This is a genomic window from Pseudomonas sp. NPDC089758 (genome assembly GCF_044748705.1).
Classification (GTDB): Bacteria; Pseudomonadota; Gammaproteobacteria; order Pseudomonadales; family Pseudomonadaceae; genus Aquipseudomonas; species Aquipseudomonas putida_X.
This window is the reverse complement of sequence record NZ_JBIVGN010000020.1, coordinates 1-55,666: the sequence shown is the minus strand read 5'-3', so window position 1 is coordinate 55,666 and position 55,666 is coordinate 1. Positions and strand designations below refer to the sequence as shown.

The 55,666-nt window shown below is 62.5% G+C and carries 52 protein-coding genes and 1 other RNA gene (1 of these 53 cut by a window edge); 30 read left to right on the top strand and 23 right to left on the bottom strand.

The window, feature by feature from the left end; genetic code table 11:
- On the top strand, positions 1–7 hold the final stretch of the coding sequence (locus ACIPZH_RS22655) for a flagellar basal body-associated protein FliL (RefSeq protein WP_241805479.1). It extends 398 nt beyond the left edge of the window; only the last 7 of its 405 coding nucleotides appear in the window; the start codon falls outside the window, past its left edge; the stop codon is at positions 5–7.
- 33 nt (positions 8–40) lie between these two features.
- Here ACIPZH_RS22655 and ACIPZH_RS22650 read toward each other — a convergent pair whose 3' ends face one another.
- Positions 41–493 (bottom strand): EVE domain-containing protein, encoded by a 453-nt coding sequence (locus tag ACIPZH_RS22650; protein WP_400637929.1) that lies wholly within the window; start codon positions 491–493, stop codon positions 41–43.
- A 178-nt stretch (positions 494–671) separates the two neighbouring features.
- Between ACIPZH_RS22650 and ACIPZH_RS22645 the strand changes: the two genes are divergently transcribed.
- Positions 672–821: a hypothetical protein gene (locus ACIPZH_RS22645; protein ID WP_241805481.1), complete on the top strand. Its 150-nt coding sequence runs from the start codon at positions 672–674 to the stop codon at positions 819–821.
- Between the two features lie 20 nt (positions 822–841).
- On the opposite strand, the gene ACIPZH_RS22640 is transcribed toward ACIPZH_RS22645, so the two are convergent.
- The 4 genes from ACIPZH_RS22640 to ACIPZH_RS22625 form a co-directional block, all read right to left on the bottom strand.
- Positions 842–1,450 carry a 5-formyltetrahydrofolate cyclo-ligase gene (locus ACIPZH_RS22640; protein ID WP_267819566.1) on the bottom strand — a complete coding sequence of 203 codons (609 nt, stop codon included), beginning with the start codon at positions 1,448–1,450 and terminating at the stop codon, positions 842–844.
- Between the two features lie 67 nt (positions 1,451–1,517).
- A non-coding RNA gene (gene ssrS / locus ACIPZH_RS22635) (6S RNA) lies at positions 1,518–1,697 on the bottom strand.
- 17 nt (positions 1,698–1,714) lie between these two features.
- Entirely contained in the window at positions 1,715–2,035 is a 321-nt protein-coding gene (locus ACIPZH_RS22630; protein ID WP_241805483.1) for a cell division protein ZapA, read from the bottom strand.
- A complete protein-coding gene (locus ACIPZH_RS22625; RefSeq protein ID WP_042112137.1) occupies positions 2,032–2,214 on the bottom strand; it encodes a TIGR02449 family protein in 183 nt (60 codons plus the stop codon). Before ACIPZH_RS22625 ends, ACIPZH_RS22630 begins: the two co-directional genes overlap by 4 nt.
- A gap of 181 nt (positions 2,215–2,395) precedes the next feature.
- On the opposite strand from ACIPZH_RS22625, the gene ACIPZH_RS22620 reads away from it, so the two are divergent.
- The 10 genes from ACIPZH_RS22620 to gcvP all read left to right on the top strand — a co-directional run bounded on the left by ACIPZH_RS22620 (position 2,396) and on the right by gcvP (position 14,721).
- A complete protein-coding gene (locus ACIPZH_RS22620; protein WP_400637927.1) occupies positions 2,396–2,950 on the top strand; it encodes a YecA family protein in 555 nt (184 codons plus the stop codon).
- 22 nt (positions 2,951–2,972) lie between these two features.
- Positions 2,973–4,307 (top strand): Xaa-Pro aminopeptidase, encoded by a 1,335-nt coding sequence (pepP, locus tag ACIPZH_RS22615; RefSeq protein ID WP_241805485.1) that lies wholly within the window; start codon positions 2,973–2,975, stop codon positions 4,305–4,307.
- On the top strand, positions 4,304–5,503 hold the full coding sequence (gene ubiH, locus ACIPZH_RS22610) for a 2-octaprenyl-6-methoxyphenyl hydroxylase (protein ID WP_267819563.1): 1,200 nt from the start codon (positions 4,304–4,306) through the stop codon (positions 5,501–5,503). The genes pepP and ubiH overlap by 4 nt, the downstream gene beginning before the upstream one ends.
- Complete coding sequence (locus ACIPZH_RS22605; protein ID WP_241805487.1) at positions 5,500–5,982, top strand: DUF4442 domain-containing protein; 483 nt, start codon at positions 5,500–5,502, stop codon at positions 5,980–5,982. The genes ubiH and ACIPZH_RS22605 overlap by 4 nt, the downstream gene beginning before the upstream one ends.
- A 9-nt stretch (positions 5,983–5,991) precedes the next feature.
- Positions 5,992–7,209 carry a 2-octaprenyl-3-methyl-6-methoxy-1,4-benzoquinol hydroxylase gene (locus ACIPZH_RS22600; protein ID WP_267824132.1) on the top strand — a complete coding sequence of 406 codons (1,218 nt, stop codon included), beginning with the start codon at positions 5,992–5,994 and terminating at the stop codon, positions 7,207–7,209.
- A 155-nt stretch (positions 7,210–7,364) separates the two neighbouring features.
- On the top strand, positions 7,365–8,366 hold the full coding sequence (locus tag ACIPZH_RS22595) for an extracellular solute-binding protein (RefSeq protein ID WP_400637926.1): 1,002 nt from the start codon (positions 7,365–7,367) through the stop codon (positions 8,364–8,366).
- A 90-nt stretch (positions 8,367–8,456) separates the two neighbouring features.
- Positions 8,457–10,079: an ABC transporter permease gene (locus tag ACIPZH_RS22590; RefSeq protein ID WP_400637924.1), complete on the top strand. Its 1,623-nt coding sequence runs from the start codon at positions 8,457–8,459 to the stop codon at positions 10,077–10,079.
- A 123-nt stretch (positions 10,080–10,202) separates the two neighbouring features.
- Positions 10,203–11,285 (top strand): glycine cleavage system aminomethyltransferase GcvT, encoded by a 1,083-nt coding sequence (gcvT, locus tag ACIPZH_RS22585; RefSeq protein ID WP_241805490.1) that lies wholly within the window; start codon positions 10,203–10,205, stop codon positions 11,283–11,285.
- Positions 11,286–11,332: 47 nt separating this feature from the next.
- The gene (gene gcvH / locus ACIPZH_RS22580) at positions 11,333–11,716 is read left to right on the top strand and encodes a glycine cleavage system protein GcvH (protein WP_241805491.1); all 384 of its coding nucleotides are present in this window, start codon (positions 11,333–11,335) and stop codon (positions 11,714–11,716) included.
- Positions 11,717–11,847: 131 nt separating this feature from the next.
- Positions 11,848–14,721, top strand: a complete 2,874-nt coding sequence (gcvP, locus tag ACIPZH_RS22575) for an aminomethyl-transferring glycine dehydrogenase (RefSeq protein ID WP_400637923.1) — start codon at positions 11,848–11,850, stop codon at positions 14,719–14,721.
- A 34-nt stretch (positions 14,722–14,755) separates the two neighbouring features.
- On the opposite strand, the gene ACIPZH_RS22570 is transcribed toward gcvP, so the two are convergent.
- Together ACIPZH_RS22570 and ACIPZH_RS22565 are read right to left on the bottom strand one after the other, a co-directional pair.
- Complete coding sequence (locus ACIPZH_RS22570; protein ID WP_400629516.1) at positions 14,756–15,070, bottom strand: DUF2388 domain-containing protein; 315 nt, start codon at positions 15,068–15,070, stop codon at positions 14,756–14,758.
- An 89-nt stretch (positions 15,071–15,159) separates the two neighbouring features.
- Positions 15,160–16,845: a GspE/PulE family protein gene (locus tag ACIPZH_RS22565; RefSeq protein WP_400637921.1), complete on the bottom strand. Its 1,686-nt coding sequence runs from the start codon at positions 16,843–16,845 to the stop codon at positions 15,160–15,162.
- Between the two features lie 342 nt (positions 16,846–17,187).
- On the opposite strand from ACIPZH_RS22565, the gene gabD reads away from it, so the two are divergent.
- The 3 genes from gabD to ACIPZH_RS22550 all read left to right on the top strand — a co-directional run bounded on the left by gabD (position 17,188) and on the right by ACIPZH_RS22550 (position 21,486).
- Positions 17,188–18,630: an NADP-dependent succinate-semialdehyde dehydrogenase gene (gabD, locus tag ACIPZH_RS22560; RefSeq protein ID WP_349976004.1), complete on the top strand. Its 1,443-nt coding sequence runs from the start codon at positions 17,188–17,190 to the stop codon at positions 18,628–18,630.
- Positions 18,631–18,808: 178 nt separating this feature from the next.
- A complete protein-coding gene (gene gabT, locus ACIPZH_RS22555; RefSeq protein WP_039601890.1) occupies positions 18,809–20,086 on the top strand; it encodes a 4-aminobutyrate--2-oxoglutarate transaminase in 1,278 nt (425 codons plus the stop codon).
- Between the two features lie 137 nt (positions 20,087–20,223).
- Positions 20,224–21,486: an HDOD domain-containing protein gene (locus ACIPZH_RS22550; protein ID WP_400637920.1), complete on the top strand. Its 1,263-nt coding sequence runs from the start codon at positions 20,224–20,226 to the stop codon at positions 21,484–21,486.
- A 32-nt stretch (positions 21,487–21,518) separates the two neighbouring features.
- Here the strand turns inward: ACIPZH_RS22550 and ACIPZH_RS22545 are convergent, their stop codons facing one another.
- Together ACIPZH_RS22545 and desA are read right to left on the bottom strand one after the other, a co-directional pair.
- Positions 21,519–22,505 (bottom strand): GGDEF domain-containing protein, encoded by a 987-nt coding sequence (locus ACIPZH_RS22545; protein ID WP_400637949.1) that lies wholly within the window; start codon positions 22,503–22,505, stop codon positions 21,519–21,521.
- Between the two features lie 141 nt (positions 22,506–22,646).
- Entirely contained in the window at positions 22,647–23,831 is a 1,185-nt protein-coding gene (gene desA, locus ACIPZH_RS22540; protein ID WP_349976001.1) for a delta-9 fatty acid desaturase DesA, read from the bottom strand.
- 146 nt (positions 23,832–23,977) lie between these two features.
- Here desA and dibA point away from each other — a divergent pair, with 146 nt between their 5' ends.
- Entirely contained in the window at positions 23,978–25,873 is a 1,896-nt protein-coding gene (gene dibA, locus ACIPZH_RS22535) for a phosphodiesterase DibA (RefSeq protein ID WP_400637918.1), read from the top strand.
- A 195-nt stretch (positions 25,874–26,068) separates the two neighbouring features.
- On the opposite strand, the gene tcyN is transcribed toward dibA, so the two are convergent.
- The 3 genes from tcyN to tcyJ are packed head-to-tail and all read right to left on the bottom strand — an operon-like array spanning position 26,069 to position 28,289.
- Complete coding sequence (tcyN, locus tag ACIPZH_RS22530) at positions 26,069–26,827, bottom strand: L-cystine ABC transporter ATP-binding protein TcyN (protein WP_400629505.1); 759 nt, start codon at positions 26,825–26,827, stop codon at positions 26,069–26,071.
- Between the two features lie 2 nt (positions 26,828–26,829).
- On the bottom strand, positions 26,830–27,498 hold the full coding sequence (tcyL, locus tag ACIPZH_RS22525) for a cystine ABC transporter permease (protein WP_012316742.1): 669 nt from the start codon (positions 27,496–27,498) through the stop codon (positions 26,830–26,832).
- Positions 27,495–28,289: a cystine ABC transporter substrate-binding protein gene (tcyJ, locus tag ACIPZH_RS22520; RefSeq protein WP_267819493.1), complete on the bottom strand. Its 795-nt coding sequence runs from the start codon at positions 28,287–28,289 to the stop codon at positions 27,495–27,497. Before tcyJ ends, tcyL begins: the two co-directional genes overlap by 4 nt.
- Before the next feature lie 269 nt (positions 28,290–28,558).
- On the opposite strand from tcyJ, the gene epsC reads away from it, so the two are divergent.
- Positions 28,559–29,491, top strand: a complete 933-nt coding sequence (gene epsC / locus ACIPZH_RS22515) for a serine O-acetyltransferase EpsC (RefSeq protein WP_241805501.1) — start codon at positions 28,559–28,561, stop codon at positions 29,489–29,491.
- Between the two features lie 322 nt (positions 29,492–29,813).
- Complete coding sequence (betT, locus tag ACIPZH_RS22510; RefSeq protein ID WP_241805702.1) at positions 29,814–31,775, top strand: choline transporter BetT; 1,962 nt, start codon at positions 29,814–29,816, stop codon at positions 31,773–31,775.
- Positions 31,776–31,976: 201 nt separating this feature from the next.
- Here betT and tauD read toward each other — a convergent pair whose 3' ends face one another.
- Genes tauD through tauA form a run of 4 tightly spaced genes read right to left on the bottom strand, consistent with a single transcriptional unit; the run spans position 31,977 to position 35,471 of the window.
- Positions 31,977–32,810, bottom strand: a complete 834-nt coding sequence (gene tauD / locus ACIPZH_RS22505) for a taurine dioxygenase (RefSeq protein WP_400637916.1) — start codon at positions 32,808–32,810, stop codon at positions 31,977–31,979.
- A 51-nt stretch (positions 32,811–32,861) separates the two neighbouring features.
- A complete protein-coding gene (gene tauC, locus ACIPZH_RS22500; RefSeq protein ID WP_400637914.1) occupies positions 32,862–33,701 on the bottom strand; it encodes a taurine ABC transporter permease TauC in 840 nt (279 codons plus the stop codon).
- Positions 33,698–34,486, bottom strand: coding sequence for a taurine ABC transporter ATP-binding subunit (gene tauB, locus ACIPZH_RS22495; RefSeq protein ID WP_400637913.1), 789 nt, complete (start codon positions 34,484–34,486; stop codon positions 33,698–33,700). The genes tauC and tauB overlap by 4 nt, the downstream gene beginning before the upstream one ends.
- 13 nt (positions 34,487–34,499) lie before the next feature.
- Complete coding sequence (gene tauA, locus ACIPZH_RS22490) at positions 34,500–35,471, bottom strand: taurine ABC transporter substrate-binding protein (RefSeq protein ID WP_241805505.1); 972 nt, start codon at positions 35,469–35,471, stop codon at positions 34,500–34,502.
- Between the two features lie 500 nt (positions 35,472–35,971).
- On the opposite strand from tauA, the gene ACIPZH_RS22485 reads away from it, so the two are divergent.
- The 7 genes from ACIPZH_RS22485 (at position 35,972) to ACIPZH_RS22455 (ending at position 42,485) form a co-directional block, all read left to right on the top strand.
- Positions 35,972–37,285: an OprD family porin gene (locus ACIPZH_RS22485; protein ID WP_241805506.1), complete on the top strand. Its 1,314-nt coding sequence runs from the start codon at positions 35,972–35,974 to the stop codon at positions 37,283–37,285.
- A 166-nt stretch (positions 37,286–37,451) separates the two neighbouring features.
- A complete protein-coding gene (locus tag ACIPZH_RS22480) occupies positions 37,452–38,090 on the top strand; it encodes a peroxiredoxin (protein WP_400637911.1) in 639 nt (212 codons plus the stop codon).
- A gap of 343 nt (positions 38,091–38,433) precedes the next feature.
- Complete coding sequence (locus ACIPZH_RS22475) at positions 38,434–39,399, top strand: sulfonate ABC transporter substrate-binding protein (protein WP_400637910.1); 966 nt, start codon at positions 38,434–38,436, stop codon at positions 39,397–39,399.
- 60 nt (positions 39,400–39,459) lie between these two features.
- Positions 39,460–40,608: an FMNH2-dependent alkanesulfonate monooxygenase gene (gene ssuD, locus ACIPZH_RS22470; RefSeq protein WP_400637908.1), complete on the top strand. Its 1,149-nt coding sequence runs from the start codon at positions 39,460–39,462 to the stop codon at positions 40,606–40,608.
- Between the two features lie 10 nt (positions 40,609–40,618).
- Positions 40,619–41,416 (top strand): aliphatic sulfonate ABC transporter permease SsuC, encoded by a 798-nt coding sequence (gene ssuC, locus ACIPZH_RS22465; RefSeq protein WP_241805509.1) that lies wholly within the window; start codon positions 40,619–40,621, stop codon positions 41,414–41,416.
- Positions 41,413–42,225, top strand: coding sequence for an aliphatic sulfonates ABC transporter ATP-binding protein (ssuB, locus tag ACIPZH_RS22460; RefSeq protein WP_400637906.1), 813 nt, complete (start codon positions 41,413–41,415; stop codon positions 42,223–42,225). The genes ssuC and ssuB overlap by 4 nt, the downstream gene beginning before the upstream one ends.
- 44 nt (positions 42,226–42,269) lie before the next feature.
- Positions 42,270–42,485 carry a molybdopterin-binding protein gene (locus tag ACIPZH_RS22455; RefSeq protein ID WP_008095172.1) on the top strand — a complete coding sequence of 72 codons (216 nt, stop codon included), beginning with the start codon at positions 42,270–42,272 and terminating at the stop codon, positions 42,483–42,485.
- Positions 42,486–42,624: 139 nt separating this feature from the next.
- Here the strand turns inward: ACIPZH_RS22455 and ACIPZH_RS22450 are convergent, their stop codons facing one another.
- The 4 genes from ACIPZH_RS22450 to ACIPZH_RS22435 form a co-directional block, all read right to left on the bottom strand.
- A complete protein-coding gene (locus ACIPZH_RS22450) occupies positions 42,625–43,263 on the bottom strand; it encodes a TetR/AcrR family transcriptional regulator (protein ID WP_267819467.1) in 639 nt (212 codons plus the stop codon).
- Positions 43,263–44,840, bottom strand: coding sequence for a glutamate--cysteine ligase (gene gshA, locus ACIPZH_RS22445; protein ID WP_400637904.1), 1,578 nt, complete (start codon positions 44,838–44,840; stop codon positions 43,263–43,265). The genes ACIPZH_RS22450 and gshA overlap by 1 nt, the downstream gene beginning before the upstream one ends.
- 154 nt (positions 44,841–44,994) lie before the next feature.
- Complete coding sequence (locus ACIPZH_RS22440) at positions 44,995–45,378, bottom strand: PaaI family thioesterase (RefSeq protein WP_267819463.1); 384 nt, start codon at positions 45,376–45,378, stop codon at positions 44,995–44,997.
- Complete coding sequence (locus ACIPZH_RS22435; RefSeq protein WP_400637902.1) at positions 45,378–47,702, bottom strand: Tex family protein; 2,325 nt, start codon at positions 47,700–47,702, stop codon at positions 45,378–45,380. Before ACIPZH_RS22435 ends, ACIPZH_RS22440 begins: the two co-directional genes overlap by 1 nt.
- 228 nt (positions 47,703–47,930) lie before the next feature.
- On the opposite strand from ACIPZH_RS22435, the gene ompR reads away from it, so the two are divergent.
- Positions 47,931–48,671: a two-component system response regulator OmpR gene (gene ompR / locus ACIPZH_RS22430; protein ID WP_241805515.1), complete on the top strand. Its 741-nt coding sequence runs from the start codon at positions 47,931–47,933 to the stop codon at positions 48,669–48,671.
- Between the two features lie 13 nt (positions 48,672–48,684).
- Positions 48,685–49,998 (top strand): ATP-binding protein, encoded by a 1,314-nt coding sequence (locus ACIPZH_RS22425; protein ID WP_012316722.1) that lies wholly within the window; start codon positions 48,685–48,687, stop codon positions 49,996–49,998.
- Positions 49,999–50,041: 43 nt separating this feature from the next.
- Here ACIPZH_RS22425 and rimK read toward each other — a convergent pair whose 3' ends face one another.
- Complete coding sequence (rimK, locus tag ACIPZH_RS22420) at positions 50,042–50,947, bottom strand: 30S ribosomal protein S6--L-glutamate ligase (RefSeq protein ID WP_012316721.1); 906 nt, start codon at positions 50,945–50,947, stop codon at positions 50,042–50,044.
- A complete protein-coding gene (locus ACIPZH_RS22415) occupies positions 50,944–51,426 on the bottom strand; it encodes an ATP-dependent zinc protease (RefSeq protein ID WP_267819457.1) in 483 nt (160 codons plus the stop codon). Before ACIPZH_RS22415 ends, rimK begins: the two co-directional genes overlap by 4 nt.
- Before the next feature lie 109 nt (positions 51,427–51,535).
- On the opposite strand from ACIPZH_RS22415, the gene ACIPZH_RS22410 reads away from it, so the two are divergent.
- Positions 51,536–51,937: an RNA-binding S4 domain-containing protein gene (locus ACIPZH_RS22410; protein WP_400637901.1), complete on the top strand. Its 402-nt coding sequence runs from the start codon at positions 51,536–51,538 to the stop codon at positions 51,935–51,937.
- Positions 51,938–51,964: 27 nt separating this feature from the next.
- On the opposite strand, the gene ACIPZH_RS22405 is transcribed toward ACIPZH_RS22410, so the two are convergent.
- Complete coding sequence (locus tag ACIPZH_RS22405) at positions 51,965–52,759, bottom strand: phosphatase PAP2 family protein (RefSeq protein ID WP_400637900.1); 795 nt, start codon at positions 52,757–52,759, stop codon at positions 51,965–51,967.
- Between the two features lie 119 nt (positions 52,760–52,878).
- Here ACIPZH_RS22405 and hslO point away from each other — a divergent pair, with 119 nt between their 5' ends.
- Together hslO and ACIPZH_RS22395 are read left to right on the top strand one after the other, a co-directional pair.
- Complete coding sequence (hslO, locus tag ACIPZH_RS22400; RefSeq protein ID WP_241805520.1) at positions 52,879–53,778, top strand: Hsp33 family molecular chaperone HslO; 900 nt, start codon at positions 52,879–52,881, stop codon at positions 53,776–53,778.
- Positions 53,779–53,957: 179 nt separating this feature from the next.
- A complete protein-coding gene (locus ACIPZH_RS22395) occupies positions 53,958–55,499 on the top strand; it encodes a phosphoenolpyruvate carboxykinase (protein ID WP_241805526.1) in 1,542 nt (513 codons plus the stop codon).
- Positions 55,500–55,666 lie beyond the last annotated feature (167 nt).

Here is a 55,666-nt window from a genome sequence, read left to right as displayed (position 1 = left end):
GCAGTGAACGAGATCCAGGCTGGCCCCTTCGCGGGGCCGGTCATTTGCTTAGCGCAATGATCGCCGCCCACTGCTCTGCGGTCACCGGCATCACCGACAGCCGAGTGCCTTTCTGGACCAGCGGCAATTCCTCCAACGCGCTTTGCTGCTTGAGCAAGCCCAGCCCAAGTACCTGCCTGAACGTCTTCACGTGCGCCACATCCACGGCGCTCCAAGGGTTCTTTTCGGCAGTGGCCTTGGCGTCGTAGTAATGGCTCTGAGGGTCCAGCGCAGTCGGGTCCGGGTAGGCCGCTGCAGTGATTCGGGCGATCCCGGCAATGCCAGGTTGAGGGCAGCTGGAGTGGTAGAAGAAAAACTCATCGCCTACGTTCATGGCGCGCAGAAAGTTGCGCGCCTGGTAGTTGCGCACGCCGTCCCAGCGAGCTTCCCCCAAGCGGCCCAGGCCTTCGATCGAAAGCTCATCGGGCTCGGATTTCATCAGCCAGTAGGCCATGGATACTGCTCCTGAAAAGGTTTGAAATAACCTGTTGCACGAAACCGACAGCCGGTTGGCGTCAATGTTTGCGTGTCGACTCAGGTTGTCGGAAAATGCGCCGATTTTAACGTCATATGCTCCGGCGGCACCAAGAAGGTCGCCGAGCCAGTAAGTGTGCCTAGGGGGGCATTCTTCGATGAATCAACGCAAACCGGACCTGCTCTGGGTCCTAGTCTTCATTTTTGGTCTGGGTGTGGTTACCACCGGTTACGCGCAAGGTATCTGGGAGCGCAAGCTCGATACCGCGTACCAGACACCGGTCGAAGCCGGCCAGCAGCAGCGCTGAACCGTCCCCGCTGACGCCGGTTATTTCGGCGCCAGGTACCAGTCACGGTCCGAAACCGTGCCCTGCAGTGGTACATCCCAGCTGGCCTGCGCCAGTCGTTCGACCTTCTGGCATTCATGGGCCAGCCCCAGCAGCAGGGGTTTTTTCCATGTCTTGCGTCGCGCCTGGTAAGCCAGGCTGCGATCGTAGAAGCCCCCGCCCATGCCTAGCCGCCCGCCGGCTTCATCGAAGCCCACCAGTGGCAGCAGGATCAGGTCCAGCGACCAGATCGGGCGCTGGCGCTTGCGGTCAGTCAGCGGCTCGGGGATACGGAAACGGTTGCGCTTGAGCCGTTCACCCTTCTCGAACCGCTGGAACACCATGCGCGTACGCGGCCAGGCGTGCAGTACCGGCAAGTAAGTGCGTTTGCCGCGCCGTTGCGCCTCGCGCAGTAGCAGCTGCGGGTCGATTTCACCGTCGTTGGGAAGGTACAGGGCGATGTGCCGGGCGCGGCGGAAAAGCGGGTTTTGCGCCAGCTGCCGATACAGCCCAAGGGAGGCTTGGCGTTGCTGGGCTGGCGTGAGCGCGCGGCGGGCATTGCGAAGCAGGCGACGAAGCTGGGGGCGTGTGAGCGGCGCGGTGTCGGTCATGGCACGGGCGTTCCCAGGTGTCGAAGCTAAAAGCGAGAACTGCCCACCGGGGTGGGCAATCGAAAACAGGCTCCCCGATAAGACCGCTATCGGTGTAGCCCTTGAACCCGAAAGTTCAAGGTGGAGATTGCAGGGGGCGTTAAGGCTTTCCGTCGGGCGGACATGCACACCGGCCCCAGCGTGCAACCCCCGTGGTTGTGCGTATCGGCTCAGGGACATAACCGACTGGCGCATCCACCAGGGAGTGGCGCCAGTATACCAACCTCAGCCGATTTTGGTATCCGTGTCGTCGGACAAAGCCTTGTCGACGCGATCGAGCAGGTCGCGGACCTGTTCGCGGGTGGCGCTGCCAGCGGGGGCGTCGGTGCGGTCGTCCTGGCGGTGGAGCATCTCGTGGGTGATGTTCAATGCGGCCATCACCGCGATCCGGTCGGCACCGATCACCTTGCCGCTACTGCGGATCTCGCGCATCTTGCCGTCCAGGTAGCGTGCGGCGCTGACCAGGTTGTTGCGTTCTTCCGGCGGGCAGATGATCGAGTATTCCTTGTCCAGGATCTGCACGGTGACACTATTGCTTGAGCTCATGAGTCTTGCTCCAGGGCCTTGAGGCGTAAGATCATCGACTCGACCTTGCGCTTGGCGATCTCGTTCTTTTCGATGAGGTGGGCGCGCTCTTCGCGCCAGGATTTTTCCTGAGCTACTAGGAGTGCATTTTGCCGTTTAAGTTGCTCGACCCGCTCGATCAGCGACTCGAACCGGCTCATCAATGCTTGCAGGTCGTTCTCTTGCGTGGGTTGCACTCGATTCGCTCCGTCATGAATCACCCGTCGATGATGCCTCTCCCTGAGCGGTGACGGCCAGTGCCGATGGTCTTGGCGCGCCTGCCGGTGCTAGGATACAAGGCCTTCATTCTAGTCAAATGCGCCGTCTGGCGCCTAGCCGCCCATGCCTAATACCCAATCGCCCTACACCGCATTCGCCGCACTGCTCTCGAGCAACGGCCACCCTGTTTCCCCCGCCGAGCTGCACGGCCTGCTGATTGGCCGCAGTTGCGCCGGTGCCGGCTTCGACGCCAATGCCTGGCTGGCCGATGCTGCCGGGGTGCTGGAAAACGAACCTGAAGACAATGTGCGCGCTGCACTGATCGGCCTGCAGGAGATGGTCAAGGCCGAGCTGACCGGCGAGGACATTGCCATCGTGCTGCTGCTGCCAACCGATGAAACCTCGCTGACCGAGCGTGCCACGGCCCTGGGCCAGTGGTGCCAGGGCTTCATCGCCGGCTTCGGGCTGAATGCTGGCGGCAAGGACCTGTCCACTGATGCCAAGGAAGTGCTCCAGGACCTGGTGGCCATTTCCCAGGTCCAGGAAGCGCTGGAGGAATCCGAGGACGGCGAAAGCGACTACATGGAAGTCATGGAGTATCTGCGCGTTGCGCCGCTGCTGCTCTACACAGAGCTGGCCGCGCCCGCCGCGCCCGCGCCAAAACCTTCGCTGCACTGATCAACCGGGGGTAGTCCTGCCCATGAGCCGCATACCCAAGGCCGAATATGCCCGTCGGCGCAAGGCGCTGATGGCGCAGATGGTCCCCAACAGCATTGCCATCCTGCCGGCTGCCGCGGTCGCCATTCGTAACCGCGATGTCGAACACGTGTACCGCCAGGACAGCGATTTCCAGTACCTGAGCGGCTTCCCGGAGCCGGAGGCGGTGATTGCGCTGATCCCGGGGCGCGAGCATGGCGAGTACGTACTGTTCTGCCGCGAGCGTAATCCCGAGCGTGAGCTATGGGACGGCCTGCGGGCCGGCCAGGAAGGTGCCATCCGCGACTTTGGCGCGGACGATGCCTTCCCGATCACCGACATCGACGAGATCCTCCCAGGCCTCATCGAAGGTCGCGAACGGGTCTACAGCGCCATGGGCAGCAACCCCGAGTTCGACCGCCGGCTGATGGACTGGATCAACGTGATCCGCTCCAAGGCGCGCCTTGGCGCCCAGCCTCCCAACGAGTTCGTTGCCCTGGATCATCTGCTGCACGACATGCGTCTGTATAAATCAGCGGCGGAAGTGAAAGTGATGCGCGCCGCTGCAGACATTTCCGCACGCGCCCATGTGCGGGCCATGCAGGCCTGCCGGGCAGGGCTGCACGAGTACAGCCTGGAAGCCGAGCTGGACTACGAATTCCGTAAGGGTGGGGCAAGAATGCCAGCCTACGGGTCGATCGTCGCGGCTGGCCGCAATGGCTGTATCCTGCACTATCAAGAAAACAATGCCGCGCTCAAGGACGGTGACCTGGTGCTGATCGACGCCGGTTGCGAAATCGATTGCTATGCCAGCGACATCACCCGCACCTTCCCGGTCAGCGGGCGTTTTTCGCCTGAGCAGAAGGCCATTTATGAACTGGTGCTCAAGGCCCAGGCCGCTGCCTTCGCCGAAATTGCTCCCGGCAAGCACTGGAACCACGCCCATGAAGCGACCGTGCGGGTGATCACCGAAGGGCTGGTGGAGTTGGGGTTGCTCAAGGGCAAGGTGCAGGCGCTGATCGAAAGTGAAGCGTACCGCGCCTTCTACATGCACCGTGCCGGGCACTGGCTCGGCATGGATGTGCACGATGTGGGCGAGTACAAGGTCGGCGGCCAGTGGCGAGTGCTGGAGCCCGGCATGGCGCTGACCGTCGAACCGGGTATCTACATTGCCGCCGACAATCAGCAGGTCGCGAAGAAATGGCGTGGCATCGGCGTAAGGATCGAGGACGACGTGGTGGTGACCAGGCAAGGTTGTGAAATTCTGACGTCGGGCGTGCCCCGGACGGTCGCCGAGATCGAGGCGCTGATGCTGGCGGCACGTAAGGACGCGGCATGAACCGAGTCAACCTGGCGATCATTGGTGGCGGCCTGGTCGGCGCCAGCCTGGCGCTGGCCCTGCAGGCTGGCGCCAAGGCGCGGGGCTGGAAGATCCTGCTGATCGAGCCGTTCGCCCCGGGCGACAGCTTCCAGCCCAGCTATGATGCACGCTCCTCTGCGCTATCGTTCGGTACCCGGCAGATCTATCAGCACCTGGGCATGTGGCAAGCGATCAGCCCGCGCGCCGAGCCGATCCGGCAAATTCAGGTCTCCGACCGTGGGCGCTTTGGCTGCACCCGCCTGGATGCGCTGGAGGAGGGGGTGCCAGCGTTGGGCTACGTGGTCGAGAACGCCTGGCTTGGCCAGTGCCTTTGGCAAGGGCTGGACAGTGAGGTGGTGAGCTGGCGCTGCCCGGCCGAAGTGAAGGCGATGCAGGCTGTTGCCGGTGGTTATCGCTTGCAGCTGGACGATGACACCAGCCTGGAGTGCGACCTGGCAGTGCTGGCCGACGGTGGCCGCTCGGGCTTGCGCGAGCAATTGGGCATACATGTGCGCCGCACGCCGTACGAGCAGAGCGCGCTGATCGCCAACATCACCCCAGGCGAATCCCATCGCGGGCAAGCCTTCGAGCGTTTTACCGAGCAAGGCCCCATGGCACTGCTGCCGCTGCCCGAGAATCGCTGTGCGTTGGTCTGGACCCGTCAGGGTATGGACGCCAAGCGCCTGGCCGAGATCGACGAGCGCAGCTTCCTGCGCGAGCTTCAGGATGTATTCGGCTATCGCCTCGGCGCTCTGCGCCAGGTCGGCGCACGGCATCTTTACCCGCTGGCACTGGTCGAAGCCCAGGAGCAGGTGCGCCCTCATCTGGTTGTATTAGGCAATGCCGCGCACAGCCTGCACCCCATTGCCGGGCAGGGCTTCAACCTGTCGCTGCGTGACGTGCAGTCGCTGGCCGATGCGCTGCTGGCCGGCCCGCAGCAGCCAGGCGATCTGGCGACCCTGCAGGCGTACCATCGACGCCAGCAACTCGATCAGGCCATGACCATCGGTTTTTCCGACCAGGTCACCCGCCTGTTCGGCAGCAACCAGCCATTGTTGGCCGCTGGGCGCAACATCGGTTTGCTTGGGCTCGACTTGCTGCCGCCGGCAAGAAGCTGGTTCGCCCGCCAGGCCATGGGCTTGGGCACCCGCCCTGATCCGCGGGGTCAGGCATGAGCAACCCGCGCAAGCTGGCGCGCCGGGCGCGCATGTTGCGCTGGCTGCTGAACCTTTACCCACCGTACCTGGGTGCTGGCATTCGCATTCAGCACATCAGCCCAGACATGCGCAGTGTCAGGGTGCGCATGAAGTTGACGCGCTGGAACCGCAACTACGTCGGTACCCAGTTTGGCGGTAGCTTGTATTCGATGGTCGATCCGTTCTACATGCTGATGCTGATCGAACTGCTGGGCCGTGAGTACATTGTCTGGGACAAGGCTGCCAGCATTGATTTCATCACACCCGGCAAAGGCCCGGTGTATGCCGATTTCCACATCGAAGACGCACTGCTGGATGAGATCCGCCAGCAGACCGCCGGCGGCAAGAAATACCTGCCACGTTTGCAGGTCGATGTCCGTGACGGTGCCGGCGAGCTGGTGGCGCGGGTCGATAAAACCCTATACGTGCGGCTAAAGCCGCAAGCGAGGCAGGCGTAAGGCATGGAAATGCGCGCAGATCTGTTGATTGTCGGTGCTGGTATGGTCGGCAGCGCCTTGGCCTTGGCGTTGCGCCACAGTGGCCTGGAAATACTCCTGCTCGACGGTGGTTCGCTGACGGTGAAGCCGTTTGACAGCGATGCGCCATTCGAGGCGCGGGTCAGCGCCCTCTCGGCGGCCAGCCAGCGCATCCTCGAGCGGTTGGGCGCCTGGGAAGAAATTGCCAAACGGCGTGTTTCGCCCTACTCGGACATGCATGTCTGGGACGGCAGCGGCACTGGGCAGATTCACTTCTCCGCCGCCAGCGTGCACGCGCAGGTGCTTGGCCATATCGTCGAAAACCGGGTGGTGCAGGATGGCCTGCTGGAGCGCCTGCATGACAGCGATATCGGCCTGCTGCCCAACGCCCGCCTGGAGCAGATGCGCCGTTCTGGCGATGAGTGGCTGCTGACCCTGGCCGATGGTCGCCGCCTGCGGGCGCCGCTGGTGGTGGCTGCCGACGGTGCCAATTCGGCGGTGCGGCGCCTGGCCGGCTGCCAGACCCGTGAATGGGATTACCTGCATCACGCCATCGTAACCAGCGTGCGCTGCAGCGCTGCACACCAGGCTACCGCCTGGCAGCGCTTCACCGATGAAGGGCCGCTGGCCTTTTTGCCCTTGTCGCGAGACGGCCAGCAGGGCTGGTGCTCGATCGTGTGGTCGACCACGCCGGAGCAGGCCGAGCAGTTGATGGCGCTGGATGATCACGCTTTCCTCAAGGCCTTGGAGCGTGGCTTCGAGGGGCGACTGGGCCAAGTACTGCACGCCGACCCTCGGGTCTGCGTGCCGTTGCGTCAGCGCCACGCCAAGCGCTACGTGGATGAGGGGCTGGCACTGATCGGTGATGCCGCGCACACCATTCATCCGCTGGCTGGGCAAGGCGTGAACCTGGGTTTTCTCGATGCAGCGGTACTGGCCGAGGTGCTGGCGAAGGCGTGCGAGCGTGGTGAACGGCTGGCCGATGTGAAAGTGCTCAGCCGTTATGAGCGCCGACGCATGCCGCACAACCTGGCGTTGATGGCTGCGATGGAGGGCTTTGAGCGGCTGTTCCAGGCCAATCCGCTGCCGTTGCGCTGGTTGCGCAACAGCGGCCTGAAGCTGGTGCAGCAAATGCCGGAGGCCAAGGCGCTGTTCGTGCGCCAGGCGTTGGGGCTTTCAGGCGACTTGCCGGACCTGGCCAAGCCTTGAGATTGAGGGGCCGCTTTGCGGCCCTTTCGCGACACAGGGCCATTGCTGGAAGCGTCAGCGTACCCTTGCAACATCTGGTAACGGCTGGGTAGGTGAGCGAGAAAATGGGATTCACTACCATTTGCGCCTCTCATACGATTCGAGGAGTGCATCCCATGTTGCCACGCAAGCCCCTACTGGCCGCTCTGGCCCTGACGCTGTTGGGCGGCAACGCCCAGGCGGCGGACGAAGTAGTGGTGTACTCCTCGCGCATCGACGAGCTGATCAAGCCGGTGTTCGACGCCTACACCGCCGAGACCGGCGTCAAGATCAAGTTCATCACCGACAAAGAAGCCCCGCTGATGCAACGCATCAAGGCCGAGGGCGACAACGGGGTGGCCGACCTGCTGCTGACCGTCGATGCCGGTAACCTGTGGCAGGCCGAGCAGATGGGCATCCTGCAGCCTATCGAGTCGACCATCATCGACCAGAACATCCCCGCTCAGTACCGCGCCTCGTCCCATGAATGGACCGGCCTGAGCCTGCGTGCACGGACCATCATCTACTCCACCGAGCGCGTCAAGCCTGAAGAGCTGAGCACCTACGAGGCACTGGCAGACAAGCAGTGGGAAGGGCGCCTGTGCCTGCGCACGGCGAAGAAGGTCTACAACCAGTCGCTGACCGCCACCCTGATCGAGAACCATGGCGAGGCCAAGACCGAACAGATCGTCAAAGGGTGGGTCAACAACCTGTCTACCGACGTGTTCTCTGACGACAACTCGGTTATCCAGGCCATCGAGGCCGGCCAGTGCGATGTGGGGGTGGTGAACACTTACTACTACGGCCGCCTGCACAAGCAGAACCCGGACCTGCCCGTGAAGATCTTCTGGCCTAACCAGGGTGACCGTGGCGTGCACGTCAATCTGTCCGGTATCGGCCTGACCAAGCACGCACCGCATCCGCAAGCGGCCAAGAAGCTGGTGGAGTGGATGACCGGGGAACAGGCGCAAAAGCTGTTCGCCGACATCAACCAGGAGTTCCCGGCCAATCCGAAGGTCCAGCCATCGGACGAGGTCCAGGCATGGGGCAGTTTCAAGGCTGACAGCATCCCGGTCGAAGTGGCAGGCAAACGCCAGGCCGAGGCCATTCGCTTGATGGATCGGGCTGGCTGGAACTAAGCCCCAGGCTTTATCCTTCTGAGGCCCGCAGGGGCCTCTTCGCGGGGCAAGCCCGCGCAGCGGTTGCCATCTGCCACAGAGACAGTTGCCTTGCCCCACGCTCCCCAACGCCGCTGGTACCTCCCGGTCATCCTGATCGCCGCCCTCGTGCTCCTGCCCTTGAGCGTCTTGCTGCTGTCCTGGCAATCGATCGACGTGCAGATCTGGTCGCACCTGCTCGACACCCAGATGAGCCGCCTGCTCGGCAACACATTAACCTTGGTGGCGGGCGTAGGCGTAGGCGTCACCGTGCTCGGCGTTAGCCTGGCCTGGCTCACCAGCCTTTGCCAGTTCCCCGGCAGGCGCTGGCTGGACTGGGCGCTGATGCTGCCGTTTGCCATCCCTGCCTATGTCTTGGCGTTCGTCTTCGTCGGCCTGCTTGATTTCGCCGGCCCCGTGCAGAGCGCCTTGCGTGAAGTGTTCGGGCCCATGCGCCTGCCGCGGGTGCGCTCCACCGGCGGGGTGATTGTGGTACTGGTGCTGGTGTTCTACCCGTATGTCTACCTGCTCGCACGCACGGCATTCCTGGCCCAGGGCAAGGGGCTCATGGAAGCGGCGCGGGTGCTGGGCCTTTCGCCGCTGCAAGCCTTCTGGCGGGTTGCCCTGCCCATGGCGCGGCCGGCCATCGGCGCAGGCATCGCCCTGGCCCTGATGGAGACCTTGGCAGATTTTGGCGCGGTGGCGGTGTTCAATTTCGACACGTTCACCACTGCCATTTACAAGACCTGGTATGGCTTCTTCAGCCTGTCCAGCGCGGCCCAGCTGGCCAGCCTGCTGTTGCTGGCGGTCATGCTGGTGCTGTACGCAGAGCGCCGCGCTCGTGGTGCCTCGCGCAGCGCCAATGAACGCCCTCGGGGTCAGGCCCTCTATCACCTGCGCGGGGTGAAGGCACTGCTGGCCAGTGGCTGGTGCCTGCTGGTATTTGCCTGTGCCTTCGTCATCCCGGTGCTGCAGCTGCTGGTATGGTTCTGGCAGCGTGGGCGGCATGACCTGGACGAGCGCTATGTCAGCCTGGTGCTGCACACCCTGTACCTGGGCGCCATGGCAGCCTTGATCACGGTGTGCGTCGCGCTGGTGTTGGCCTTTGCTCGGCGCCAGGCGCCGACTGGCGGCATCCGTGCCGGGATCGGCCTGGCCAACCTGGGCTATGCCTTGCCCGGCTCTGTGCTGGCGGTTTCGATCATGCTGGCCTTCAGTTACCTGGACAACCACCTGGTGATCCCCCTGTCGACGTGGCTGGGCGGGGCAGGCAAGCCCTTGCTGCTGGGCAGCCTCGCGGCATTGCTGGTGGCCTATCTGGTACGTTTCATCGCCGTGGCCTATGGGCCACTGGAAGGCAGCCTGGAGCGCATCCGCCCGTCGTTGCCCGAGGTTTCACGGAGCCTGGGTGTGGGAGGGGCGAGATTGTTTTTCAAAGTGTATATGCCGCTGCTGGTTCCCGGTGCACTCAGTGCCGCACTGCTGGTCTTCGTCGATGTGCTCAAGGAAATGCCCGCGACGTTGCTGATGCGGCCCTTCGGCTGGGATACCCTCGCCGTACGGGTGTTCGAGATGACCAGTGAAGGCGAGTGGGCCCGTGCCTCACTGCCTGCCTTGACCTTGGTGCTGGTTGGCCTGCTGCCGGTCATCGGCCTGATTCATCGTTCAGCCAGGCGCCCTGGTCACAGTCACTGAGGGTGCCAGCCTGCGCCCTTGCGGCTACAATGCGCGGCATTCGCGCGACGGGTCCTACAAGAAGAGCTGACGACCAAACGTCATCGACCGCCGCCGCTTCGCCACGCCCGGAAGGAGAAACCCATGGGACAGCGCACGCTTTTGTACGACTTGCACCTGGCGCTAGGCGCCAAGACAGTCGATTTCGGTGGCTGGGACATGCCCCTGCACTACGGCTCGCAAGTCGAAGAGCACCATCAGGTGCGCAGTGACTGTGGGGTGTTCGATGTTTCCCACATGACCGTGATCGACATCGATGGCACCGAGGCCACCGTCTGGCTGCAGCGTTTGCTGGCCAATGACGTTGCCCGCCTCGGGAGTGTCGGCAAGGCGTTGTACAGCCCGTTGCTCAACGACGAGGGCGGGGTTATCGATGACCTGATCGTCTACCGCACGGAGAATGGCTACCGGCTGATAACCAATGCCGCTACCCGCGCCAACGTACTGGCGTGGCTGGAGGCCCGCAGTAGCGGCTTTTCGGCCGAATTCAAGGTGCGCCCTGACCTAGCCATTCTCGCCATCCAGGGCCCCCAGGCCCGCGAGAAGGTCGCTGCCTTGCTCAGCGCTTCGCGCGCGGCGCTCATCCGTGAGCTGCGCCCGTTCGAAGGGATCAGCGAGGGCGACTGGTTCATTGCTCGCACCGGCTATACCGGTGAAGACGGGTTGGAAATCATCCTGCCAGGCCATGAGGCCGTGGCCTTCTTCAACGACCTGGTCGGCGCTGGCATCGCCCCCAGTGGCCTTGGCGCCCGCGACACCTTGCGCCTGGAAGCCGGCATGAACCTGTACGGCCAGGACATCGACGAAGCCCACACCCCGCTTACCTCCAACCTGGGCTGGAGCATCGCCTGGGAGCCGGCCGAGCGCGATTTCATCGGTCGCGCTGGCCTGCTGGCGGAAATCGAGCGCGGCGTACAGGACAAATTGGTCGGCCTGGTGCTGGAGGAGCGCGGTGTTTTGCGCGCCCATCAGGTGGTTCGCGTTGCCGGCATTGGCGAAGGGGAGATCACCAGTGGTAGTTTCTCTCCTACGCTGAGCAAATCCATTGCCCTGGCGCGTGTACCCATGGCCACCGGTGATCGTGCCGAGGTCGAGATCCGCGGCAAGTGGTACCCGGTGCGGGTGGTCAAACCGACCTTCGTGCGTCACGGCAAGATTCTGATCTGAACAATCAACGGCGGGCCGACCGCTGACCCAATCGAGGAATACAAGACATGAGCAATATCCCCGCCGATCTGCGTTTTGCCGAAAGCCACGAGTGGGCGCGCCTGGAAACCGACGGCACTGTGACCGTGGGCATCAGCGACCACGCTCAAGAGGCCCTGGGTGATGTGGTGTTCGTGGAGCTGGCAGAGGTTGGCAAAGTATTCGCTGCCGGCGATGCGGCTGGCGTGGTCGAGTCGGTCAAGGCCGCTTCGGATATCTATGCCCCGGTGGGTGGCGAGGTGATCGCGGTCAACGAAGACCTGGCCGACAACCCGGAGCTGCTCAACGAAGACCCTTACGGCGCCTGGATCTTCAAGCTCAAGCCAAGCGACAAGGCCGAGCTGGACAAGCTGCTGGATGCTGATGGTTACCGCGCCGCTATCGGCGAGTGATCATGCTGGCCTCATCGCTGCCTTGCCAGCGATGAGGCCGGTACTGGCGAAGCAAGTTTTCCCGCAGTATCGGCAATCCTTCCTAGACTTATAAGTCTCCACGAGGCCTGGTCTAGGAAGAGAGCGTCGTCATGTCCCAGTCGCCGTCCCTGCATCAACTGCAAGAGCTCAACCCATTCCTGCGTCGTCACCTGGGGCCTGATGCCTCGGAGCAGCAGGCCATGCTCAGCGCCCTGGGCTTGAGCAGCCGCAGCGAGCTGATCGAGCAGACCGTCCCGCCGGATATCCGCTTCAACCGCGACCTCGACCTGCCCGCCGCCTTGGATGAACAGGCTGCGTTGGCCAAGCTCGCCAGTTATGCCGAGCAGAACCAGGTGTGGACCAGCCTGATCGGCATGGGGTACCACGGCACCGTCACGCCAACCGTCATCCTGCGCAACGTGCTGGAGAACCCCGGCTGGTACACCGCCTATACGCCGTACCAGCCAGAAATCGCCCAAGGCCGGCTGGAAGCCCTGCTCAACTTTCAGCAAATGGTCATCGATCTGAGCGGCCTGGCCCTGGCCAATGCCTCACTGCTCGATGAAGCCACCGCCGCAGCCGAAGCCATGGCCTTGGCCAAACGTGTGGCGCGCAACAAGAGCAATGCTTTCTTTGCCGATGAACACTGCCACCCGCAGACACTGTCGGTGTTGCGAACCCGGGCCGAAGGTTTTGGTTTCGAACTGATCGTCGACACTGTGGATAACCTTGCCCAGCACCAGGTATTCGGCGCGTTGCTGCAGTACCCGGATACCCATGGGGAAGTGCGTGACCTGCGCCCGCTGATTGACCAGTTGCACGACCAGCATGCCCTGGCATGCGTGGCCGCAGACCTGTTGAGCCTGGTGCTGCTCACGCCGCCGGGTGAACTTGGTGCAGACGTGGTGCTTGGCTCGACCCAGCGCTTTGGCGTGCCCATGGGCTACGGCGGCCCGCACGCGGCCTATTTTGCCTGCCGTGACGACTACAAGCGGGCGATGCCGGGGCGCATCATCGGTGTGTCGCGTGACGCCCGTGGCAACACCGCCCTGCGAATGGCCCTGCAGACCCGCGAGCAACACATCCGCCGCGAAAAAGCCAACTCCAACATCTGCACGGCGCAGGTACTGCTGGCCAACATCGCCGGTTTCTACGCGGTGTACCACGGCCCTGAGGGCTTGCAGCGCATCGCGCAGCGCGTGCACCGGCTGACTGTCGTGTTGGCTGCCGGCCTTGAGGCCAAGGGCATCAAACGCCTTAACCAGCATTTCTTCGACACCCTTACCCTGGAGGTCGGCGGTGCCCAGGCGGCCATCATCGAAAGTGCGCAAGCGGCGTGCATCAACTTGCGCATTCTGGGCCGCGGCCACCTGGGTGTGAGCCTGGACGAAACGTGCAGCGAAGACACCGTGCTTCAGCTGTTCGACATCTTCCTTGGCGTGGATCACGGCCTTGAGGTTACCGCGCTTGACCAGCAGGCCCTGGCAGTCGGCATTCCCGCCGGGCTGCAACGGCGCACGCCGTTCCTTTCCCACCCTGTGTTCAACCTGCATCACAGCGAAACGCAGATGCTGCGCTACCTCAAGCAGCTGGAGAACAAGGACCTGGCGCTGAACCAATCGATGATCCCGCTGGGTTCCTGCACCATGAAGCTCAACGCCACCAGCGAAATGATCCCCATTACCTGGCCCGGGTTCGCTCAGCTTCATCCCTTTGCGCCCGAAGCTCAGGTCGTGGGTTACACAGCGATGATCGACGAGTTGGAGCGCTGGCTGTGCGCTATTACCGGTTTCGACGCCATCTGCATGCAGCCCAACTCGGGTGCCCAGGGCGAATACGCCGGGCTGATGGCAATCACCCGTTACCACCGCAGCCGTCATCAACACCAGCGCACGCTGTGCCTGATCCCTTCGTCGGCCCACGGCACCAACCCTGCTTCGGCGCAGATGGCAGGCATGGAAGTGGTGATCGTCGACTGCGATGACCACGGCAACGTTGACCTTGGCGACCTCAAGGCCAAGGCCCATGCTGCAGGCGAGCGTCTTTCCTGCCTGATGGTTACCTACCCGTCGACCCATGGTGTGTATGAGGAGGACATACGGGACATCTGTGAAGTCGTTCATAAGCAGGGCGGGCAGGTATACATGGACGGCGCCAACCTCAATGCCCAGGTCGGCCTCACGCGGCCGGCCGACATTGGCGCCGATGTCTCGCACATGAACCTGCACAAGACGTTCTGCATCCCGCACGGCGGCGGGGGCCCCGGCATGGGGCCGATTGGCATCCGCGCGCACCTCAAGCCGTTCGTCGCCAGTCATCCGGTGGTGCCGGTGCCGGGCCTGGACCCGAACAACAGCGCGGTCAGCGCCGCGCCCTGGGGCAGTGCGAGCATCTTGCCGATCAGCTGGATGTACATCGCCATGATGGGGCCGCAACTGGCCGATGCGAGCGAAGTGGCCATCCTGTCGGCCAACTACCTGGCCAGGCAGCTCGAGGGTGCCTTCCCGGTGCTTTACAGAGGCCGAAACCAGCGGGTGGCACATGAGTGCATCCTTGACCTGCGGCCGCTCAAGGCCATTACCGGGATAACGGAAGAGGATGTGGCCAAGCGCCTGATGGACTATGGCTTCCATGCCCCCACCATGTCGTTCCCGGTTCCTGGGACCTTGATGATCGAACCGACAGAGAGCGAGTCCAAAGCCGAGCTGGACCGGTTCGTCGAAGCCATGCTGGCGATCCGCGCGGAGATCGAGGAGGTGCAAGAGGGTCACTGGCCGGCGCAAGACAATCCGCTCAAACATGCCCCGCATACCCTGGCCGATGTGCTGGCGCCGTGGAACCGGCCTTACAGTCTTGAGCAGGCGGTGGCCCCCAGCGCTCACGTGCGCCAGCACAAGTACTGGCCAGCAGTGAACCGGGTCGACAATGTGTACGGGGACAGGAATCTTTTTTGTGCGTGTGTACCGGTGGAGGCGTATCGCTGAGTTGAAACCGGGGCTGCACGGCAGCCCCAGGGCCTTACTCGACTATCGCATTCTTCGCCAGGATGGCATTTGCCAGTTCCATGTCGCTGGCTTGCATGCCTGGGTTCTCAGCCCGCACCTGGCGCATTGCCGCCTCCAGGAACGGCCCACGAATAGCACCTTCACTGGCCACGAAGCTGCCGGCGTCTTCCTGCGCCGCGACGACCAACTTGTGATCTTTGGAGGTCAGGTAGGTCGATGCCGTGGTCGCGCCGGAAGAAATCACGTTGCGCCAGAAGGTATCGGCCATGGCGGAGCCAATGGGCAGCGAAAGCAGGGCAGCGGCTGCGATGGCGGTTGGGAGACGCATGATGAAACACCTCGAAGGGTGAGGGCTGATGGAGCCCGATTTGATTGTGCCTGCGGGGCGCAAGTTCCTCGAAAACAAGGATTTTTTGCTCACGCGCAGACCCGCAGCACTTCCTCTTGGCAGGTCAGCCCACGGGCCACTTTGGCTTCCCCGCAGCGTTTCAGGTCCAGCAACCCTTCGCTCAACGCCTGTAGCCGCAAGCTGGCAAGGTCCGCCCCAGCGCCTATCCGGGCGCGTAGGTTTTCGCTCGGCACCAGCAGCTCGAACAAGCCCGTTCGGCCATGAAAGCCGGTGCCCCGACACATCAGGCAAGGCTGGCCGCTGGCCGATGCTGCGCGGCGCTGGCACTCACGGCAAATCAAGCGCACCAAGCGCTGCGCCATCACCCCACCGAGGGAGGCCTTGATCAGGTAATCGGGCACGCCAAGCTCCAACAGGCGGGTAATGGCAGCACAGCTGTCGTCGGTGTGCAGCGTCGAGAGCACCAGGTGCCCGGTAAGGGCAGCTTGCACGGCTACCAGAGCCGTCTCGCGATCACGGATCTCGCCGATCATGATGATGTCCGGGTCTTGGCGTAACAGCGCGCGTACGCCGTTGGCGAAGCTGAGGTCCAGTGTGGGCTGCACCTGCAGTTGATTGAATGCCGGCTCCAGACGTTCGATCGGGTCCTCGATGGTGCACAGGTTGACCTCGGGCGTGGCCAACTGCTTCAGGCTCGCGTAAAGCGTGCTGGTCTTGCCTGAGCCGGTAGGGCCGGTGACCAGCAGGATGCCTTGACGGCGTTGCAGCAGGGCCAGCCACTGGTGCAGTTGTTCACCTTCCAGCCCCAGGCGGTCGAAGTCTTCCTGTAGCTGTTGTGGGTCGAACAACCGCAGCACCAGCTTTTCGCCAAAGGGGGTGGGCAGCGTAGACAGGCGTAGCTCCACTTCGCGGCCACCTGGCAGGCTGCACTTCACGCGGCCATCCTGCGGGCGGCGTTTCTCCGCGACATCCATGCGGCCCAAGTGCTTCAGGCGGCTGACGACCGCAAGGGTGACGCCGGCCGGGAAGGCGTAGACCGTATGCAGGAGGCCGTCTATGCGATAGCGCAAGCGGCCCTGCTCGCGGCGCGGCTCAAGATGGATGTCGCTGGCGCGCTGTTCGACAGCGTACTGCAGCAGCCAGTCGACGATGTGCACGATATGCGCGTCATCTGCCGTGGCGTTGCCCAGGCGCTTGTCCTGCTCGAGCAATTGCTCGAGCTCACCGAGGCTTGCCGACTGCTGATGCTGGGCGCCTTGCACCGAGTGGGCAAGGCGAAACAGTGACTGGCCCACCTGGCGCAATTGCAGGGGGCTGGCGAACACGCGGCGGATCGGCTTGCCCAGGCTGCGGGCCAGATCGGTTTGCCAGTCACACTGGTAAGGCTGCGCGCTGGCCACGGTGATGCCCAGGCTGTCGCTGGCCAGGATGAGTATGCCGTGGCGCTGGGCGAACGCTGGCGATATCAGCCCGTTGACCTTGGACAGGTCGAGTTGCAGTGGGTCGATACGTTCATAGGGCTGGCCGACTGTTCTGGCGAGCCATTGGCACAGGCTGTCCAGGTGCAGGCGCTGGCCGGGGTGCCGGCGGTCTTGGAGTTCCAGCGCCGCTACGGCTTCGAGCGGATGGCAAGGTGGCCGTGCGTTGGCGTATTCGAGTACTTGCCAGGCGTCGCTGGCGCTCAGGAGCTGGTCGGCTTGCAACGTGTCCAGTACGCGTTTGAGGTCGAGGGATTGATCGTCAGGGTTGTGCATGGCGGCGTCCGTGCCAGGTTATGAGGTCCTGATCAAGGCTAGCCGGGTGGGCGGGTTCGAGCGTGGGTGAAAGGTTTCGGGATCTTGCCGGGCTGGTCGTAGTACTGTCGTGCGCAGAGTGGTGTCGGCTGGTACTCCCATCACCTTGGAGCTGCGCGCCGTCGTCTACCCTATACGGGGCGCTGCCGGGGGCTTTCAGATGGGCTGTGCAACCATTCGTTCTTTTTTTCGAACAGCCTATTGTCCTATACCCCAGCAGCCGCTTAGCATTCGTTTGAGATTTCAAACGCTCGATGCCCTGCCTTGGGCGCTTTTCAACAATCAACAATTCGGGAAGCCGACATGCAGCTCAAAGACGCTCAGTTGTTCCGCCAGCAAGCCTTCATCAATGGTGAATGGCTGGATGCGGACAGCGGCCAGACCATCAATGTGACCAACCCGGCCACAGGTGAAGTCATCGGTACCGTGCCGAAGATGGGCACTGCGGAAACCCGCCGCGCCATCGAAGCTGCCGACAAGGCCCTGCCGGCCTGGCGTGCTCTGACCGCCAAAGAGCGCTCGAACAAGCTGCGCCGCTGGTTCGAACTGATGATCGAGAACCAGGACGACCTGGCTCGCCTGATGACCACCGAACAAGGCAAGCCACTGGCCGAAGCCAAAGGCGAAATCGCTTACGCAGCCTCGTTCATCGAGTGGTTCGCCGAAGAAGCCAAGCGCGTTTACGGTGATACCATCCCAGGCCACCAGCCTGACAAGCGCCTGATCGTCATCAAGCAGCCGATCGGTGTTACCGCGGCCATCACCCCGTGGAACTTCCCGGCGGCGATGATCACCCGTAAAGCCGGCCCGGCCCTGGCCGCTGGCTGCACCATGGTGCTCAAGCCTGCTTCGCAAACCCCTTACTCTGCCCTGGCCCTGGTCGAGCTGGCTACCCGTGCCGGCATCCCGGCTGGTGTGCTGAGCGTGGTGACCGGCAGCGCTGGCGAAGTCGGCGGCGAGCTGACCGGCAACTCCCTGGTGCGCAAACTGTCCTTCACCGGCTCGACCGAAATCGGTCGCCAGCTGATGGAAGAATGTGCCAAGGACATCAAGAAGGTTTCCCTGGAGCTGGGTGGCAACGCCCCGTTCATCGTGTTCGACGATGCCGACCTGGACAAGGCGGTAGAAGGCGCGATCATCTCCAAATACCGCAACAACGGCCAGACCTGCGTTTGCGCCAACCGTATCTACGTGCAGGACGGCGTCTACGATGCCTTCGCCGAGAAGCTCAAGGCCGCTGTGGCCAAGCTGAAGATCGGTAACGGCCTGGACGACGGCACCACCACCGGCCCGCTGATCGATGGCAAGGCCGTCGCCAAGGTTCAGGAGCACATCGAGGACGCCGTCTCCAAAGGCGCCAAGGTGCTGTCCGGTGGCAAGCTGATCGAAGGCAACTTCTTCGAGCCGACCATTCTGGTCGACGTGCCGAAGACCGCTGCCGTCGCCAAGGAAGAGACCTTCGGCCCGCTGGCGCCGCTGTTCCGCTTCAAGGACGAGGCCGAAGTCATCGCCATGTCCAACGACACCGAGTTCGGCCTGGCCTCGTACTTCTATGCCCGCGACATGAGCCGTGTGTTCCGTGTTGCCGAGGCGCTGGAATACGGCATGGTGGGTATCAACACCGGCCTGATCTCCAACGAAGTCGCGCCGTTTGGCGGTATCAAGGCTTCGGGCCTGGGCCGTGAAGGTTCCAAGTACGGTATCGAGGACTACCTCGAAATCAAGTACCTGTGCATCAGCGTCTGATGCGCTAAAGGCTTTACCTCTGCCAGCGGGGCGCGAGAGCGACGTCTCGCTGGCTTTTTTGACATCGCAGCACCTGGTGGCCAGGGCGTTCACGGCAGTCGATCAACGAATACTGTTCGCGAGCACTCCCAGCCACCCCCGAATAAAAGCGCCGCTGATCGGCGCAAATGAGGGCATTATGAGCAAGACCAACGAATCCTTGATGCAACGTCGTGTAGCCGCCGTCCCGCGTGGCGTAGGCCAGATCCACCCGATCTTCGTCGAAAGCGCGAAGAACTCGACCGTGATCGACGTTGAAGGCCGCGAACTGATCGACTTCGCCGGCGGCATCGCAGTCCTGAACACCGGCCATCTGCACCCTAAAGTGGTTGCCGCTGTTCAAGAGCAGCTGACCAAAGTCAGCCACACCTGCTTCCAGGTACTGGCTTACGAGCCTTACGTAGAGCTGTGCGAGAAGATCAACAAACTGGTCCCAGGTGACTTCGACAAGAAGACCCTGCTGGTTTCCACCGGCTCCGAAGCCGTTGAGAACGCCGTGAAAATCGCCCGTGCCGCCACTGGCCGTGCTGGCGTGATCGCCTTCACCGGCGGCTATCACGGCCGCACCATGATGACCTTGGGCCTGACCGGCAAGGTTGTACCGTACTCCGCTGGCATGGGCCTGATGCCTGGCGGCATCTTCCGCGCCCTGTTCCCGAGCGAACTGCACGGGGTCAGCGTTGACGACGCCATCGCTTCGGTCGAGCGCATCTTCAAGAACGACGCCGAGCCGCGCGACATCGCCGCGATCATCCTCGAGCCGGTACAGGGCGAAGGCGGCTTCCTGCCAGCGCCTAAAGAGCTGATGAAGCGCCTGCGCGCCCTGTGCGACCAGCACGGTATTCTGCTGATCGCCGACGAAGTACAGACTGGCGCTGGCCGTACCGGCACCTTCTTCGCCATGGAACAGATGGGTGTAGCGCCGGACCTGACCACCTTCGCCAAATCCATTGCTGGCGGTTTCCCGCTGGCCGGCGTTTGCGGCAAGGCCGAGATCATGGACGCCATCGCTCCGGGCGGCCTGGGCGGTACTTACGCCGGTTCGCCGATCGCCTGCGCCGCGGCTCTGGCCGTGATTCAGGTGTTCGAGGAAGAGAAGCTGCTGGACCGCAGCAAGGCAGTAGGTGAGCACCTGACCACCGGCCTGCGCAAGATCCAGGAAAAGCACCCGATCATTGGCGATGTCCGTGGTCTGGGTTCGATGATCGCTGTGGAAGTCTTCGAAAAAGGCACCCACACGCCGAACGCCGCCGCCGTTGCTCAAGTGGTTGCCAAAGCGCGCGACAAGGGCCTGATCCTGCTGTCCTGCGGCACCTACGGCAACGTCCTGCGTATCCTGGTTCCGCTGACCGCCGAAGATGAGCTGCTCGACAAGGGCCTGGCCATCATCGAAGAGTGCTTCGCTGAACTGGCCTGATGTGACAGGCTTCATAAAAAAACCCGCCTAGGCGGGTTTTTTTTGTGCCTAACAAAGGGCTGTGGCGCTATGGTTGTCACAGGACTTGCCTTGGAAGCTGCAACGGATTGCGTGTCAGGGATATTCAGGAGTTGGCCATGAGCGCTGCAGACCCCACCCCACCTTGCGTACTGATTGCCGAAGGCGACCCTTGGGTGCGCGACATGCTGCGTGAGATGTTGCTCAGCGTGCGCTGTGATGCCCGGCTGCAGGTATGCGCCGATGGCTCCCAGGCGCTCACGGCATTGGCCAGCAAGCCTGACCTGATCATCGCCGCCCGTGAGCTTGCAGGTGTCGATGGCCTGGACCTGTTGCGCAAGGTGCGCGCCAAGGGGCCGGGGTTGCCGTTCATTCTCATGAGCAGCCGCAGTGACAGTGCCAGCGTGCGTGAGGCGCTGCCGCTGCACCCCACGGCTTACCTGAGCAAGCCACTGAACATGGACAACCTGCGCAAGCGTCTGGAAGAGCTGCTGCTTGAAGTGGGTGAGCAAATTGCCTGCCCGGTGCCGCCGTTGCAGCCTGGGGCAAGCCTGCCGGCCTTCCTTGAGCAGCGCCGCGCCACCGCCGATGGCGGGCCGCTGTTCGCGGATGTGCAGGTGGCGATCAAGCGCGCGCTGAACCCTCAGGGGCTGGACCTCAAGGTGCTCGAAGAGGAGGTGCGCAACGACCCGCAGGTGACTGCCGTACTGATCGCTGCCGCCAACAGTGCTGCCCTGCACCGCGATGCACCGGTGCAGACCTTGCTACAAGCCCTGAACAAGCTTGGCAGCACGCAGAGCATGAACCTGATCTTGGGCCTGGCCCTCAAGCGCAGCGCCCGCCTGACCGATCCGCTGCTGGCGCAGCAGGCGGCGCATTTCTGGAACTTGTCGCTGCATACCGCCGAATACGCGCGTTCGCTGGCGCGCATGCTCGAACTCGACGAAGAGCTGTGTTACTGCGCCGGGCTGCTGCACTGCCTGGGTGACCTTGCGGTGCTGCGCTGCCTGCAGGAATGGCGGCTGGCCGGTGGGGAACTGCACGATGGCCTGGTGCAGGCGTCACTGAGCGACTTCGGTGCAGCGTTCGGCTCGGCACTGCGAACCCGCTGGCGCTTGCCGCTGGGCCTGCGCGAGCTGATCGCGGCAATCTATCAGTTGGGTGGTGGGGTTTATTCCCGGGAGATCCTGGCCATGAACCTGGCCGGGCAACTGGCGCGACTGCCGGCGAGCCAAGGGTTGGAGAGGGTTGCCGAGAGCAAGACCGCGCGCTTGCTCAAGGTTGGGTTGGCGCAATTGAGCCGGTTGCGCAAGGTGGAGAATCCAGAGGTAAAACCGCAGGAGCAAGAACCGCCTGTGGCTGAGGAGGGGGTACGTAACTGAGTTTTTGGGTGCCGCTGTGCGCACCCAATGGTTCAGCCCCGCACGATCTGGTTCTTGCCCTGCCGCTTGGCCCGGTACATCGCCGCATCAGCCCGGGCGAAGAGGCTGTCCAGTGAGTCATCCTCATCCGTGAGCCCGGTCAGCCCCTGGCTTACCGTCACGCCATACACCTGCTCGCCATGGCTGAAGCTCAGCCGCTGAATCTCGCGCTGCAGGCGCTCGGCGATCTGCTCGGCGACCTGCGCATTGCAGCCGGGGAACACCGCAGCAAACTCCTCGCCACCAATACGCCCGAACAGGTCGCCGCGGCGCAGCACCGCCTTGCCGCTGTCGGCGATGCGTTGCAGCACCTGATCGCCTTCCTGATGGCCATAGCTGTCGTTGATCTGCTTGAAATCGTCGATATCCAGCAGCAGGAATGCCAGGGGTGTGCCGTCTTCGCGTGCGTTGTCGAAGGCTTGGCCTGCACATTCGAAAAAGTGCCGACGGTTGCTGCTTTGGGTCAGCACGTCGGTGGTGGCCAGGCGATGCAGTTCGCCTTCAAGCTGCTTCTTTTCGGTGATGTCCTCGGCAATGCCGACGATGATCACCCGCTCACCTTCATGCTGCTGGTTGATGTAGCACTTGTCACTCAGCCAGCGCACTTGGCCGTTTGCATTGAGGATGCGGTATTCGCGGTCTTCAACCGCGCCTTTGATCAGCACCTGGGTCAGGCTGCGCTCGGCGTACTCCAGGTCATCGGGGTAGATGCTATCGCGCCATTCGTTGAAGTCGGCCAACACCAGGCTGGTAGGCCGGCCGAAAATGCGCTCGTAGGCGGGGCTGACGTAGAGCACCTGGCGTGTTTCCCAGTCGAACGCCCAGAGCACCGCATTGACGCTGTCGAGCAACGAGCTGTAGAGCTGTTCACGTTCGCTCAGGCGAGCCACTTCGCCTTGGGCATGCAGCAAGGCCAGCAGTGTTTGGGCTGCCTCGGGAGCTGAATTGCCGGGCAGCGTTGGATGGATGTTCTTGGCCATGTGCACGGAGTGGCTCTCGACGGGTAAGCGTGCGGCCACAGACCGGCCCGCCACGCGGGCGATGTGCCGGGTTTGAGTGGTTTTTCAGAGGGGAAGTTCCAGCAAGCACGCCCCGTTGCAGGGCGTGCCGATCAACGGTGGTCAGGCGCCGTGCGGGCGCAGGGAGTAGGTTTTCAATTGCGCTGCAAAGTCGTGCAGTGCATGAATGCCACTGGCCTCCGCCTCGTGTACCCAGTCTTTCATGGCGGCGAGCATGTCGTGGCCGTTGGCGCTGGTACGGGCCCAGATCTGCTGCAAGGCCAAACGCTTTTCATAGATGGTCTTGAGTGCCTGGCTCTGCGCCAGCAGGGACTCGATGCGCACATGGTGACGCTCTTCGAGCAGGCTGGGTTCCCGCGACAGCAGGCGTTTGGCCCGGCGGAAGCGATGGCGTACCGAGGCGTCGACCTTGGCCAGTTCCTGCTTGACCAGCGGGCCGATCACCAGCTTGCGGTATTGGGCCATGATCTGGAAGCGGTTGTTGAGGATGGCCATGGTGGTGTCCATGTCCAGGTTGGCCTTGCCCTCGACGCGGTGGGCGATGGGGGCCACGCGTTGCACTTTGGCCAGGCGCAGCAGGCACAACAGGCGTATCCAGGCCCAGCCCATATCGAACTCCCAGCGCTTGACCGACAGCTTGGCCGAGTTGGGGTAGGTGTGGTGATTGTTGTGCAGTTCTTCGCCACCGATGACGATGCCCCATGGCACCAGGTTGGTCGCCGCGTCACGGCACTCGAAGTTGCGGTAGCCCACCGCATGGCCCAAGCCGTTGACCACCCCCGCTGCCCAGAACGGAATCCACATCATCTGCACCGCCCAGATGGTGATGCCGATGGTGCCGAACAGCAGCAGGTCGAGCACTGCCAGCAGGGCGATACCGCCATGTTTGTAGCGTGAGTAGAGGTTGCGTTCGATCCAGTCGTCCGGGCAATTTTTGCCATAGATCCGCAGGGTTTCGGGGTTGAGCGCTTCTTCCCGGTAGAGTTCGGCGCCCTTGCGCAGCACCGTGCCCAGGCCTTTGTGCACCGGGCTGTGCGGGTCGTCCGGGGTTTCGCACTTGGCGTGGTGCTTGCGGTGAACGGCTGTCCACTCGCGGGTGTTCTGCGCCGTGGTCAGCCACAGCCAGAAGCGGAAGAAGTGCTTGAGCGCGCCATTGAGCTCCAGGGCGCGGTGGGCCGAGTAGCGGTGCAGGTAGATGGTGACACTGATGATGGTCACGTGAGTCATCAGCAGGGTAACGCCAACCAGTTGCCAGGCCGACAAGTCGAGCAGACCGTAATACCACATAGGTGTGAAAGCCCTCGAAGAAACAGGGAAAGGCCTGATTATCCCTTGGTAGGGAAATAAAACCAGTCACCCTTTCAGATAGGACGTCACTGCATGTTTCTGGCTCTATAATGCCCCATCATTTTTCATGGACTTTTGTTGCCGACATGTCTGTTTCCGTTCGCGACGCCTTGCGCATGGCCGCGCTGTATCTGGTGCTCTCGATCCTCTGGCTGGTACTGTCAGAGGTGGTTTTGCGCAGTATGTCTGAAGATCCCCTGGCCTTGGCCGTAGGGCGGCAGATCAATGTTGTCCTTTGGGTGCTGGCCAGCGCGGCGCTGATTTTCTTCACCCGGGCCCGTCTGCTCAATTTCATCGGCGTCGGCGCACGTCTTCGCAGCGAGGACCGCGCCCGTCTGCGCATGGCCGCAGCCGTGTTCGACTGTACCCTGGAGGGCGTGCTGGTCACCGACCGCCAAGGGCTGATCGTGCACGTCAACCGCGCGTTCATGCGGATCACCGGCTACCAGCAGGATGAAGTGCTCGGCCAGCGCCCGAGCAAGTTCAAGTCCGGCCGGCACGGCGTGCCGTTCTATCAGCAGATTTATGCCACCCTGGCAGAGAAGGGCGAGTGGAGCGGGGAGATATGGAACCGGCGCAAGAGTGGTGAAATCTACCCGCAATGGCAGACGATCCGTGCCATTCACGACGATGCCGGCGAGCTGACCCATTATGTCGCGGTATTCAGCGATATCAGCGCAATCAAGCATACCGAGCAGGAACTGGCCTACCTGGCCCACCACGACCCCCTTACCGGCTTGCCCAACCGTTTGCTGTTCAACGACCGGGCCGAGCAGGCACTGGCTTCGGCACAGGCCAACAAGCGTGGATGTGCGTTGTTGCTGCTCGATCTGGACCACTTCCAGAGCATCAACGATGGGCTAGGCCACACCATCGGTGATCAGCTGCTCAAGCTGGTAGGCGAGCGTCTGGCCGAGGTGGTTGGCAATGGTGTGACCTTGGCGCGCCTGGGCGGTGACGAGTTCGGTGTGCTGGCGGAGAACTGCCAGCAGGTCGGCCAGGCCGGCAAACTGGCACAGGCCCTCATCGAACGCATGCGTGAACCGTTCGAGTTCGATGGGCATCGGCTGTTCATCAGCGTCAGCGTCGGCATCAGCCTGTTCCCCAGCGATGCGTTGAGCGCCGAACAGCTGCTGCGCAACGCCGACTCGGCGCTGTACAAGGCCAAGCACAATGGCCGCGCCTGTTACGCGCTGTACACCGAAGAGCTGACGGCGCACGCCCAGCACCGGGTGGAAACGGCAGGCGAACTGCGCCGCGCGCTGGCCCAAGACGAGCTGCGGGTGTTCTACCAGCCGGTGTTCGACCTGTTCACGTCGAAGATGGTGGGGGTGGAGGCACTGGTGCGTTGGCAGCACCCGCAACGTGGCTTGGTGCCGCCAAGCGAATTCATTCCTATCGCCGAGCGTACTGGGCTGATTGCCGACATCGACGCCTGGGTAATGCGCGAGGCGTGCCGGCAGATGGTCAGTTGGCAGGCTGACGGGCGCCTGCTCGAGTTCGTCGCAGTCAACATTTCCAGCCGGCTGTTCGGCCAGCGTGAGCTTTACCGGCAAGTGGCCGGTGTGTTGCACGAGACCGGCCTGGATCCGTCGCTGCTGGAGGTCGAGGTGACCGAGAGTGCAGTCATGGAAGACCCTGAAGTCGCGCTGGAGCAGCTGCACCGGTTGCGTGAGCTGGGCTTGAACCTGGCAATCGACGACTTTGGCACCGGCTATTCGTCGTTGCTGCGGCTCAAGCGCCTGCCGGTGCAGAAGCTGAAGATCGACCAGGGCTTCGTCGCCGGCTTGCCGATGGATGACGATGACGTCGCCATCGTGCGGGTGATCATCGCCCTGGCGCGGAGCATGGGCATGCAGGTGCACGCTGAAGGCATCGAGCAGGCGGAGCAAGCCAGGTTCCTGCTCGAGCAGCAGTGCCAGCTGGGGCAGGGCTACTGGTTCGGGCGACCCGTGCCGGCCGAGGATTTGCGCTGGCAGTGAGCAGGTCCGGCACGGTGACGCCCCCAGGGCTGCTGCGCAGCCCATCGCCGGCAAGCCGGCTCCCACCGCGACCGCGCAGTTCTTCAGGCCTGCGCTTTACCTGTGGAGGCAACTGTCTTGCTCAACTTCTAAAAGCCGGCGCAATCCATGTGGGGGCCGGCTTGCCGGCGATGGGGCCAGTGAACCGAATGCAGATCACTCGGAAGCCGCAGTCCCGAGAAACTTGCGCAAGAACTGTCGAGTCCGCTCTTGCTTGGGGTCGGCAAACAGGGCCTTGGCCTCGCCCTGCTCGACGATCACCCCCTTGTCGAAGAAGATCACCCGGTTAGCCACATCACGCGCAAAGCTCATCTCGTGGGTGACGATGATCATGGTGCGCTTTTCTTCGGCCAGGCCGCGGATGGTCGCCAGCACTTCGCCGACCAGCTCAGGGTCCAGCGCCGAGGTGGGTTCATCGAACAGGATCACCTCAGGTTCCATGGCCAGCGCCCGGGCGATTGCAACGCGCTGTTGCTGCCCGCCGGAAAGGCGTTTGGGGTAGGCGTCTTCCTTGCCCGCCAGCCCGACCTTGGCCAGCAGCTTGCGGCCCAGCTCCATGGCTTGCGCGCGGGGTGTCTTCTTGACGATCACCGGGCCTTCCATCACGTTCTCCAGCGCGGTGCGATGAGGGAACAGGTTGAAGCTCTGGAACACGAAGCCGGCCTGCTGGCGCAAACGGCGAATGGCACTTTGCTGGTTGCCAAGCGGACGGTTGGCATCGATGCTGATGGCACCGATCTGGATGCGCCCGGCGTCAGGCGTTTCCAGCAGGTTCAGGCAACGCAGGAAGGTAGTCTTGCCCGAGCCGCTGGGGCCGATGATGGCCACCACTTCGCCCGGTTGCACGGTCAGATCGATGCCGTTGAGCACGGTCTGGCCTTTGAACTGCTTGGTCAGGCCTTCTACTACGATCATCTTCAGTGCTCCTGATCGTGCTGGTTGACCCGCGCTTCCATGCGGTTCTGGAAGTGCGCGAGGATGCTGCAGAGGATCCAGTACACCACCGCAACGGCCAGGTACATGGTGAAAACTTCGAAGGTCCGCGCAGTAATCAGCTGCGCCTGGCGGAACAGTTCGGGCACCTGGATGGTCGCCGCCAGGGCGGTGTCCTTGACCAGGGATATGAAGCTGTTACCCAGCGGCGGCAATGCCGTGCGCAGGGCTTGCGGCAGGATCGCCCGGCGCATGGCCTGGGTGCGGGTCATGCCAATGCTGGCGGCTGCTTCCCACTGGCCACGGTCGATCGAGGAGATCGCCGCACGCAGGATTTCGCAGATGTACGCGGCCATGTTCAGCGACAGGCCAATCAGCGAGGCCGGGATGGGGTCGAGTTCGATGCCGATCTGCGGCATGCCGAAATAGATCACGAACAGCTGCACCAGCAGCGGCGTGCCCCGGAAGAACGACACATAAATGCGTGCCAGCCAGTCCAGCGGCAGGATCTTCGACAGGCGCATCAGTGCCAGGGCAAAACCCAACACCAGGCCGAAGAACATGCCGCCGACACTCAGCAGCACTGTGTAACCCGCGCCCTTGAGCAGGAAGGGCGCGGAGTCGACAACGAGTTGCAGGCTTTCAGCGATCATTGGGTGACATCGGCACCGAAGTACTTCTCGGACAGCTTGGCCAGGGTGCCGTCGGCCTTGAGCTTGTCGATGGCCTTGTTGATGGCTGCCAGCAGCTCAGGCTCACCCTTGCGCAGGGCCACGCCGCTTTCCAGGCGCGAGAAGGCGTCGCCGGCAAGCTGGGTATCCTTGGCTTTTTGCGCGTATTCCAGGGCGGCCAGGCGGTCGATCAGGATGGCGTCGATACGGCCGTTGCGCAGGTCGGCGAACTTGCTCGGGTCATCTTCATAGGTGCGCACTTCAGCGTTCGGAACGTCCTGCTTCACCCACTGTTCGTAATTGGTGCCCAGGCCCACGCCGACCTTCTTGCCAGCCAGATCCTGCGCGGTCTTGATGTTCAACTGCTCGGCTTTTTTCTTCAGGATCAGCGCCTGGATGCCGGAGACGGTGTAAGGCTCGGAGAAGTCGTACTTCTTCTTGCGCTCCTCGGAGATGGTCACTTGGTTGACCACCACGTCCAGGCGTTTGGATTCCAGCGCTGCAAGGATGCCATCCCATTTGGTCGGCTGGATCTTGGCCTTGACGCCCAGTTCCTTGGCCAGCAGTTCCGAAAGCTCGACCTCGAAGCCGGCAAGCTTGCCGTTTTCATCCTGGAAACTGAACGGCGGGTAGGTGCCTTCGAGGCCGACGTTGATCACGCCTTTTTCCTGGATGGTTTTCAGTTGCTCGCCGGCGAATGCCTGGCTGAACAGACCGGTGCCCAGCAGGATGGCCAGGCTGGCATTGAGAAGCGGTTTGGCGAATTTCGACATGTCAGGCCCCGCGCTTGTTGTGGAAGTGGTGGGTGGCGACTATAGGGTTGACTTCATAGGCCAGGAAATAATAAAAACTTATTTTGTTATTTCCTTTTTTATCTCTGCCAGGGTTCGGCTGCTTTGAGGGTAGGCGACGATGCCGGGTACGTCGTCGCAGCTTATGCCCGACTTAGTGCAGGATGGAATAAAGCGTTGTTTTTTCCAAGGGGCTGATTTGCCGTAAAGTGGATCGCAAACTATCAGCTTGGCCCTGCCAGGAGATCACCGTGAGCGAACACCCTTCATCCGCGCATTGGCAGTTGCACAGTATCGTCAGTGGCTTGCGCAGCGCCCGTGAGCAGTGGCGCAGCCGCAATGGCCGCAGTATTGGCGAGCAGGGCGGGCGCGAATTGCCGTCGCGCGAGGCGATGCGGCACATCCTTGAGCAACTGTGCGGCGCACTGTTCCCGATGCGCCTGGGGCCGGTAGACCTGCGCGAGGAGAGTGAGGACTTTTACGTTGGCCACACCCTGGATGCCGCGCTGACTGCGTTGCTGGCCCAGGCACGCCTGGAGCTGCGTTATGCCGCACGCCAGAGCAAGGCTGACCTGACGGCCGTCGATGCCCAGGCGCTGCGGTTGATACAGGATTTTGCCGCGGCGTTGCCGGCCTTGCGTGTGCTGCTCGATACCGATGTGCTGGCGGCGTACCACGGTGACCCAGCAGCGCGTAGTGTCGACGAAGTCTTGCTGTGCTACCCGGGTATCCTGGCAATCATCCACCACCGCCTGGCCCACCACCTGTACAAGGCTGGCTTGCCGCTGCTGGCACGCATCAGCTCGGAACTGGCGCACTCGGCCACCGGCATCGACATCCATCCAGGGGCGCAGATTGGGCAGAGCTTCTTCATCGACCACGGCACCGGTGTAGTGATCGGTGAGACTGCGATCATCGGCGAGCGGGTGCGTATCTATCAGGCCGTGACCTTGGGGGCCAAGCGCTTCCCGAGCGACGAGTCGGGCTCGCTGCACAAAGGCCTGGCGCGGCACCCGATCGTCGAAGACGATGTGGTGATCTACGCAGGCGCGACCATTTTGGGGCGCATCACCATCGGCAAGGGTTCGACCATTGGCGGCAACGTGTGGCTGACCCGCAGCGTGCCGGCGCAGAGCAACATTACCCAGGCCAATCTACAGCTCGATTGCCAGGACAAGAACTGACCTGAATTCAGCCGTGTTCGTACCGGCCCCATCGCCGACAAGCTGGCTCTCACGGGTTCACCGGCACACATGAGTGCAGTGGCTTGGCTGTGTAGGGCTTACCCGCAATAGGGCCGGTACGAGCGCGCCGATCGGCGCCTCGGGTCGCATCGAATCCCGATCCATGTTTAACTTGAACGCTTGTTCAACGAAAAAACGCTGGTCCGTTGCCGGTGTTCAACAGGAGGATTCCTTTGCTGAACCCGTTCATTCCGAACCTCACGTCAATCGACGAGGTGCATGCCCCATGAGTGCACCGACCCCTTCCAACAGCCAGATCCGCATGAACCCTCCGGTGTTCTATTTTGCGGCAAGTTTCATCCTCATCTTCGGCCTGGTGGTCATCGCCCAACCTCAAGCAGCGGGCGACTGGCTCTTGGCGGCGCAGAACTGGGCGGCCAATACGGTCGGCTGGTACTACATGCTGGCCATGACCCTGTACCTGGTCTTCGTGGTGGTCACCGCCTTGTCCGGCTACGGCAAGATCAAGCTCGGTGCCGACCACGACGAACCCGAGTTCAGCTACCTGTCGTGGGCCGGCATGTTGTTCGCCGCCGGTATCAGCATCACCCTGTTTTTCTTCTGCGTTTCCGAACCCCTGACCCACATGCTCCAGCCCCCCCAGGGTGAGGCGGGCACGGCGGAGGCAGGGCGCCAGGCGATGCAGATACTGTTCCTGCACTGGGGCCTGCATGGCTGGGGCGTGTTCGCCTTCGTCGGCATGGCGCTGGCCTATTTCGCCTACCGCCACAACCTGCCGCTGGCGTTGCGTTCGGCGCTGTACCCGCTGATTGGCAAACGTATCAACGGGCCGATCGGCTATGCGGTGGACGGCTTCGGCATTATCGCTACGGTGTTCGGCCTGGGGGCCGACATGGGCTTCGGCGTGCTGCACCTCAATGCCGGCCTGGACTACTTGTTCGGCATCAGCCATAGCCAGTGGGTGCAAGTGATCCTCATCACCCTGATGATGGGCGCGGCCGTGGCGGTGGCAGTCGCTGGGGTGGAGAAGGGCGTGCGGGTGATGAGCGACATCAACCTGTTCCTGGCCTGTGCGCTGTTGCTGTTCGTGTTGTTCGCAGGCCCAACCCAGCACCTGTTCAACACCCTGATCCAGAACCTGGGTGATTACCTCGGCGCGCTACCCCGCAAGAGCTTCGACGTGTATGCCTACGGCGAAAACCGTGACTGGCTGGGTGGCTGGACGGTGTTCTACTGGGCCTGGTGGATTGCCTGGGCGCCGTTCGTAGGGCTGTTCATCGCCCGCATCTCGCGTGGCCGCACCATTCGTGAATTCGTCTTCGGAGTGCTGCTGATCCCGCTGGGCTTCACCCTGGCGTGGATGTCGATTTTCGGCAACAGCGCGCTGGACCAGGTACTGAACCATGGCATGACGGCGCTTGGGCAGTCGGCCATCGATAACCCGTCGATGAGCCTGTATCTGCTGCTGGAGACCTACCCGTGGAGCAAGGTCGTCATCGCGGTGACGGTGTTCATCAGCTTCGTGTTCTTCGTCACCTCGGCAGACTCGGGCACGGTGGTGCTGTCGACCTTGTCCGCCAAGGACGGCGGTGCTGATGAAGACGGCCCGAACTGGTTGCGGATCTTCTGGGGCGCGATGACTGCGCTGATCACCAGCAGCCTGCTGTTCGCCGGCAGCATCGATTCGCTCAAATCGGCGGTGGTGCTGACCTCGTTGCCGTTCTCGTTGATCCTGCTATGCATGATGTGGGGGCTGCATAAGGCGTTCTACCTGGAGTCGCAGCGCCAGATCGCCCAGTTGCATTCGCTGGCCCCGTTCGCCCAGTCCCGCCGTGGCCGTGGTGGCTGGCGCCAGCGCCTGAGCCAGGCGGTGCATTTCCCGTCACGCGATGAGGTGTACCGCTTCATGGACGATGTGGTGCGCCCGGCGATTGCCGAAGTGCGCGAGGTGTTCGAGCAGAAAGGTCTGGTGTTGGTGACCCAGGATGATCCCAGCCACGACAACGTCAGCCTGAAAGTCGGCCACGGTGAGGAGCAGCCGTTCATCTATCAGGTGCAGATGCGGGGGTATTTCACACCGTCGTTCGCGCTGGGTGGGTTGGGCTCTCAGGACTTGAAGAACCGCCGTTATTACCGCGCGGAGGTGCATCTTAGCGAGGGCAGCCAGAACTACGACCTGGTGGGCTACAGCAAGGAGCAGATCATCAACGACATCCTCGACCAGTACGAACGGCATATGCAGTTCTTGCACTTGGTCCGCTAGAGCGCCGGGGCCGCTGTGCGGCCCTTTCGCCGGCAAGCCGGCTCCCACAAGGCGCTGCGTTAACTTTAGAAATTGGTAAGACAGTTGCTCCCGCAATCTGGACTGCCCCAGGAAATTGGTTTGGTGTCCAAGCTCTTGGGTGCAGTCCAAACCTGTGCTGGCTTGCCGGCGATTCGAGGCCAACGGCCTCGTCCGCCACCCTCAGAACGGCGCATCCCCCAAGATGGTCGCCCGATGCATCACCCGCCGGTTGGGTCGGTAATCATCCACCGCAAAATGCTGGGTGACGCGGTTGTCCCAGAATGCCACGTCGTTCTCCTGCCAACGCCAGCGGATGCTGAACTCCGGCCGCGTCGCATGGGTGAACAGCAGCTTGAGCAATGCTTCACTCTCCAGTTCGCTGAGCTCATTGATGCGTGTGGTGAACCCTTCATTGACGAACAACGCCTTGCGCCCGCTCACCGGGTGGGTACGCACTACCGGGTGCGACAGCGGCGGGTTGTTACGCCGGGTGGCTTCCCAGCGTGCCAGGTCTTCAGGCGTAGTGCCGAAGCGCTCGAGCGGGAACGACTTGGTGAAATCGTGCGTTGCAGTCAGGCCATCGAGCATCTCGCGCAGCGGCGCCGACAGGGCTTGGTACGCGGCAATGCCGCTGGCCCACAGGGTATCGCCGCCATAGGCCGGCAACTGCTTGGCACTGAGCACCGCACCCAGCGCCGGGGTCGGTAGGAAGGTTACGTCGGTGTGCCACACGGCATTATCGCGTACGTCGGTGACCGCGGTGTCGAGGATCAGCACCTGCGGGGTTTGCGGGACGTTGGGATAGATCGGGTGGATGTGCAGGTCGCCGAAGCGCGCGGCGAAGCGCGCTTGCTGCTCAGGCGTGATCGGTTGGTCCCGGAAGAACAGCACCTGGTGTTGCAGCAGCGCCTGCTCGATGGCATCGCGCTGCTCGGCAGTCATCTCGCGGCTGATGTCCACGCCGCTGATCTGGGCACCAAGGGCCGGGCTGAGGGGGGTAACGGTAAGCGTCATGTCTTTTTCACTCCAGGCGCCGGGTAGCCGGCGTGGTCGGTCAGCAACCCGTCAGTGGCTTTGCCCATGCCAGGGCACCAGCTTGCGCTGCAGGGCGCGCAGGCCCATCTCCAGGGCGAAGGCGATCAGGGCGATCAGCAGGATGCCCAGCACTACCACGTCAGTCACCAGGAACTGCGCCGCCGACTGCACCATGAAGCCCAGGCCGCTGGTGGCAGCGATCAGTTCGGCGGCTACCAGGGTCGACCAGCCCACACCCAGGCCGATACGGATACCGGTGAGGATATCGGGCAGGGCACTGGGCAGGATCACGTGGCGGATCAGTTGCACCTTGGTCGCCCCCAGCGATTGCGCAGCGCGCAACCTGGCCGGATCGACGGTGCGCACGCCGGTAGCCGTGGCGATCGCGATCGGGGCGAAGATTGCCAGGTAGATGAGCAGCACCTTGGACAGCTCGCCGATACCGCACCAGATGACGATCAGCGGCAGGTAGGCCAGGGGCGGTATGGGGCGGTAGAACTCGATCAGTGGGTCGAGAATGCCGCGGGCTACACGGTTGTAGCCGATGGCGATACCAACCGGGATGGCGGTCAAGGTCGCAGCAACCAGCGCCAGGCCGATGCGCCCCAGGCTAGCGCCCAAGTGTTGCCACAGGCTGGCGTCCATGTAGCCTTGGGTGAGCAAGCTCCAGGCTTTGGCCAGGATGTCGCCGGGCGTAGGCAGGAACAGGGGCTCGATCCAGCCGGCGGCGGTCACCAGCCACCAGACCAGCAGCAGGCTGGCCAGGGTTAGCGTGCTGATCCAGCGGGTGGAAAGCTGGCGGCGCGCTTTTTCGACGGGCCGCGCGTGGCTGTCGCGCTTGCTGGCGACCGGCAGATCAAGGCTGCTCATGCGTGCTCCTGCAGGCTTTGGCGTTGGGAGAAAACCCGCGCCAGCACGTGCTCGCGGGTTTCAATGAAGCGGGGGTCAGACTTGATCGCCCGAGCGGACTCGCCAGCGGCATAACGTTGGCCGAAGCCCAGCTGCAGGCGCTCGACCACACGGCCCGGGTCTGGGGCCAGCAGCACCAGCTCGGTTGCAAGGAATACGGCTTCCTCAATGTCGTGAGTAATAAGGAACACCGGTTTGGCAGTGCGCTGCCAGACTTGCAGCAGCAGTTCCTGCATCTGCTCGCGGGTGAACGCGTCAAGGGCGCCGAACGGCTCGTCCATCAGCAGTACCCTTGGTTCGGCCGCCAGCGCGCGGGCCAGGCCCACGCGCTGCTTCTGGCCGCCGGACAGTTGCCAGATGCGCCGCTCGCCAAAGCCATCCAGATCGACCAGGGCCAGCAGTTGCCGTGCCTTGGCCTCCCGCTCTGCGCGGGCCACACCGGCCAGCTCCAAACCGAAAGCGACATTGCCCAGCACGTTCTGCCACGGCAGCAGGGCATCGTCCTGAAACACCACGCCGCGTTCGGCGCCGGGGCCTTGCACCTCAACGCCGTCAAGGGTGATACGCCCGCCGCTGGGGGTGACGAAGCCCGCGATAAGGTTGAGCAGCGACGTCTTGCCGCTGCCGGAGGGCCCCAGCGCGACCAGCAACTGGCCTGGGCCCAGGCTGAGGTTGATGTCCGCCAGCACAGGAGTGCTGGCGCCGGGGTACTGTGCGCTGATGCGCTCCAGTTCTAGCAAGGCCATGACGGGCTCCGGATCAATTGGGCAGGAACTTGGCGCTGACGTAGGCCGAGTAGTCCGGCAACACGGCGTCGACCTTGCCTTGCTGCTTGAGGAAGGTGGCGGTGTCGGTCAGTGCTTGAGTGGTCGGTGCGCCCAGGGCGTTGGCCTGGTCGGCGGCCAGCGGGTAGACGTTACCCTCCAACAGCACCGGGATATCGCTGGCCTTGGCGCCGGACAGCTTCACCAGCTTGGCCACGTTGTCCTTGTTGGCCAGCCAGGCCGCCGGGTCTTTGCGGTAGTCGGCGTAGGCGTCGAGGGTGACCTTGGCAAAGGCTTTGACCACCTCGGGGTGCTTGTCGGCGAAGTCCTTGCGCACGATCCAGGCATCGAAGGTGGGTGCGCCTTTTTCTGCCAGTTCCCCGGAGGTGATCAGTACCTTGCCGTTCTCCTTGGCCACGCCCAGTGCCGGGTCCCAAACGTACGTGGCATCGATGTCACCGCGCTTCCAGGCCGCGATGATCGCCGGTGGGGCGAGGTTGAGGATCTGCACCTTGGACGGGTCGATGTTCCAGCTTTTGAGCGCGGCCAAGAGGCTGTAGTGGCCGGTCGAAACGAAAGGCACTGCGACCTTCTTGCCGATCAGGTCTTGTGGGGTCTTGATGCTGTCGCGGGCCACCAGCGCTTCGCCGGCGCCGATCTGGGTGGCGATCAGGAAGGTTTCCACCGGCAGCTTGCGGCTGGCAGCAGCGGCCAGCGGGCTGGAGCCCAGGTAGCCGATCTGCACGTCGCCGCTGGCCACCGCAGTGATCACATCGGCGCCGTTATCGAACTTGCGCCAGTCGATGCTGGCCTTGCTGGCTTTTTCGTAGTCGCCATCGACCTGGGCCACCTTGGCCGGGTCGACGGTGGTCTGGTAGGCGACTGTGAGGTCGGCGGCTTGGGCGAACCAGCTGGTGCCGGCGAGGGCCAGGGCAGCGAACAGGCGCAGTGGAGCGTGCGGGATCATGGTCGGACCTCTTGTCAGACAATCGAAGTGATGAATGGCAAGAAGGCTAGATGATCTAAGAAATATAAAATAAATAACTTTTTGGAATTAGCATAGGAGCCATTCGCTTTAAGACCTAGGGCGTGGCGGGGCTTTGGGGCGAAGACCTAATGCGATGCTAGGTTTTTATCGGCTGCACAGCTCAATTGGGAATAAAGCTATGAGCAAACGTTTGCAAATAACCTAAAGCTATTACAGGCCCGTGCCGATACAATTTTTGGCAGTAAAGGTTTCGACCATATGCCTTAAAAATCTTAGAAATTCATACAACGGTCATTTTGGATTTATAGGATTGTCATTATCCTGTAGCACAGGTGGCGTCTTAGACCAAAGTCGTGAAATGTTCAGTAACGATTGACTTGTTGGTCATTCTTTGTGACTAAATCGCCAATCCACGGTGAGCGGGGCATCAGATCCTGCCGCCAGCGATACACAAAAATTAGAACGTAGAGGAGCAAAACATGTACAAGTCCAGCCTGGCTCTGGCCGTGGCACTGGGGGTTCTCGCCCAGCAAGCAGGCGCTGCCGGTTTCGTTGAAGACAGCAAACTGTCGCTTAGCTCGCGCACCATGTATTTCAATGGCGACAACCGTGACGGTGGTGCTGACAACCGTGAATCGGGTCAGGGCTTCAAGCTCGACTATCTGTCCGGTTTCACCGAAGGTACCGTTGGGTTTGGTGTTGATGTCCAAGCTCTGTGGGGCATTCATCTGGACGGCGGCCGTGGCAAGCATCCAGACACCAGCAGTTTCTTCCCAAGCGACTCCGACGGGTCCGCTGAGAGCCAGTGGGCACGTCTCGGTGCTAACGCCAAAGCTCGCTTCTCCAAGACTGAAGTCCACTACGGCAGCGCTCTGGCGCCAAACCTGCCAATCCTCGTTTCCAACGATGGCCGTCTGCTGCCCCAGACCTTCGAGGGTGGCACCATCCAGTCGAAGGAAATCGACAACCTGACCATCAACGCCGGTCAGTTGACCCACGCCATGGGTCGTGCATCGAGCAACCGTACCGGTCTTTCGGTACAGGGTGCTACCGAGGAGAGCAACAAGTTCCGCTACGCCGGTCTGGATTACAAGCTCACTCCCGACCTGACCTTGCAGTACTACTACTCGAATCTGGAAGACTTCTACAAGCAGCACTTCCTGGGTGCCACTCACGTCTTCAAGATTGCTGACGATCAGTCGTTCAAAACCGACCTGCGCTACTTCGATAGCAGCAAGGACGGTCGCAATGGTGAGGCTGGCTACGAGTTCAAAAACAACAACGGCTATGCCAAGAACCCAGGTGAAGTGGACAACAAGACTTGGTCCGCCATGTTCACCTACACGCTGGGCGGCCACGCTCTGATGTTGGGTCATCAGCAGGTCAGCGATGACGGTGGCTTCGTCTGGCTGAACCAAGGCAGCCTGGTCGATGAAGGCGCTGGCGGTTCCAGCTTCTACCTGTTCACCGACAGCATGATCAACCAGTTCGCCAAGGCCGGTGAGAACACCACCTTCGGTCAGTACTCGTATGACTTTGCTCGCCTGGGCGTGCCTGGCCTGAAAGCGTCCGTTTCCTACCTGCGTGGTGAAGACGGTCGCAGCACCAATGGTAACGGGACCTTCAGCGAGTGGGAGCGTGATGCTCGCGTTGATTACGTCCTGCAGGAAGGCACCCTTAAAGGTCTGGGCTTCAGCCTGCGCCAAGGCGTCTATCGCGGCACCGGTTCTGGCTCTGCTAACGATCAAGACCAGACCCGCTTCATCGTGAACTACACTTACAACTTCATGTAAGACGTAGTTGCGCAAAAGAGCCTCGCCTAGTGCGAGGCTTTTTTTTGCCCATCGATTTCTTTATTTTTTGGTTATAAATAAAGCGTTATTTATTCTTTTTGTTTTTATTTGAATGAAGGCACATTGAACCCCACAAGGCCAGTCCACAGCACAGGAGCCGCACCCCATGAGCCTCAAACTCGGCGACGTCGCCCCCGATTTCGAACAGGATTCCAGCGAAGGCAAGATCCGCTTCCACGAGTGGCTCGGTAACAGCTGGGGCGTGCTGTTCTCTCACCCGGCCGACTTCACCCCGGTGTGCACCACCGAGCTGGGCCTGACCGCCAAGCTCAAGGACGACTTCGCCAAACGTGGGGTCAAGGCCATTGCCCTGTCCGTGGACCCGGTCGACTCGCACCACAAATGGATCGAGGACATCAACGAGACTCAGAACACCGTGGTCAACTTCCCGATCATCGCCGACGCCGACCGCAAGGTTTCCGACCTGTACGACCTGATACACCCGAACGCCAGCGACACCTTGACCGTGCGCTCGCTGTTCGTCATCGACCCGAACAAGAAGGTGCGCCTGACCATCACTTATCCGGCCAGTACCGGGCGCAACTTCAACGAAATACTGCGGGTAATCGACTCGCTGCAGCTCACCGACAACCACAAGGTCGCCACGCCAGGTAACTGGCAGGACGGCGACGAAGTGGTGATCGTGCCATCGCTGAAGGATGAGGAAGAGATCAAGCAGCGCTTCCCAAAAGGCTACCGCGCCGTAAAACCCTACCTGCGACTCACCCCCCAACCTAATCGCTGAGGCGAGCGGCAAGCGGCAAGCGGCAAGCTACAAGCTACAAGCTACAAGCTACAAGCTACAAGCTACAAGCTACAAGCTACAAGCTACAAGCTACAAGCGGGGCCAGTTTTTTCTTGAAGTTTGCGGCTTACAGCTTACAGCTTGCGGCTTACAGCTTACAGCTTGCAGCTTACAGCTTGCAGCTTGCAGCTTGCAGCTTGCAGCTTGCAGCTTGCAGCTTGCAGCTTACAGCTTACAGCTTGCAGCTTGCAGCTTGCAGCTTGCAGCTTGCAGCTTGCCACCTTACTCGCCCGTCAACGAGGCAAGCAGGTGCAACCCGAACCTACTCGCACAGGAGAGCGCCATGCGCACAGTCTTCTTGCGTCGTGGTCTGGTCGCCCTGTTTGCGGCGGCTGTGTCCTTCGGCGCCATTACCCAAGCCCAGGCTGAAAGCCTGCGCATCGGCTATCAGAAATACGGCACCCTGGTGCTGCTCAAAGCCAAGGGCACGCTGGAGAAGCGCCTGGCCGATCAGGGCGTCCAGGTGCAATGGACCGAATTCCCCGGTGGCCCGCAGCTGCTCGAAGGCTTGAATGTCGGCTCTATCGACTTTGGCGTAACCGGTGAAACGCCCCCGGTATTCGCTCAGGCTGCTGGGGCCGATCTGCTCTATGTCGCCTACGAACCGCCTGCGCCGCGCAGTGAAGCGATCCTTGTGCCAAAGGGTTCGCCGATCCAGTCGGTGAAGGAGCTCAAGGGCAAGAAGGTTGCCCTCAACAAAGGCTCGAACGTTCATTACCTGCTGGTCCGCGCCCTGGAAGAGGCGGGCCTCAAGTACAGCGACATACAGCCCGTCTACCTGCCGCCGGCCGATGCCCGCGCCGCGTTCGAGCGTGGCAGCGTCGATGCCTGGGTGATCTGGGACCCGTACCAGGCTGCCGCCGAACAGCAGCTGCAGGCACGCACCCTGCGTGACGGCAAAGCGCTGGTCGACAACCACCAGTTCTACCTGGCCACCCGCAACTACGCGACCCAGCATCCGGCTGTGATCAACGCCCTCATCGAAGAAGTACGCGCCGTGGGCAGATGGTCGCAGGCCAACCCTCAGGAAGTGACCGACCAGGTCGCTCCGCTGCTCGGGCTGCCCGCCGACATCACCCTGACCTCAGTCAAACGCCAAGGCTACGGTGCCGCGCCGCTGACACCCGAGGTGGTGGCCGCACAACAGAGAATCGCCGACACCTTCCACGCGCTGAAGCTGATTCCCAAGCCGCTGAGCATCAAGGACGTGATCTGGACACCCCCGGCCAAGGTCGCCAGCGCGCCTTGATCGATTCGCCTGTGCCGGGGCGCCGCTTTGGCCCTCGCCACCTTTGAGGAGACAACTCCAATGAGCCTTAACATTTTCTGGTTCCTCCCGACCCATGGTGACGGCAAGTACCTGGGCACATCCGAGGGCGCCCGCGCGGTCGACCACGGTTACCTGCAGCAGATCGCGCAGGCCGCCGACCGCCTTGGTTTTGCTGGGGTGCTGATCCCTACCGGGCGTTCCTGCGAGGACTCGTGGCTGGTGGCAGCGTCGCTGATTCCCGTGACCCAGCATCTGAAATTCCTGGTTGCCCTGCGCCCAGGCATCATTTCGCCGACCGTGGCAGCACGTCAGGCTGCAACGTTGGACCGCCTGTCCAATGGCCGTGCGCTGTTCAACCTGGTGACCGGTGGCGACCCCGATGAACTGGCGGGTGATGGGCTGCACCTGAACCACCAGGAGCGCTACGAAGCCTCGGTCGAGTTCACCCGTATCTGGCGCAAGGTGCTGGAAGGCGAAAACGTCGATTACGACGGCAAGCACATCCAGGTGAAGGGCGCCAAGCTGCTTTACCCGCCGATCCAGCAACCACGTCCGCCGCTGTATTTCGGCGGTTCTTCGCAGGCCGCTCAGGACCTGGCCGCCGAACAGGTCGAGTTGTACCTGACCTGGGGCGAGCCGCCGGCAGCCGTCGCCGAGAAGATCGCCCAGGTGCGCGAAAAAGCCGCTGCGCAAGGCCGCGAAGTACGCTTCGGCATTCGCCTGCACGTGATCGTGCGCGAAACCAACGAACAAGCATGGGCTGCGGCTGACCGCCTGATCTCGCACCTGGACGATGACACCATCGCCCGTGCCCAGGCCTCGCTGGCGCGCTTCGACTCGGTGGGCCAGCAGCGCATGGCTGCGCTGCACGGCGGCAACCGTGACAACCTGGAAGTCAGCCCCAACTTGTGGGCAGGCGTTGGCCTGGTACGTGGCGGTGCCGGCACCGCCCTGGTGGGCGATGGCCCGACTGTTGCGGCGCGGGTGAAGGAATATGCCGACCTGGGGATCGATACCTTCATCTTCTCGGGTTATCCACACCTGGAAGAAGCGTATCGGGTTGCCGAACTGCTGTTCCCGCACCTTGATATACAGCGCCCGGAGCAACCGAAAACCGGAGGCTACTTGAGCCCGTTCGGCGAGATGGTCGCCAACGACATCCTGCCCAAGTCTGTGTCGCAGAGCTGAGGGCCTGGCCATGAGTCGTGCAACATCCTCCACCCTGACCCAGCGCCTGGCGCCGTGGGCACTGCCGGTGCTGCTGTTGGCAGTCTGGCAACTGGCGGTCAGCGCTGGCTGGCTGTCGACGCGCATCTTGCCAGCACCTAGCGCAGTGGTCAGCGCAGGTGTCGAGCTGGTGCGTAGCGGCGATATCTGGACCCACCTGGCCATCAGCGGCTGGCGTGCCGGCCTGGGCTTTCTGATCGGTGGCAGCATTGGGCTGGTGCTGGGCTTCATCACCGGCCTGTCGAACTGGGGCGAGCGCCTGCTCGACAGCTCGGTGCAGATGATCCGCAACGTGCCGCATCTGGCGCTGATCCCACTGGTGATCCTGTGGTTCGGTATCGACGAGTCGGCAAAGATCTTCCTGGTCGCGCTGGGCACGCTGTTCCCGATCTACCTGAACACCTACCACGGCATCCGCAATGTCGACCCGGCGCTGGTGGAAATGGCGCGTAGCTACGGCTTGTCCGGCTTCAGCCTGTTCCGTCAGGTGATCCTGCCGGGTGCACTGCCATCGATCCTGGTGGGCGTGCGCTTCGCACTGGGTTTCATGTGGCTGACCCTGATCGTGGCCGAGACCATTTCAGCGAACGCCGGCATCGGTTACCTGGCGATGAACGCCCGTGAGTTCCTGCAGACCGACGTGGTGGTACTGGCCATCGTTCTGTATGCCGTGCTCGGCAAACTTGCCGACCTCGCCGCTCGTGGCCTGGAGCGTGTGTGGCTGCGCTGGCACCCGGCCTATCAAGTGGCCAGGAAGGAGGGCGCATGACCGTGCTCAAGGAACAGCCGCCACGCCTGTTGCGTGGCATCCCGCTGGCCTGCAACGGCCTGCGCAAGACCTTTGGCCAGCGCGAAGTCTTGAAGGGCATCGACCTGCACATTCCGGCGGGGCAGTTCGTGGCCATCGTTGGCCGCAGCGGCTGCGGCAAAAGCACCTTGTTGCGGCTGCTGGCCGGGCTCGACCAGCCTACGGGCGGGCAGTTGCTGGCCGGCGCTGCGCCGCTGGAAGAGGCCCGTGAAGAAACCCGCCTGATGTTCCAGGACGCTCGCTTGCTGCCGTGGAAGAAGGTGATCGACAACGTTGGCCTGGGCCTGTCGGGTGACTGGCGCCCCCGTGCGCTGCAAGCGCTGGAGGCGGTTGGCCTGGCTGACCGCGCCAATGAATGGCCGGCAGCCCTGTCGGGTGGCCAGAAACAGCGCGTGGCCTTGGCGCGTGCGCTGATCCACCAGCCACGCCTGCTGCTGCTGGACGAGCCGCTGGGTGCGCTGGATGCATTGACCCGTATCGAGATGCAGCAACTGATAGAACGCCTGTGGCGTGAGCACGGCTTCACCGTGCTGCTGGTCACTCACGATGTCAGCGAGGCGGTTGCCGTGGCTGATCGGGTGATCCTGATCGAGGACGGCGAAGTCGGGCTCGACCTCACCGTCGACCTGGCACGGCCCCGCGCGCGCGGTACACACCGCCTGGCCGCGCTGGAAAGCGAAGTGCTCAACCGTGTTCTGTCGGCACCGGGCACTGCGCCCGAGCCGGATCCTGTAGCCCCTCTGCCCACGCAATTGCGTTGGGCGCATTAAACGACTCACTCACCAGACTGAAGCCATAGAGAAGGAAGACCATCATGACCATCAAAGCCATCAACGTCCGTAACCAGTTCAAAGGCACCGTGAAAGAAATCCTCGAAGGCCCGGTACTGTCGGAAATCGACGTGCAGACGGCCTCAGGTATCGTCACATCCGTGATCACCACCCGCTCGGTAAAAGAGCTGGAGCTGCAGGTGGGCAGTGAAGTGATTGCGTTCGTGAAGTCCACCGAGGTGTCCATCGCCAAGCTGTAATGGCCGTGGCGGCGCTGTGCGACCCAGTCGCGGCTTGGACCGCGAATGGGCCGCCATATGGCGTCAGGCGAGTCCCAGCCCGCGTGACCAATCGATCCGCACCACGCCTCGCTCTTGCAGCTACAGCTGAGGGCCTGGCTCAGGGCGCTGTGTGGCGTTTACCCAGAAACGGTGGCAGGTAGAGCCCCAGATACGCCTCGCATACCCGCATCCCTTCTTCTGCCATGCGCGGCGTGATCTGTTCATGCAGCTGCATCGAGCGGGCATAGACCCGGTCACTGAGCTCCATGGCCAAGGCAAACACATCCACATCCAGCGGCATCGCCGGCAGGTGGAAATGCTGGTCGAACAGCTTGTGCATCAAGTCGCCCAGTTCCATGTCGTGCTGCCGGTCGGCCTGCACCACTTCGCTCAGGCCATGCTGCGCCAGAATCAGCTGCCGCGCCGCCGCATCCTCGTTGTAGATGGCAAGCATGCGCTCTTCGATCAGCCGTGACAGTTGCTGCCAGGTGCTCAATGCGCTGCTGTCGATCGGTGCGCTCAGGGCTTCGCGAAACGCCCGGTGCACATCGGCTGTCAGGGCTTCCAGCAAGGCCGGCACGCTGGCGAAGAAGTGATACACCGACGAGGGTGGAATCTGCGCCCGCTCGGCCACGCTGTAGATGGAAAGTGCCGCCACCCCTTGTTCAGCCAGCAGTTCGCGCGCCGCCGCCAGGATGGCTTCGATCCTGGCCTGGCTGCTGGCGCGCGGCTTGCGCGGGGTGGTCGAGCGGTTCATCAGTTGCTGATTGCCAGGATACTGGCCTGGTAGGCGCCGACGAACAGGTCGAAGTCACCGACTTCCTCTTGCTCCAGCTCGGACTGCTTGGCGAGCGATTCGCGTGCCAGCGTTTCGAATGCCTGCTGCTTGTCGTTGCTCAGTGGCTGCTCGCGGAAAGCCTCGGCGTGGAGCCGGCTTTGGCGAAGCGAGAACTGGACGAAGCTTTCGTCATGCTCGGCCATGCGTGCCAACACCTGGGCAGAGGGGGTCAGCGAGGCGTCGTCGACCTTGGCCTGCTGGGCATCCAGGGCCTTGGCGTGCTCATCAGAGCCTTGCGCCTGGTCGAGCAGGTTGGCCAATAGCCGGATACGCTCGATCAGTTCACTGGCCCAGTCTTTCAGGCCGATCGGCAGGCCATTGCGGCGCAGCTCAAGGCCTGGGCGACGGCCCTCCTTGACCACGGTCAGGAAGTTGTCGGTGCACTGGCCGCATTCGCCGTTGTCCAGCTGCGGGCTGTCTTCCAGCGCACAGAACAGCAGGAACGCATCGATGAAGCGCGCCTCGGTGAGGTCGATGCCTACCGGCAGGAACGGGTTGATGTCCAGGCAACGCACCTCGACATACTGCACGCCGCGGGAGGTCAGGGCCTGGATCGGCCGTTCGCCGGAGTAGGTGACACGTTTGGGGCGAATGTTCGAGTAGTACTCGTTCTCGATCTGCAGGATGTTGGTGTTCAACTGCACCCATTCGCCGTCGACATGCGTGCCGATCTCCACGTAGGGCGGGTAGGGCGTGCCCACTGCCTTGCGCAGGCTGTCGGTATAACTGGCCAGGTTGTTGTAGCAGGGCGTCAGGCCCGCCTGAGCATTGCTCTGGTAACCCAGGTCGCTCATGCGCAGGCTGGTGGCGTAGGGCAGGTACAGGGTTTCGGCGTCCAGCTCTTCGAGCTGGTGCGGGCGGCCGCGCAGGAAGCCTTTGTCCAGGGCTGGCGAAGCACCGAACAGGTACATCAGCAGCCAGCTGTAACGGCGGAAGTTGCGGATCAGCGCAATGTACGCCGCCGATTGATAGTCGCGGTCGCTCTGGTCGTTGCCTTCGGCGGCGCGCAGCAGGGGCCACAGCGCTTCAGGCAACGAGAAGTTGTAGTGGATGCCGGCGATGCACTGCATGGTGCGGCCGTAGCGCAGGGCCAGGCCCTTGCGGTAGACGTGCTTCAGCTTGCCGATGTTCGAGGTCCCGTACTCGGCGATCGGGATGTCCTCCTCGGCCGGCAGCGTGCACGGCATCGACGGGCTCCACAGCAGTTCGTCGCCAAGCTTGCTGTAGACGAAACGGTGGGTTTGCTCGAGGCTTTCCAGCACCTGGGCCGGGTCAGCCAGGGCCGGGGTGATGAACTCCAGCAGCGACTCGGAATAATCGGTGGTTATCTGCTCGTTGGTCAGCGCCGAACCCAGGCTTTCCGGGTGTGGGGTCTGAGCCAGGCGACCTTCGTCGGTGACGCGCAGGCATTCGCGCTCAATACCGTGCAGGCACTGCTTGAGCAGGGGAAGATTGGCGCCGAGCAGGCTCAGGCGGCGGTTGAGGAGGTCGCTCAAGATGGTTTCCTTCACGCATCAGTCGCCCCAATATGGGGGTAGAGTTGACGGTCTACAAGGGTAGGAGGAAAGGAACTGGCGTTGTCGCCTGGTTTACGCGGTTACGGCAGTGCCAGCGCACTGCCGCAAAATACCGCAGATACCATTTGGTGAGCTAGAGAACTGCGAAGGTTCCCTGCGCTTTGGCGACCAGTTTGTCGCCTTGGACTACGTCGGCGTCGACCACCAAGGTCCGCCGCCCGGCGTGCAGCACCCGCGCCGTGCACAGTACCTCGCCGTCACCGACCGCGCGCATGTAGTTGATCTTGCATTCGATGGTCACGCTCTGCTGGTCAAAGCCATGGCTGGCCGAGCAGGCCAGGCCCATGGCGATGTCCACCAGGCTGAAGATGGCCCCGCCGTGCAGCTTCTGGCCGCGGTTGCGCAGGTGCGGCTCAAGCGCCAGAGCCACCTCTGCCACGCCGGTGTCCAGGCGTTGCAGGCGGCAGCCCAGCAGCTGGCTGTAGGCGCTTTCAACCAGCGCCTTGGGGATCTCCATCACTTCTTCTTCAACTGCTTGGCGTTGGCAAAGAGCGCAGCCATGGCGTTGTTCGCCGGTGCGGCGCTAGCGGTTTCGCGCTGGCGCGGTGCCTGCTGCTGGCGGTTGCCGCCATTGCCACGGTTGCCACCGCGGTTGCCTTCGACTTTTTCGCCTGGGGTATCGCTCATGCGCATGGACAGGCCGACACGCTTGCGCGGGATGTCCACTTCCATGACCTTGACCTTGACCACGTCGCCGGCCTTGACCGCCTCGCGCGGGTCCTTGACGAACTTCTCGGACAGCGCCGAGATGTGCACCAGGCCGTCCTGGTGCACGCCGATGTCGACGAAAGCACCGAAGTTGGTGACGTTGGTGACCACCCCTTCGAGAATCATGCCAGGCTCCAGGTCCTTGAGGTCTTCGACGCCGTCCTGGAAGGTGGCGGTCTTGAACTCGGGGCGCGGGTCACGCCCGGGCTTGTCCAGTTCCTGGAGGATGTCGGTGACGGTGGGCAGGCCGAAGGTTTCGTCGGTGAACTGCTTGGGGTCCAGGCGCTTGAGGAAGCCGCTGTCGCCGATGAGCGAGCGGATGTCACGGCCGGTGTCGGCGGCGATGCGTTTCACCAGCGGGTAGGCCTCCGGGTGCACGGCGGAGGCATCCAGCGGGTTGTCGCCGTTCATGACGCGCAGGAAGCCGGCGGCCTGCTCGAAGGTTTTCTCGCCCAGCCGGCTGACCTTCTTGAGTGCGGCACGGGTGGCGAACGGGCCATTGGCATCGCGGTGCGCGACGATGTTCTGCGCCAGGGTGGCGTTGAGGCCAGAGATACGGGTCAGCAGCGCGACCGAAGCGGTGTTGACGTCCACACCCACGGCGTTCACACAGTCTTCGACCACAGCGTCCAGCCCGCGCGCCAGCTTCACCTGGGATACATCGTGCTGATACTGGCCGACACCGATGGATTTGGGGTCGATCTTCACCAGTTCGGCCAACGGGTCCTGCAGGCGGCGGGCAATCGACACGGCGCCACGGATCGAGACGTCCAGGTCAGGGAATTCACGGGCAGCCAGCTCCGATGCCGAGTACACCGACGCTCCGGCTTCGGACACCATGATCTTGGTGATCTTCAGCGCCGGGTATTTTTTAACCAGCTCAGCGATCAGCTTGTCGCTTTCGCGGCTGGCGGTGCCGTTGCCAATGGCGATCAGCTCCACCGAGTGCTTGGCGCACAGCGCAGCCAGTACCGAAATCGTGCGGTCCCAGTCGTTGCGTGGCGCGTGCGGATAGACCGTCGCGGTGTCCAGCAGCTTGCCGGTGGCATCGACCACTGCGACCTTGCAGCCGGTACGCAGGCCCGGGTCGAAGCCCAGGGTGGCACGCGGGCCGGCCGGGGCGGCCAGCAGCAAGTCATGCAGGTTGTGGGCGAAGACATTGATCGCCTCGCTTTCGGCGTTGTCGCGCAACTCACCGAACAGGTCGGTTTCCAAGTGGGTGTACAGCTTGACCTTCCAGGTCCAGCGCACCACCTCGCCCAGCCACTTGTCAGCCGGGCGGTTGCGGTTTTCCACGCCGAAGTGCCCGCCAATCATCATTTCGCAGGGGTGCAGGGTGCCCGGCAGCTCTTCGCCGACTTTCAGCGATGCGCTCAGCACGCCTTCGTTACGGCCGCGGAAAATCGCCAGTGCGCGGTGCGACGGGCAATTGCGCAGCAGTTCGTCATGGGCGAAATAGTCGCGGAACTTGGCACCTTCCTCTTCCTTGCCAGCCACCACGCGGGCACTGAGCACCGCTTCCTGCTTGAGGAAGTTGCGCAGCTTGTCGAGCAGGGCAGCGTCCTCGGCGAAGCGCTCCATGAGGATGTACTTGGCGCCCTCGAGGGCGGCCTTGACGTCGGCGACACCCTTTTGGGCATCGACGAAGCGCGCCGCTTCGCTTTCCGGCGCCAGTTGCGGGTCGTTGAACAGGCCGTCGGCCAACTCGCCCAGGCCCGCTTCCAGGGCGATCTGGCCCTTGGTGCGGCGCTTTTGCTTGTAGGGCAGGTAAAGGTCTTCGAGGCGGGTCTTGGTGTCGGCCAGCTTGATCTCGCGGGCCAGTTCAGGGGTCAGCTTGCCCTGTTCCTCGATGCTGGACAGGATGCTCGCACGGCGCTCGTCCAGCTCGCGCAGGTAGCGCAGGCGCTCTTCCAGGTGCCGCAACTGGGTGTCGTCCAGGCTACCGGTCACTTCCTTGCGGTAACGGGCGATGAAGGGCACGGTCGAGCCTTCGTCCAACAGGCCCACGGCCGCCTCGACCTGCTGAGGGCGTACGCCCAGTTCCTCGGCGATACGGCTGTTGATGCTGTCCATGTAAACCACCTGACAATTGTGAATACGGGGGCTGCGAGGCGCTTGTTCCGCCCGGCGGCGCTGGATGAAAGCCGCGCATTATACCCATCGGAGAAGGCTTGCGGTGATGGCGCCAGGCCAGTCGCCGAGGCCGGGAACTGGCGCCGGGGGAAAAATCTGCTAACAATGCTCACGGCACGCGTGGCAATGGCTACGCCATAATGCGCGGCGATCTCAGAGGAGTTATTCATGACCGGCACCGCAAATACCGCTGAAGGTGACAAGATTCTCATCGTCGACGACGATCCGGGGCTCAGCAGCCTGCTGGAACGTTTCTTCACCAGCAAGGGCTACCGTGCCCGCGCGGTGCCCAACACCGAACAGATGGACCGCCTGCTGCAGCGCGAGGTGTTCAACCTGGTGGTGCTCGACCTGATGCTGCCCGGCGAGGATGGCTTGTCAGCGTGCAAGCGCCTGCGCCAGTCGAACAACCAGATCCCGATCATCATGCTCACCGCCAAGGGTGACGAGCTCAGCCGCATCAAGGGGCTTGAGCTGGGCGCTGACGATTACCTGGGCAAGCCGTTCAACCCGGACGAGCTGATGGCGCGGGTCAAGGCCGTGTTGCGCCGTCAGGCACCCACGGTGCCGGGCGCCCCGGGCAGCGAGGACGAGTTGGTCACCTTCGGCGATTACGAGCTGTCGCTGGCCACCCGTGAACTCAAGCGTGGTGAAGAAGTGCACATGCTCACCACCGGTGAGTTCGCCGTGCTCAAGGCGCTGGTCATGCACGCCCGCGAGCCGTTGACCCGCGACAAGCTGATGAACCTGGCCCGTGGCCGAGAGTGGGATGCCCTGGAGCGCTCGATCGACGTACAGATCTCGCGCCTGCGCCGCATGATCGAACCGGACCCGTCCAAACCGCGGTATATCCAGACTGTGTGGGGCGTAGGTTACGTCTTCGTACCGGACGGAAACGCCAGCAAATGAACGCTGGCCTTCGATGAAAACTCCGGTCTGGTTCCCGCAGAGCTTCTTCGCCCGTACCCTGTGGCTGGTGCTGATCGTCGTCCTGTTCTCCAAGGCGTTGACCCTGGTCTACCTGCTGATGAACGAGGACGTGCTGGTCGATCGGCAATACAGCCATGGTGTGGCGCTGACGCTGCGCGCCTATTGGGCGGCCGATGAAGAAAACCGCGACAAGATTGCCGAAGCCGCAGGCCTGATCCGGGTGACCGGCTCTGGCGTGCCAGAGGGCGAGCAGCACTGGCCCTACAGCGAAATCTATCAACGCCAGATGCAGGCCGAGCTGGGCGAGGACACCGAAGTGCGCTTGCGCATCCACGCACCGCCGGCGTTGTGGGTCAACGCGCCAAGCCTCGGCCCAGGCTGGCTGAAAGTGCCGCTTTATCCGCACCCGTTGCGCGGCCAGAAGATCTGGAACGTGCTTGGCTGGTTCCTGGCCATCGGCCTGTTGTCCACCGCTTCGGCATGGATCTTCGTGCGCCAGCTCAACCAGCCGCTCAAACGCCTGGTGTTCGCTGCCCGCCAGTTGGGCCAGGGTCGCAGTGTGCGTCTGCCGATCAGCGATACGCCGAGCGAAATGACCGAGGTGTATCGCGCGTTCAACCAGATGGCCGAGGATGTCGAGCAGGCCGGGCGTGAGCGCGAGTTGATGCTGGCGGGGGTGTCCCACGATTTGCGCACGCCACTGACGCGTCTGCGTCTGTCGCTGTCCTTGCTCAACAGTGACAACGACCTGAGCGACGACATGGTCCGCGACATCGAAGACATGGATGCGATTCTTGACCAGTTCCTGGCTTTCATTCGCGATGGCCGCGACGAGCCGCTGGAGGAGGTCGACCTGGCCGACCTGGTGCGCGAAGTGGTGGCGCCCTACAACCAGCCGCAAGAGCGTGTGCGCTTGTGCCTCGAGCCTATTCCGCCATTCCCGCTGCGCAGGGTTTCGCTCAAGCGCATGCTGGGCAACCTGATCGGTAATGCGCTGCATCATGCGGGCAAGGGGGTCGAGGTGGCCGCCTATGTGTCGGGCGATGAGAGCGCGCCCTATGTGGTGCTGAGCGTGCTGGACCGGGGCGCGGGGATCGATGAGTCGGAGCTGGAGACCATCTTCAACCCGTTCATTCGTGGGGACCGGGCGCGGGGTGGCAAGGGCACCGGGCTGGGGCTGGCGATCGTCAAGCGGATCGCCGCCCAGCATGGCGGTAATGTCGAGTTGCGCAACCGCTCCGGGGGCGGGATCGAGGCGCGGGTGAGGTTACCGTTGGGGCTGTTGCTACCGCGTAACGCGGTGTGAGCTTTCGCTGCCGACGATGGGGCTGCACGGCAGCCCCGAAACCTCAGCCCTTGCCCTTGGTCCGGGTCTGATTCGGCCCGCCATTTTTCTCCAGATGCTCGATGATCATACCGGCCACGTTCTTGCCGGTTGTCACCTCGATACCTTCCAGCCCCGGTGAGGAATTCACCTCCATCACCAGCGGGCCGTGGTTGGAGCGCAGAATATCCACCCCCGCCACACTCAGGCCCATCACCTTGGCCGCACGAATGGCGGTTATACGTTCTTCGGGGGTGATCTTGATCAGGCTGGCCACACCGCCCCGATGCAGGTTGGAGCGGAACTCGCCTGGTTTGGCCTGGCGCTTCATCGAAGCAATCACCTTGTCGCCTACCACGAAGCAGCGGATATCGGCACCGCCGGCCTCCTTGATGTACTCCTGAACCATGATGTTCTGTTTCAGGCCCATGAACGCTTCGATCACTGACTCGGCTGCTTGGGTCGTCTCGCACAACACCACGCCGATGCCTTGCGTGCCTTCCAGTACCTTGATGACCAGTGGGGCGCCATTGACCATCTGGATCAGGTCGGGGATGTCGTCCGGCGAGTGGGCGAACCCGGTAATGGGCAGGCCGATGCCGCGCCGGGACAACAACTGCAACGAACGCAGCTTGTCACGCGAACGGGCGATGGCCACCGACTCGTTGAGCGGGTAAACGCCCATCATCTCGAACTGGCGCAGCACCGCGCAGCCGTAGAACGTCACTGAGGCGCCGATGCGCGGGATCACTGCATCGAAACCCTCCAGCGGCTTGCCGCGGTAATGGATCTGCGGCTTGTGGCTGGCGATGTTCATGTAGGCGCGCAAGGTATCGATCACCACCATTTCATGGCCACGCTGAGTGCCGGCTTCGACCAGCCGGCGGGTGGAATACAGACGCGGATTGCGCGACAGCACAGCGATCTTCATGCAGCACCTGTGACAGGAGATAGGGTGGCCGGGTAGGCCGGTTTGTCTTGCACGTACTTGAGCCCGGGGTTGACCACCAGTTGGCCGTGAATGAGCGCCTTGGAGCCAAGCAGCAGGCGATAGCGCATGTTCTTGCGGCAGGCGAGGGTGAACTCGACCTCCCAGACGCCATCGCCCAACGCCAACGATGTGCGGATCACGTAACGGGTCTGGGCGTGGCCGTTGGAGCTCTTGATGGTCTTCATCGTCACCAGTGGGGCTTCGCAGCGGCGGTGGCGCAATTGCACGACCGAACCCAGGTGAGCCGTAAAGCGCACCCACGGCTGGCCGTCGCGTTCGAAAGGCTCCACCTCGGTAGCGTGCAGGCTGGAGGTGCTGGCACCGGTATCGATCTTGGCGCGCAGGCCCGCCACACCGAGGTCGGGCAAAGCGACCCACTCACGCAGGCCGATTACAGTCAGATGGTCAAATGTCTTCACGAAGCACACCCTGCGAATGAGGTGGTGAACTGTAAGCACGGCGGGGACTTTTTGCATCCGTCAGTTACGGTAGTACAGTTCGGTTAAAGACAGAATTCGAGGTAACGGGATGGCACACAAAGCGGAAGAGGACGACAAGGTACGCCTGGATAAATGGTTATGGGCGGCGCGGTTCTACAAGACCCGGGCGCTGGCCAAGGCCGCCATCGAAAGTGGCAAGGTGCATTGCCGTGGCGAGCGCTGCAAACCTGGCAAAGAGCCGAGGGTGGGTGACGAGTTCGTGCTGCGTACCGGTTTCGACGAGCGTACCGTGGTGGTCAAGGTGCTGTCGGCGGTACGCAGGGGCGCGCCTGAAGCGCAGGCCCTGTACGCAGAAACCGAGGAGAGTGTGCGCCGCCGTGAGCAGGCAGCCGAGCTGCGCAAGGCCGGGGCGATGGGCGTGACCACCGACGGCCGGCCGAACAAGAAGCAGCGGCGGCAGATTCACCAACTGCACGGTCATTTTGACTGAAAGGGGCTGAGCAGCAGCCCCTGGCCTCTAGCGGAACACCGCCAGGCGCCCGACCAACGGTAGCCTGGCCCCGATGGCAAACAATGGCGCCGTCCACCGCACCAGCAATGCGCTACCCTTTGCCGCTAGCGGCGTATGGCAGCTCCAGCCCAAGGCCAGCACTGCCATCAGCACGCCACCGATGTAGTCATCCTGCCCCCAGTGCGCGCCTGCGACCAGCCGTGGCAGCATGAACAGCAACGCCAGGCCCCAGATCACCAGGTGCTGGACCAGGCGCCGGCTGAACAGGCTCATGAACAAGGCCCAGATCAGCAACACCGAGGCGTGGTCGCCCGGGAAGCTGTTGCTGGAACGGTCCTTCAGCTCCCATGCCTTCTCAAGGTTCGGGTAGTAGTCGCTCAGGTGCACAGCGTTGGTGAATACCATCGATGGGCTGTCATGCTGCCAGCCCATTGCATCCACCCACTTGGAAAACAGCGCGCGAATCACCACTAAGAGGATTAGCGTAACCAGAAAGCCGAAGAAGGCTTCACGCACCTGGCTGGCTTTGAACACCCAGTCGCCGCGGATCAGCACGGCCAGAAGGATCAGGCCAACGACGATGTCGAAGGGCCGCAGGCTGCCGATGGTCCAGACATAGCGCCAGGCGGTGTTGTCGGCCAACGGTGCATTGAGGCTGTGGAACAGCCATTCGTCGAAAGTCAGGCACAGGATCTGGCCAAAGGGCCATAACCAGAAACACAGTAGAGCGATGGGCAGCAACGTGCAGGCTGCCAAGGGGCCCCAGGACCACGTTGCTTTTAACAGTGGTCGATTGTCCATAAAATACCTCTATTGCAATCAGGAATCGGAGCGCCTTGTGAGCGCTCTGTCACGGAATCTCGCAACTGTCAGACATCCCGTGTAACCATTTTGTCATCATTTTTAGATAGCCAAAACCTATGAGCGATTTGCCGGATACCGATTTCACCCAACGTTTCATCTTCGACGACCGCGATATTCGCGGCGAGTGGGTGGCACTCGATGACAGCTACGCCGCAGTGTTGGCTCGTCACGCCTACCCACAGCCCGTTGCCACATTGCTCGGCGAACTGATGGCCGCTACCTCGCTGTTGGTAGGCGCATTGAAGTTCGACGGCCTGCTGATCCTTCAGGCCCGCTCTGCCGGCCCCATCCCACTGTTGATGGTGGAGTGCTCGGGCGAGCGCGACATCCGGGGCATGGCGCGATACGAAGCGGACCAGATCCCCGCCGACGCGACGTTGGCTCAGCTGATGCCGGACGGCCATCTGACCCTGACCATCGACCCGGTCAAGGGCCAGCGCTACCAGGGTACCGTCGAGCTCGACGGCAAAAACCTGGCCGAGTGCTTCACCAACTACTTCGTGCAGTCGCAGCAGCTCAACACGCGCTTCTGGCTCAACGCCGAAGGCGGCAAGGCCCGCGGCCTGTTGCTGCAGCAGTTGCCGGTGGATCGCCAGCGTGACGAAGAAGAGCGCGAGGACAGCTGGCAGCATGTGATTGCCCTGGCCAACACCCTCAAGCCGCAAGAGTGGGCCGAGGCCAACGAAACCTTGCTGCACCGCCTCTATCATGAGGACGCCGTACGCCTGTTCGACATCCAGCCGCTGCGCTTCAAGTGCAGCTGCTCGCGCGAACGTTCCGGCAATGCGCTGGTCAGTCTTGGCGAGCAGGATGCCAAGCAGCTGGTCGAGGAGTGCGGTGGCAAGGTCGAGATCGATTGCCAGTTCTGCAACGAGCGTTATTTCTTCGATGCCAGCGATGTGGCACAACTGTTTGCCGGTGGTGGCACTGACACGGCGTCAGAAACTCGCCACTGAAACGTTTAATTTCAGTGAATTCTCCTGTCGAATTGCGCAAAAGGGCAGTTACGACAGGAGGGGCCTACTTTTTTTGGGCGTTTCTGGCATAATCCGGCCACTTTTTTCGCTGTAGTAGTTTTTTTTAGACAACTACAAAACGTTTGGAGCACTCGGCCTCGGGCCGGATGGGGTATCTCATGACGCAAGCCAACAACACCGTGTACACCGACCTGAGCGTCGATGAGCTGGTAAAAGAAGCGCTGCAACGCGGTGAAGGCGTGCTAGCCGATACCGGCGCACTGGTCGTCGAGACCGGGCACCGTACTGGCCGTTCGCCGGCTGACCGTTTCATCGTCGAAGAACCTTCCACCCAGGACGCCATCGCCTGGGGCCCGATCAACCGCAAGTTCCCGGCCGACAAGTTCGATGCCCTGTGGGACCGCGTCGAGGCGTTCAACAACGCCCAGGATCACTTCGTTTCCTACGTTCACGTAGGGGCTGCCGCCGAGCACTACCTGCCGGTGAAGATGACCACCCAGACCGCCTGGCAGAACCTGTTCGGCCGTTGCCTGTTCATCAACCCTGAGCAGTTTAACCCGGCTGGTCGCGACCAGTGGCAGGTCCTCAACGTTGCCAACTTCGAGTGCGTGCCTGAGCGTGACGGCACCAACTCCGACGGTTGCGTCATCATCAACTTCGCCGCCAAGAAGGTGCTGATCGCTGGCATGCGTTATGCCGGCGAAATGAAGAAAGCCATGTTCTCGGTGCAGAACTTCCTGCTGCCGGCTGCCGACGTGCTGCCAATGCACTGTGCCGCCAACATCGGTGAAGAAGGCGACGTCACTCTGTTCTTCGGCCTTTCCGGCACCGGCAAGACCACCCTGTCGGCTGACGAAAGCCGTTACCTGATCGGTGATGACGAGCACGGTTGGGGCGAAGGCGTTGTCTTCAATATGGAAGGCGGCTGCTACGCCAAGTGCATCGACCTGTCCGAGAAGAACGAGCCGGTCATCTGGAAAGCCATCAAGCATGGCGCCGTGCTGGAAAACGTCGTCCTCGACGGCAACAAGCACGCCGACTACGCCGATGTCAGCCTGACCCAGAACAGCCGCGCCGCCTACCCATTGGAGCACGTCGCCAAGCGCGCCGAAGCCAACCTGGGTGGCGAGCCTAACGCGGTCATCTTCCTGACCTGCGACCTGACCGGTGTTCTGCCGCCAGTTTCGATCCTGAACAACGAGCAGGCGGCCTACCACTTCCTGTCTGGCTACACCGCGCTGGTCGGTTCTACCGAAATGGGTTCGGGCGGCGGCATCAAGTCGACCTTCTCCACCTGCTTCGGCGCACCGTTCTTCCCGCGCCCGGCAGGCGAATACGCCGAGCTGCTGATCAAGCGTATCAACGCCTTCGGCTCCAAGGTCTACCTGGTCAACACCGGTTGGACCGGTGGTGGCTATGGTGTCGGCAAGCGCTTCAGCATCCCGACCACCCGTGGCGTGATCGCTGCCATCCAGAGCGGCGCGCTGGTCGGTACCGAGACCGAGCACCTGGACATCATCAACCTGGACGTGCCGAAGGCCGTTCCGGGCGTCGAGACCGAGCTGCTCAACCCGCGCAACACCTGGGCTGACAAAGCTGCCTACGACGAAGCTGCAAAAGGCTTGGCCAAGCTGTTCACTGAAAACTTCAAGAAGTTCGACGTGTCCGACGCCATCAAGGCTGCTGGCCCACAGCTGTAAGCTGAGCCAGTCGAGTCAGCGTTAGCAGGGCTGCTACGCAGCCCATCGCCGGCAAGCCGGCTCCCACAGGTATGGACTGCCCCCAAGAAGTTGGACACCAATCCAACCCTTGGGGGATCTATGGGTAAGTACACCGAGCAATTCAAGCTCACAGCGATTACAGCCTA

What these genes read in the sequence shown, in the direction of transcription:
- gabD (WP_349976004.1), top strand. Translation starts at nt 17,188, where the DNA reads ATGCAGCTCAAAGACGCTCAGTTGTTCCGCCAGCAAGCCTTCATCAAT.
- ACIPZH_RS22480 (WP_400637911.1), top strand. Translation starts at nt 37,452, where the DNA reads ATGAGCCTCAAACTCGGCGACGTCGCCCCCGATTTCGAACAGGATTCC.
- ACIPZH_RS22620 (WP_400637927.1), top strand. Translation starts at nt 2,396, where the DNA reads ATGCCTAATACCCAATCGCCCTACACCGCATTCGCCGCACTGCTCTCG.
- ACIPZH_RS22625 (WP_042112137.1), bottom strand. Translation starts at nt 2,214, where the DNA reads ATGAGCCGGTTCGAGTCGCTGATCGAGCGGGTCGAGCAACTTAAACGG.
- ACIPZH_RS22630 (WP_241805483.1), bottom strand. Translation starts at nt 2,035, where the DNA reads ATGAGCTCAAGCAATAGTGTCACCGTGCAGATCCTGGACAAGGAATAC.
- ACIPZH_RS22440 (WP_267819463.1), bottom strand. Translation starts at nt 45,378, where the DNA reads ATGGAGATCCCCAAGGCGCTGGTTGAAAGCGCCTACAGCCAGCTGCTG.
- gcvH (WP_241805491.1), top strand. Translation starts at nt 11,333, where the DNA reads ATGAGCAATATCCCCGCCGATCTGCGTTTTGCCGAAAGCCACGAGTGG.
- ssuD (WP_400637908.1), top strand. Translation starts at nt 39,460, where the DNA reads ATGAGCCTTAACATTTTCTGGTTCCTCCCGACCCATGGTGACGGCAAG.
- ssuC (WP_241805509.1), top strand. Translation starts at nt 40,619, where the DNA reads ATGAGTCGTGCAACATCCTCCACCCTGACCCAGCGCCTGGCGCCGTGG.
- tcyL (WP_012316742.1), bottom strand. Translation starts at nt 27,498, where the DNA reads ATGATCGCTGAAAGCCTGCAACTCGTTGTCGACTCCGCGCCCTTCCTG.
- ACIPZH_RS22550 (WP_400637920.1), top strand. Translation starts at nt 20,224, where the DNA reads ATGAGCGCTGCAGACCCCACCCCACCTTGCGTACTGATTGCCGAAGGC.
- ompR (WP_241805515.1), top strand. Translation starts at nt 47,931, where the DNA reads ATGACCGGCACCGCAAATACCGCTGAAGGTGACAAGATTCTCATCGTC.
- betT (WP_241805702.1), top strand. Translation starts at nt 29,814, where the DNA reads ATGAACCCTCCGGTGTTCTATTTTGCGGCAAGTTTCATCCTCATCTTC.
- ssuB (WP_400637906.1), top strand. Translation starts at nt 41,413, where the DNA reads ATGACCGTGCTCAAGGAACAGCCGCCACGCCTGTTGCGTGGCATCCCG.
- ACIPZH_RS22395 (WP_241805526.1), top strand. Translation starts at nt 53,958, where the DNA reads ATGACGCAAGCCAACAACACCGTGTACACCGACCTGAGCGTCGATGAG.
- ACIPZH_RS22485 (WP_241805506.1), top strand. Translation starts at nt 35,972, where the DNA reads ATGTACAAGTCCAGCCTGGCTCTGGCCGTGGCACTGGGGGTTCTCGCC.
- gcvP (WP_400637923.1), top strand. Translation starts at nt 11,848, where the DNA reads ATGTCCCAGTCGCCGTCCCTGCATCAACTGCAAGAGCTCAACCCATTC.
- ACIPZH_RS22570 (WP_400629516.1), bottom strand. Translation starts at nt 15,070, where the DNA reads ATGCGTCTCCCAACCGCCATCGCAGCCGCTGCCCTGCTTTCGCTGCCC.
- ACIPZH_RS22605 (WP_241805487.1), top strand. Translation starts at nt 5,500, where the DNA reads ATGAGCAACCCGCGCAAGCTGGCGCGCCGGGCGCGCATGTTGCGCTGG.
- ACIPZH_RS22645 (WP_241805481.1), top strand. Translation starts at nt 672, where the DNA reads ATGAATCAACGCAAACCGGACCTGCTCTGGGTCCTAGTCTTCATTTTT.
- tcyN (WP_400629505.1), bottom strand. Translation starts at nt 26,827, where the DNA reads ATGATCGTAGTAGAAGGCCTGACCAAGCAGTTCAAAGGCCAGACCGTG.
- ACIPZH_RS22410 (WP_400637901.1), top strand. Translation starts at nt 51,536, where the DNA reads ATGGCACACAAAGCGGAAGAGGACGACAAGGTACGCCTGGATAAATGG.
- tauD (WP_400637916.1), bottom strand. Translation starts at nt 32,810, where the DNA reads ATGACGCTTACCGTTACCCCCCTCAGCCCGGCCCTTGGTGCCCAGATC.
- tauB (WP_400637913.1), bottom strand. Translation starts at nt 34,486, where the DNA reads ATGGCCTTGCTAGAACTGGAGCGCATCAGCGCACAGTACCCCGGCGCC.
- tcyJ (WP_267819493.1), bottom strand. Translation starts at nt 28,289, where the DNA reads ATGTCGAAATTCGCCAAACCGCTTCTCAATGCCAGCCTGGCCATCCTG.
- pepP (WP_241805485.1), top strand. Translation starts at nt 2,973, where the DNA reads ATGAGCCGCATACCCAAGGCCGAATATGCCCGTCGGCGCAAGGCGCTG.
- ACIPZH_RS22545 (WP_400637949.1), bottom strand. Translation starts at nt 22,505, where the DNA reads ATGGCCAAGAACATCCATCCAACGCTGCCCGGCAATTCAGCTCCCGAG.
- ACIPZH_RS22640 (WP_267819566.1), bottom strand. Translation starts at nt 1,450, where the DNA reads ATGACCGACACCGCGCCGCTCACACGCCCCCAGCTTCGTCGCCTGCTT.
- ubiH (WP_267819563.1), top strand. Translation starts at nt 4,304, where the DNA reads ATGAACCGAGTCAACCTGGCGATCATTGGTGGCGGCCTGGTCGGCGCC.
- ACIPZH_RS22595 (WP_400637926.1), top strand. Translation starts at nt 7,365, where the DNA reads ATGTTGCCACGCAAGCCCCTACTGGCCGCTCTGGCCCTGACGCTGTTG.
- gabT (WP_039601890.1), top strand. Translation starts at nt 18,809, where the DNA reads ATGAGCAAGACCAACGAATCCTTGATGCAACGTCGTGTAGCCGCCGTC.
- ACIPZH_RS22455 (WP_008095172.1), top strand. Translation starts at nt 42,270, where the DNA reads ATGACCATCAAAGCCATCAACGTCCGTAACCAGTTCAAAGGCACCGTG.
- dibA (WP_400637918.1), top strand. Translation starts at nt 23,978, where the DNA reads ATGTCTGTTTCCGTTCGCGACGCCTTGCGCATGGCCGCGCTGTATCTG.
- ACIPZH_RS22600 (WP_267824132.1), top strand. Translation starts at nt 5,992, where the DNA reads ATGCGCGCAGATCTGTTGATTGTCGGTGCTGGTATGGTCGGCAGCGCC.
- rimK (WP_012316721.1), bottom strand. Translation starts at nt 50,947, where the DNA reads ATGAAGATCGCTGTGCTGTCGCGCAATCCGCGTCTGTATTCCACCCGC.
- ACIPZH_RS22475 (WP_400637910.1), top strand. Translation starts at nt 38,434, where the DNA reads ATGCGCACAGTCTTCTTGCGTCGTGGTCTGGTCGCCCTGTTTGCGGCG.
- ACIPZH_RS22405 (WP_400637900.1), bottom strand. Translation starts at nt 52,759, where the DNA reads ATGGACAATCGACCACTGTTAAAAGCAACGTGGTCCTGGGGCCCCTTG.
- tauA (WP_241805505.1), bottom strand. Translation starts at nt 35,471, where the DNA reads ATGATCCCGCACGCTCCACTGCGCCTGTTCGCTGCCCTGGCCCTCGCC.
- ACIPZH_RS22425 (WP_012316722.1), top strand. Translation starts at nt 48,685, where the DNA reads ATGAAAACTCCGGTCTGGTTCCCGCAGAGCTTCTTCGCCCGTACCCTG.
- gcvT (WP_241805490.1), top strand. Translation starts at nt 10,203, where the DNA reads ATGGGACAGCGCACGCTTTTGTACGACTTGCACCTGGCGCTAGGCGCC.
- desA (WP_349976001.1), bottom strand. Translation starts at nt 23,831, where the DNA reads ATGTGGTATTACGGTCTGCTCGACTTGTCGGCCTGGCAACTGGTTGGC.
- ACIPZH_RS22450 (WP_267819467.1), bottom strand. Translation starts at nt 43,263, where the DNA reads ATGAACCGCTCGACCACCCCGCGCAAGCCGCGCGCCAGCAGCCAGGCC.
- ACIPZH_RS22435 (WP_400637902.1), bottom strand. Translation starts at nt 47,702, where the DNA reads ATGGACAGCATCAACAGCCGTATCGCCGAGGAACTGGGCGTACGCCCT.
- tauC (WP_400637914.1), bottom strand. Translation starts at nt 33,701, where the DNA reads ATGAGCAGCCTTGATCTGCCGGTCGCCAGCAAGCGCGACAGCCACGCG.
- ACIPZH_RS22565 (WP_400637921.1), bottom strand. Translation starts at nt 16,845, where the DNA reads ATGCACAACCCTGACGATCAATCCCTCGACCTCAAACGCGTACTGGAC.
- ACIPZH_RS22650 (WP_400637929.1), bottom strand. Translation starts at nt 493, where the DNA reads ATGGCCTACTGGCTGATGAAATCCGAGCCCGATGAGCTTTCGATCGAA.
- hslO (WP_241805520.1), top strand. Translation starts at nt 52,879, where the DNA reads ATGAGCGATTTGCCGGATACCGATTTCACCCAACGTTTCATCTTCGAC.